Source organism: Nitrospirillum amazonense, assembly GCF_007828045.1.
Lineage (GTDB): Bacteria > Pseudomonadota > Alphaproteobacteria > Azospirillales > Azospirillaceae > Nitrospirillum > Nitrospirillum amazonense_C.
Genome location: NZ_VITN01000005.1, coordinates 208,510 through 264,681 on the forward strand (window position 1 = coordinate 208,510; position 56,172 = coordinate 264,681).

At 68.8% G+C, this 56,172-nt stretch carries 52 protein-coding genes (1 of these 52 only partly in view); 19 read left to right on the forward strand and 33 right to left on the reverse strand.

The features are described from left to right. Positions 1 to 2,068 (forward strand): autotransporter outer membrane beta-barrel domain-containing protein (locus tag FBZ89_RS10670; protein ID WP_186457295.1); only part of this gene is annotated, 2,068 nt, incomplete at its 5' end. Positions 2,069 to 2,176: 108 nt separating this feature from the next. Further along, complete coding sequence (locus FBZ89_RS10675) at positions 2,177 to 2,677, forward strand: DUF2199 domain-containing protein (RefSeq protein WP_145749964.1); 501 nt, start codon at positions 2,177 to 2,179, stop codon at positions 2,675 to 2,677. Between the two features lie 10 nt (positions 2,678 to 2,687). Here FBZ89_RS10675 and FBZ89_RS10680 read toward each other — a convergent pair whose 3' ends face one another. Genes FBZ89_RS10680 through thrC form a run of 3 tightly spaced genes read right to left on the reverse strand, consistent with a single transcriptional unit; the run spans position 2,688 to position 6,013 of the window. Next, positions 2,688 to 3,278, reverse strand: a complete 591-nt coding sequence (locus tag FBZ89_RS10680; protein WP_004272455.1) for a GNAT family N-acetyltransferase — start codon at positions 3,276 to 3,278, stop codon at positions 2,688 to 2,690. 45 nt (positions 3,279 to 3,323) lie between these two features. Then, positions 3,324 to 4,595 (reverse strand): M16 family metallopeptidase, encoded by a 1,272-nt coding sequence (locus FBZ89_RS10685; RefSeq protein WP_145749965.1) that lies wholly within the window; start codon positions 4,593 to 4,595, stop codon positions 3,324 to 3,326. Continuing rightward, the gene (thrC, locus tag FBZ89_RS10690) at positions 4,592 to 6,013 is read right to left on the reverse strand and encodes a threonine synthase (RefSeq protein ID WP_145749966.1); all 1,422 of its coding nucleotides are present in this window, start codon (positions 6,011 to 6,013) and stop codon (positions 4,592 to 4,594) included. The genes FBZ89_RS10685 and thrC overlap by 4 nt, the downstream gene beginning before the upstream one ends. Before the next feature lie 333 nt (positions 6,014 to 6,346). Here thrC and FBZ89_RS10695 point away from each other — a divergent pair, with 333 nt between their 5' ends. Then, a complete protein-coding gene (locus FBZ89_RS10695) occupies positions 6,347 to 6,910 on the forward strand; it encodes a hypothetical protein (protein ID WP_145749967.1) in 564 nt (187 codons plus the stop codon). Beyond that, a complete protein-coding gene (locus tag FBZ89_RS10700) occupies positions 6,907 to 7,485 on the forward strand; it encodes a hypothetical protein (protein WP_145749968.1) in 579 nt (192 codons plus the stop codon). The genes FBZ89_RS10695 and FBZ89_RS10700 overlap by 4 nt, the downstream gene beginning before the upstream one ends. Before the next feature lie 93 nt (positions 7,486 to 7,578). On the opposite strand, the gene FBZ89_RS10705 is transcribed toward FBZ89_RS10700, so the two are convergent. The 8 genes from FBZ89_RS10705 to coxB form a co-directional block, all read right to left on the reverse strand. Continuing rightward, positions 7,579 to 8,334, reverse strand: a complete 756-nt coding sequence (locus FBZ89_RS10705; protein WP_145749969.1) for an SURF1 family protein — start codon at positions 8,332 to 8,334, stop codon at positions 7,579 to 7,581. Further along, positions 8,331 to 8,765 carry a DUF983 domain-containing protein gene (locus FBZ89_RS10710; RefSeq protein WP_342780605.1) on the reverse strand — a complete coding sequence of 145 codons (435 nt, stop codon included), beginning with the start codon at positions 8,763 to 8,765 and terminating at the stop codon, positions 8,331 to 8,333. The genes FBZ89_RS10705 and FBZ89_RS10710 overlap by 4 nt, the downstream gene beginning before the upstream one ends. A gap of 38 nt (positions 8,766 to 8,803) precedes the next feature. Further along, the gene (locus tag FBZ89_RS10715; RefSeq protein WP_040845183.1) at positions 8,804 to 9,673 is read right to left on the reverse strand and encodes a cytochrome c oxidase subunit 3; all 870 of its coding nucleotides are present in this window, start codon (positions 9,671 to 9,673) and stop codon (positions 8,804 to 8,806) included. A 186-nt stretch (positions 9,674 to 9,859) separates the two neighbouring features. Continuing rightward, positions 9,860 to 10,465 (reverse strand): cytochrome c oxidase assembly protein, encoded by a 606-nt coding sequence (locus FBZ89_RS10720; protein WP_145749970.1) that lies wholly within the window; start codon positions 10,463 to 10,465, stop codon positions 9,860 to 9,862. A 138-nt stretch (positions 10,466 to 10,603) separates the two neighbouring features. Continuing rightward, positions 10,604 to 10,798 (reverse strand): hypothetical protein, encoded by a 195-nt coding sequence (locus FBZ89_RS10725; RefSeq protein ID WP_211115187.1) that lies wholly within the window; start codon positions 10,796 to 10,798, stop codon positions 10,604 to 10,606. A gap of 44 nt (positions 10,799 to 10,842) precedes the next feature. Then, positions 10,843 to 11,754: a heme o synthase gene (cyoE, locus tag FBZ89_RS10730; protein WP_145749971.1), complete on the reverse strand. Its 912-nt coding sequence runs from the start codon at positions 11,752 to 11,754 to the stop codon at positions 10,843 to 10,845. Positions 11,755 to 11,888: 134 nt separating this feature from the next. Beyond that, the gene (gene ctaD, locus FBZ89_RS10735) at positions 11,889 to 13,502 is read right to left on the reverse strand and encodes a cytochrome c oxidase subunit I (protein ID WP_145749972.1); all 1,614 of its coding nucleotides are present in this window, start codon (positions 13,500 to 13,502) and stop codon (positions 11,889 to 11,891) included. 56 nt (positions 13,503 to 13,558) lie between these two features. Continuing rightward, the gene (gene coxB, locus FBZ89_RS10740) at positions 13,559 to 14,449 is read right to left on the reverse strand and encodes a cytochrome c oxidase subunit II (RefSeq protein ID WP_145749973.1); all 891 of its coding nucleotides are present in this window, start codon (positions 14,447 to 14,449) and stop codon (positions 13,559 to 13,561) included. Between the two features lie 583 nt (positions 14,450 to 15,032). Between coxB and tldD the strand changes: the two genes are divergently transcribed. From tldD to FBZ89_RS10755, 3 genes are all read left to right on the forward strand, one after another. After that, positions 15,033 to 16,466, forward strand: coding sequence for a metalloprotease TldD (gene tldD, locus FBZ89_RS10745; RefSeq protein ID WP_145749974.1), 1,434 nt, complete (start codon positions 15,033 to 15,035; stop codon positions 16,464 to 16,466). 39 nt (positions 16,467 to 16,505) lie between these two features. After that, complete coding sequence (locus FBZ89_RS10750) at positions 16,506 to 17,090, forward strand: DUF5655 domain-containing protein (RefSeq protein ID WP_186457296.1); 585 nt, start codon at positions 16,506 to 16,508, stop codon at positions 17,088 to 17,090. Positions 17,091 to 17,245: 155 nt separating this feature from the next. Then, on the forward strand, positions 17,246 to 17,587 hold the full coding sequence (locus FBZ89_RS10755; RefSeq protein ID WP_145749976.1) for a hypothetical protein: 342 nt from the start codon (positions 17,246 to 17,248) through the stop codon (positions 17,585 to 17,587). Positions 17,588 to 17,727: 140 nt separating this feature from the next. Here FBZ89_RS10755 and FBZ89_RS10760 read toward each other — a convergent pair whose 3' ends face one another. Both FBZ89_RS10760 and FBZ89_RS10765 read right to left on the reverse strand, forming a co-directional pair. Continuing rightward, positions 17,728 to 19,095, reverse strand: a complete 1,368-nt coding sequence (locus tag FBZ89_RS10760) for a glutamate--cysteine ligase (RefSeq protein ID WP_145749977.1) — start codon at positions 19,093 to 19,095, stop codon at positions 17,728 to 17,730. Between the two features lie 66 nt (positions 19,096 to 19,161). Next, positions 19,162 to 19,953 (reverse strand): 16S rRNA (uracil(1498)-N(3))-methyltransferase, encoded by a 792-nt coding sequence (locus FBZ89_RS10765; protein WP_145749978.1) that lies wholly within the window; start codon positions 19,951 to 19,953, stop codon positions 19,162 to 19,164. A gap of 197 nt (positions 19,954 to 20,150) precedes the next feature. Here FBZ89_RS10765 and ubiA point away from each other — a divergent pair, with 197 nt between their 5' ends. From ubiA to FBZ89_RS10780, 3 genes are read left to right on the forward strand one after another with little or no spacing between them, the layout of a single operon-like run. Then, on the forward strand, positions 20,151 to 21,083 hold the full coding sequence (gene ubiA / locus FBZ89_RS10770) for a 4-hydroxybenzoate octaprenyltransferase (protein WP_145749979.1): 933 nt from the start codon (positions 20,151 to 20,153) through the stop codon (positions 21,081 to 21,083). Continuing rightward, positions 21,080 to 21,733, forward strand: coding sequence for a class I SAM-dependent methyltransferase (locus FBZ89_RS10775; RefSeq protein ID WP_145749980.1), 654 nt, complete (start codon positions 21,080 to 21,082; stop codon positions 21,731 to 21,733). Before ubiA ends, FBZ89_RS10775 begins: the two co-directional genes overlap by 4 nt. A 57-nt stretch (positions 21,734 to 21,790) precedes the next feature. Next, positions 21,791 to 23,320: a UbiD family decarboxylase gene (locus FBZ89_RS10780; RefSeq protein WP_145749981.1), complete on the forward strand. Its 1,530-nt coding sequence runs from the start codon at positions 21,791 to 21,793 to the stop codon at positions 23,318 to 23,320. Positions 23,321 to 23,334: 14 nt separating this feature from the next. Here the strand turns inward: FBZ89_RS10780 and FBZ89_RS10785 are convergent, their stop codons facing one another. The 4 genes from FBZ89_RS10785 to FBZ89_RS10800 form a co-directional block, all read right to left on the reverse strand. Next, complete coding sequence (locus FBZ89_RS10785) at positions 23,335 to 23,514, reverse strand: hypothetical protein (RefSeq protein ID WP_145749982.1); 180 nt, start codon at positions 23,512 to 23,514, stop codon at positions 23,335 to 23,337. Positions 23,515 to 23,534: 20 nt separating this feature from the next. Beyond that, positions 23,535 to 23,846: a plasmid mobilization protein gene (locus FBZ89_RS10790; protein ID WP_145749983.1), complete on the reverse strand. Its 312-nt coding sequence runs from the start codon at positions 23,844 to 23,846 to the stop codon at positions 23,535 to 23,537. Positions 23,847 to 23,907: 61 nt separating this feature from the next. After that, positions 23,908 to 24,651 (reverse strand): copper homeostasis protein CutC, encoded by a 744-nt coding sequence (locus FBZ89_RS10795; protein ID WP_145749984.1) that lies wholly within the window; start codon positions 24,649 to 24,651, stop codon positions 23,908 to 23,910. 46 nt (positions 24,652 to 24,697) lie between these two features. Further along, positions 24,698 to 25,612 carry an ROK family protein gene (locus FBZ89_RS10800; RefSeq protein ID WP_145749985.1) on the reverse strand — a complete coding sequence of 305 codons (915 nt, stop codon included), beginning with the start codon at positions 25,610 to 25,612 and terminating at the stop codon, positions 24,698 to 24,700. Positions 25,613 to 25,698: 86 nt separating this feature from the next. Here FBZ89_RS10800 and FBZ89_RS10805 point away from each other — a divergent pair, with 86 nt between their 5' ends. Then, on the forward strand, positions 25,699 to 26,709 hold the full coding sequence (locus FBZ89_RS10805) for a LacI family DNA-binding transcriptional regulator (RefSeq protein WP_145749986.1): 1,011 nt from the start codon (positions 25,699 to 25,701) through the stop codon (positions 26,707 to 26,709). Between the two features lie 4 nt (positions 26,710 to 26,713). On the opposite strand, the gene FBZ89_RS10810 is transcribed toward FBZ89_RS10805, so the two are convergent. Genes FBZ89_RS10810 through FBZ89_RS10830 form a run of 5 tightly spaced genes read right to left on the reverse strand, consistent with a single transcriptional unit; the run spans position 26,714 to position 30,587 of the window. Further along, complete coding sequence (locus FBZ89_RS10810; RefSeq protein WP_145749987.1) at positions 26,714 to 27,493, reverse strand: transporter substrate-binding domain-containing protein; 780 nt, start codon at positions 27,491 to 27,493, stop codon at positions 26,714 to 26,716. Between the two features lie 9 nt (positions 27,494 to 27,502). Then, the gene (locus FBZ89_RS10815) at positions 27,503 to 28,420 is read right to left on the reverse strand and encodes a glycosylasparaginase (protein ID WP_145749988.1); all 918 of its coding nucleotides are present in this window, start codon (positions 28,418 to 28,420) and stop codon (positions 27,503 to 27,505) included. Beyond that, positions 28,417 to 29,190 (reverse strand): amino acid ABC transporter ATP-binding protein, encoded by a 774-nt coding sequence (locus FBZ89_RS10820; RefSeq protein ID WP_145749989.1) that lies wholly within the window; start codon positions 29,188 to 29,190, stop codon positions 28,417 to 28,419. Before FBZ89_RS10820 ends, FBZ89_RS10815 begins: the two co-directional genes overlap by 4 nt. An 18-nt stretch (positions 29,191 to 29,208) precedes the next feature. After that, complete coding sequence (locus tag FBZ89_RS10825; RefSeq protein WP_145749990.1) at positions 29,209 to 29,880, reverse strand: amino acid ABC transporter permease; 672 nt, start codon at positions 29,878 to 29,880, stop codon at positions 29,209 to 29,211. Further along, positions 29,880 to 30,587, reverse strand: a complete 708-nt coding sequence (locus FBZ89_RS10830) for an amino acid ABC transporter permease (RefSeq protein WP_145749991.1) — start codon at positions 30,585 to 30,587, stop codon at positions 29,880 to 29,882. The genes FBZ89_RS10825 and FBZ89_RS10830 overlap by 1 nt, the downstream gene beginning before the upstream one ends. Positions 30,588 to 31,130: 543 nt before the next feature. Between FBZ89_RS10830 and FBZ89_RS10835 the strand changes: the two genes are divergently transcribed. Both FBZ89_RS10835 and FBZ89_RS10840 read left to right on the forward strand, forming a co-directional pair. Continuing rightward, the gene (locus FBZ89_RS10835) at positions 31,131 to 32,483 is read left to right on the forward strand and encodes a TldD/PmbA family protein (protein WP_145749992.1); all 1,353 of its coding nucleotides are present in this window, start codon (positions 31,131 to 31,133) and stop codon (positions 32,481 to 32,483) included. Between the two features lie 79 nt (positions 32,484 to 32,562). Beyond that, a complete protein-coding gene (locus FBZ89_RS10840; RefSeq protein WP_211115188.1) occupies positions 32,563 to 33,570 on the forward strand; it encodes an alpha/beta hydrolase in 1,008 nt (335 codons plus the stop codon). A gap of 170 nt (positions 33,571 to 33,740) precedes the next feature. Here the strand turns inward: FBZ89_RS10840 and FBZ89_RS31915 are convergent, their stop codons facing one another. Then, complete coding sequence (locus FBZ89_RS31915; RefSeq protein ID WP_145749993.1) at positions 33,741 to 34,466, reverse strand: RT0821/Lpp0805 family surface protein; 726 nt, start codon at positions 34,464 to 34,466, stop codon at positions 33,741 to 33,743. Between the two features lie 192 nt (positions 34,467 to 34,658). Further along, positions 34,659 to 36,890, reverse strand: a complete 2,232-nt coding sequence (locus tag FBZ89_RS10850; RefSeq protein WP_145749994.1) for a primosomal protein N' — start codon at positions 36,888 to 36,890, stop codon at positions 34,659 to 34,661. 205 nt (positions 36,891 to 37,095) lie between these two features. On the opposite strand from FBZ89_RS10850, the gene fsa reads away from it, so the two are divergent. The 4 genes from fsa to FBZ89_RS10870 all read left to right on the forward strand — a co-directional run bounded on the left by fsa (position 37,096) and on the right by FBZ89_RS10870 (position 40,494). After that, positions 37,096 to 37,776: a fructose-6-phosphate aldolase gene (gene fsa, locus FBZ89_RS10855; RefSeq protein WP_145749995.1), complete on the forward strand. Its 681-nt coding sequence runs from the start codon at positions 37,096 to 37,098 to the stop codon at positions 37,774 to 37,776. Positions 37,777 to 37,904: 128 nt separating this feature from the next. Beyond that, complete coding sequence (locus tag FBZ89_RS10860; protein ID WP_145749996.1) at positions 37,905 to 38,612, forward strand: DUF484 family protein; 708 nt, start codon at positions 37,905 to 37,907, stop codon at positions 38,610 to 38,612. Positions 38,613 to 38,616: 4 nt separating this feature from the next. After that, positions 38,617 to 39,576, forward strand: coding sequence for a tyrosine recombinase XerC (locus FBZ89_RS10865; RefSeq protein WP_145749997.1), 960 nt, complete (start codon positions 38,617 to 38,619; stop codon positions 39,574 to 39,576). Positions 39,577 to 39,603: 27 nt separating this feature from the next. After that, positions 39,604 to 40,494: a DUF2167 domain-containing protein gene (locus FBZ89_RS10870; RefSeq protein WP_145749998.1), complete on the forward strand. Its 891-nt coding sequence runs from the start codon at positions 39,604 to 39,606 to the stop codon at positions 40,492 to 40,494. Positions 40,495 to 40,566: 72 nt separating this feature from the next. On the opposite strand, the gene lpdA is transcribed toward FBZ89_RS10870, so the two are convergent. The 8 genes from lpdA to zapE all read right to left on the reverse strand — a co-directional run bounded on the left by lpdA (position 40,567) and on the right by zapE (position 53,022). Next, positions 40,567 to 41,976: a dihydrolipoyl dehydrogenase gene (gene lpdA, locus FBZ89_RS10875; RefSeq protein ID WP_145749999.1), complete on the reverse strand. Its 1,410-nt coding sequence runs from the start codon at positions 41,974 to 41,976 to the stop codon at positions 40,567 to 40,569. A 223-nt stretch (positions 41,977 to 42,199) separates the two neighbouring features. Beyond that, positions 42,200 to 43,429 carry a 2-oxoglutarate dehydrogenase complex dihydrolipoyllysine-residue succinyltransferase gene (gene odhB, locus FBZ89_RS10880; RefSeq protein ID WP_145750000.1) on the reverse strand — a complete coding sequence of 410 codons (1,230 nt, stop codon included), beginning with the start codon at positions 43,427 to 43,429 and terminating at the stop codon, positions 42,200 to 42,202. Positions 43,430 to 43,515: 86 nt separating this feature from the next. Then, entirely contained in the window at positions 43,516 to 46,455 is a 2,940-nt protein-coding gene (locus FBZ89_RS10885) for a 2-oxoglutarate dehydrogenase E1 component (protein WP_145750001.1), read from the reverse strand. Between the two features lie 469 nt (positions 46,456 to 46,924). Then, complete coding sequence (gene sucD / locus FBZ89_RS10890; RefSeq protein WP_004274388.1) at positions 46,925 to 47,800, reverse strand: succinate--CoA ligase subunit alpha; 876 nt, start codon at positions 47,798 to 47,800, stop codon at positions 46,925 to 46,927. 2 nt (positions 47,801 to 47,802) lie between these two features. Continuing rightward, positions 47,803 to 48,999 carry an ADP-forming succinate--CoA ligase subunit beta gene (gene sucC / locus FBZ89_RS10895; protein WP_145750002.1) on the reverse strand — a complete coding sequence of 399 codons (1,197 nt, stop codon included), beginning with the start codon at positions 48,997 to 48,999 and terminating at the stop codon, positions 47,803 to 47,805. A gap of 226 nt (positions 49,000 to 49,225) precedes the next feature. Further along, positions 49,226 to 50,185: a malate dehydrogenase gene (gene mdh / locus FBZ89_RS10900; RefSeq protein ID WP_145750003.1), complete on the reverse strand. Its 960-nt coding sequence runs from the start codon at positions 50,183 to 50,185 to the stop codon at positions 49,226 to 49,228. 376 nt (positions 50,186 to 50,561) lie between these two features. Further along, positions 50,562 to 51,815, reverse strand: a complete 1,254-nt coding sequence (locus FBZ89_RS10905) for a DUF2336 domain-containing protein (protein ID WP_145750004.1) — start codon at positions 51,813 to 51,815, stop codon at positions 50,562 to 50,564. A gap of 82 nt (positions 51,816 to 51,897) precedes the next feature. After that, the gene (gene zapE / locus FBZ89_RS10910) at positions 51,898 to 53,022 is read right to left on the reverse strand and encodes a cell division protein ZapE (protein WP_145750005.1); all 1,125 of its coding nucleotides are present in this window, start codon (positions 53,020 to 53,022) and stop codon (positions 51,898 to 51,900) included. Positions 53,023 to 53,296: 274 nt separating this feature from the next. Between zapE and leuD the strand changes: the two genes are divergently transcribed. Together leuD and leuB are read left to right on the forward strand one after the other, a co-directional pair. After that, the gene (gene leuD, locus FBZ89_RS10915; protein WP_145750006.1) at positions 53,297 to 53,911 is read left to right on the forward strand and encodes a 3-isopropylmalate dehydratase small subunit; all 615 of its coding nucleotides are present in this window, start codon (positions 53,297 to 53,299) and stop codon (positions 53,909 to 53,911) included. 212 nt (positions 53,912 to 54,123) lie between these two features. Then, positions 54,124 to 55,233 (forward strand): 3-isopropylmalate dehydrogenase, encoded by a 1,110-nt coding sequence (leuB, locus tag FBZ89_RS10920; RefSeq protein WP_145750007.1) that lies wholly within the window; start codon positions 54,124 to 54,126, stop codon positions 55,231 to 55,233. Positions 55,234 to 55,327: 94 nt separating this feature from the next. Here the strand turns inward: leuB and FBZ89_RS10925 are convergent, their stop codons facing one another. Continuing rightward, on the reverse strand, positions 55,328 to 56,172 hold the 3' portion of the coding sequence (locus FBZ89_RS10925) for a pentapeptide repeat-containing protein (protein WP_145750008.1). It continues 448 nt past the right edge of the window; 845 of the gene's 1,293 nt are visible here — the last part of the coding sequence; the start codon falls outside the window, past its right edge; its stop codon occupies positions 55,328 to 55,330.

Here is a 56,172-nt window from a genome sequence, read left to right on the forward strand (position 1 = left end):
GGGCGGCACTATCGCCCTGGGCGGCGGCAGCGCCACCCTAGGCACCATCGCCGGCGGCACCCTGACCCAGACCAGCGGTTCGGCCAGCCTGGGCACCATCTCGGGCGGCACCATCGCGCTGGCCGGCGGCAGCGCCGCCCTGGGCACCATCAGCGGCGGCACCCTGACCCAGAGCAATGGCTCGGCCAGCCTGGGCACCGTCTCGGGCGGCACTATCGCCCTGGGCGGCGGCAGCGCCACCCTAGGCACCATCAGCGGCGGCACCCTGACGCAAAGCACCGGGTCCACCATCGCCGGCACCACGGCGGTGCAGGTCCAGGGCGGCAGCCTGAACCTGGGCGGCACGGTGCAGGCGCCCCTGGCGGTCAACGGCGGCCTGGTGGCCCTGAACGGCACCGCCACCGGCCCCGTCACCGTGGGCAGCGACGGTACCCTGCGCGGGTCCGGCGTCATCACCGGGGCGGCCACCGTCGCCGGCGTGCTGCGCCCCGGCAACTCGCCCGGCACGCTGACCTTCACCGATGGGCTGACGCAAGGCGCGCAGTCGGTGCTGTCCATCGACATCGATGGCACGGGCACGGGCAAGGGGGCCGGCAACTACTCGCGCGTCCTGGTGACGGGCGGCAGCTACGTCATCGGCTCCGGCGCGGTGCTGCAGCCCAACCTGCGCGGCATGACGGGCAGCGCCAGCAACACCTACACCCCGGGCCTGGGCACGGACTTCACCATCGTGCAGGCGGCGGGCGGCGTGTCGGGCACCTTCGCCGGCATCACCCAGCCCGGCAGCGGGCTTCTGGCGGGCACGCAGTTCACGGCGCTGTACACCAGCAACGCCATCGACCTGTACGTCACCCCCACCTACGGCAACTTGGCCAGCATGGGGGCCAGCGCCAACCAGCAGACCATGGGCCGTGTGGTGGCGGGCCTGAGCAGCACCAGCAACGCCGACCTCACCGCCGTGCTGAAGGCCCTGTACGGCCTGCCCACGGTGGGCGCGTCCTTGGACGCCCTGGCGCAGATCGGGGGCAGCAGCCAGGCCAACATCGTGGCCTACAGCCTGAACCGCGGCTTGGCGGCCACTCAGGTGCTGGGCCAGCGCCTGGCGGCGGTGCGCGACGGCGTGGCGGGCGGCATGCAGGGCACGATGCAGGCCCAGTTGGTGGGCCGCACGCTCTACACCAGCATGGCTTCCAGCGGCGACGCCCCGCTGGTCGAGGACGAGCGTGGTGCGGCCGCCGGTTCGGCGCCGGAGGAGGGCTGGCACTTCTGGGCGCAGGGCCTGGGGGCGTTCACCCGCGTGGACAGCGACGGCAACGCCGCGGGCGGGCACAGCAACACCGGCGGCGGCCTGTTCGGCGGCGACCGCACGGTGGCGCCGGGCGTGACCGTGGGTCTGGCCGGCGTGCTGCTGCAGAGCACCTCGGGCGGGTCCAACGAGACCAGCAGCTACGGCCTGTCGGCCTACGGCAACGTGGATCTGGGCGACGGCCTGTTCGTCACCGGCAACGCCGGCTACACCTACGACCAGTACGACACGGCGCGGACCATGGGCTTCGGCGGCCTCAGCCGCACGGCCTTCGGCCACACCACCGGTGACGAATTGAGCGCCGGTGTCACGGCCGGCTACCGGGTGCGGGTGTCCAACCTGACGCTGGAGCCGCAGGCCGGCATCCAGTGGCTGAAGGTGGGCCGCGACGGCTTCACCGAGACGGGGGCCGGCGCCTTGAACCTGGTGCTGCAGGACCTGGACGCCACGGCGCTGCAGAGCAGCGTGGGCGGCCGCGCCTCGGCCAGCTGGAAGACGGACGGCGGCACGGTGATCACGCCGGCCCTGCGGGCGGCCTGGCTGCACGACTTCCGCGACCGGGCCCTGACCAGCCAGGCCGCGCTGGCCGGCACCACCTTCGCCGTGACCGGCCCCGACACCGGCGCCAACGCGCTGGGCATCGGTGGCGGCCTGACCCTGCAGGAAGGCAACAACCTGAACCTCTACGCCAACTATGACGGCACGCTCCGCCGGCATGAGACCGACCACGTCTTCACCGCCGGCTTCCGCCTCAGCTGGTAAGACGGGCTCAGGCTCATAAGTGACAACGGCCCGGGTGGCATCCACCCGGGCCGTTGCCATATCCTGGGGACACAACCGCGAGGGAAACGGGCGGCGAGGGAAACGGGCATGAGCGAGGCGTTCATCTGCAGTGTTTGCGGTCAAACCCATGAGGGCCTGCCCACCCAGTGGGCCTGGAAGCTGCCCGACGTGGTCTGGGCCATTCCCGAGGGCGATCGCGAGAGCGCCGCCGATTTCACCGAGGACGTCTGCGCCTACGACGGGCGCTTCTTCATCCGCTGCGTCCTGCCCATCCCCTTCACCCACCAGGCGGACTTCTTCGGCTGGGGCGTGTGGGCGGAGGTCGGGCGTTCGACCTTCCTGCGCTATCTGGATTTATACGAGGCGGACGGCAGCACGGAACCGCCGCTGCCCGGCACGCTGGCCAACGTCATCAGCCTCTACGGCACACCACTGGGACAGCCTGTGCTGATCCAGTTCGGCACCGCCAGCGAGCGGCCCATGCTGCGCCTCACCAACGACGACATGTCGCCGCTGGCGCGGGAACAGCGGGCAGGCATGGGCGCCGACCGCCACCATGAGATCCTGAAGGCGCTGGGGGCGCTCTAACTGGAACGCGCTAACCGCGCCAGTCGTCGCGCAGGATGCCGTACAGCACATGGTCGGCCCAGCGGCCGTCGATGCGCAGATAGCCCCGGGCATAGCCCTCGCGCACGAAGCCCACTTTTTCCAGCAGGCCCTGGCTGGGCTGGTTGGTGGGCAGGCAGGCGGCCTCCACCCGATGCAGGCCCAGCTGGCCAAAGGCGAAGCCCAGGCTGGCCTTGGCCGCCTCGCTGGTATAGCCGCGCCGGGCGTAGGGCTTGCCCACCCAATAGCCCATGGTGGCCATCTGGGCCACGCCCCGGCGCACATTGGACAGGCCGATGCCGCCCACCAGCCGGTCGCTGGAGCGCTCGAAGATCAAAAAGCTGTAGGCCTCGTCATTGCGCCATTCCGCCGTATGCCGGCGCACCCGGCGCAGAAAGGAAGAGCGCAGCAGGGCGTCGGCCGGCCAGGTGGGTTCCCACGGGGCCAGGAAGTCCCGGCTGCGTTCGCGCAGGTCGGCCCATTCCCGCCAATCCTTGACCTGGGCCGGGCGCAGGTAGACCTGCGGCCCGTCCAGGCGGATGGCCGGTGTGCTCAGGATATCGGCATGTAACAGCCGTATCACCGCCTCAAGCCCCTCCCTACCCCCATCGCCCCATCGTTACCGGCTTCAGTGGCCCAGCCGGGCCCTGATGCGGTCATACGATTCCAAACCGGCCAGCGGCCCCAGGGCCGTCACCACCGGCACGCTCTCCAACAGCCGGCGGGCGCACCGTTCCACGGCGTCCACGTCCACCGCGTTCACCCGGGCCAGCATCTCCGCCACCGGGACGGGGCGACCGTGGATCAGCATCTGCTGCCCCACCTGCTCGCACCGCGCCATGCTGCTTTCCAAGGCCATGACCAGGCTGGACTTCAGCTGGGCGCGGGCGCGCGCCACCTCATCCTCGCGGATGCTGCCCACCAGGTTGGCGACCTCGCCACAGACCACGGGCACCAGCTCCGCCACCTGTTCCGGCCCCGTGCCGGCATAGATGCCGAACAGGCCCGTCTCGGCGAAATGGCTGGCGAAGCTGTAGATGCTGTAGACCAGCCCCCGCTTCTCCCGCACCTCCTGGAACAGGCGGGACGACATGCCGCCGCCCAGCAGGGTGGACAGCACCTGCGTCGCGTAGTTGTCCTCGTGGTGGACGCCCACCGCCTCGAATCCCAGCACGACGTGGGTCTGTTCCAGGTCGCGCTCGTCACGGAAATCGCCGCAGTGATAGCTGGCCTTTTCGTGCGTCCAGTCCCGATGCTCCGGCAGGGCACCGAACATCTCGGCCGCCATGTCCACCATGCGGGCGTGCTCGATGCGGCCGGACGCCGCCACCACCATGGCCGGGCCGGAATAGTGCCCCTGGACGTAGGCGGTCAGGTCGTCGCGGCTGAGCCTCTCCACGATCTCCGGCAGGCCCAGCACGGGGCGGCCCAGCGCTTGGCCGGGGAAGGCCGTCGCCTGGAAATGGTCGAAGATGATGTCGTCGGGCGTATCCTCGGCCTGGCCGATCTCCTGCAGGACGACCGTACGCTCCTTGACCAACTCGTCGGCGTCCAGACTGGCGTGCTGCACCATGTCCGCTACGATGTCCAGGGCCAGGCCCGCGTCCTCCTTCAGCACCTTGCCGTAATAGGCCGTGTGCTCCCGCGTGGTATACGCGTTCAGGTGCCCCCCCACGTCCTCGATCTGCTGGCTGATCTGATAGGCGTCGCGCTTGGGCGTGCCCTTGAACAGCATGTGCTCCACCAGGTGGGCGACGCCGTTGACCTCGGGCGCCTCGTCCCGGGTGCCGACACCGACCCAGACGCCCAGCGACACCGTCTCCACCCCGGCCATGCTGTCGGTGACGACGCGCAGGCCGTTGTCCAGCGTAGTGACCTGGATTCCGCCCCCGTCGCTCATCGGGCGGCTCCCGTGACGCGGGATTTGGAGCGCACGAAGGCTTTCACGGCCTCGACGTCGTTGGGCAGCACGGACACCCGCTCCTCCCGTTCATAAAGGTCGGCCAGATGGCGGGGCAATGGCGGATGCACGCCGGTGGCGGCCTTGACCGCGTCCGGGAACTTGGCCGGATGGGCGCAGGCCAGCGACACCAGCGGCACCTCGGCCGGCACGGTGCCGGCGGCGCGGGCCTGGGCGGCGGCATGCACGCCCACGGCCGTGTGCGGGTCCAAGAGGTAACCCGTGGTCTCGAACACCCGGCGCATGGTTTCCGCCGTCTCACGCTCATCGGCGCGGAAGCCGTCGAACAGGCCCCGCGCCTCGGCCAGCTGACGCTCATCCACCGTGAAGCGGCCGCTGGCGGCGAAGCCGTCCATCACGCCCGTCACGGCGGTACCGTCGCGGCCCAGCAGGTCGAACAGCAGGCGTTCGAAGTTGCTGGACACCTGGATGTCCATGCTGGGGCTGATGGTGGGGACCACGCCGTTGGTGGCCATGGTGCCGGACTGGAAGAAGCGGGTCAGGATGTCGTTGCTGTTGGTGCCCACCACCAGGCGCTGGATAGGCAGGCCGAGGGCCCGGGCGCCGTAGGCGGCATAGACGTTACCGAAGTTGCCGGTGGGAACGGAGAAGGCCACCGGCCGGTCCGGCGCGCCCAGGGCCACACCCGCCGCCACGTAGTACACCACCTGGGCCAGGATGCGGGCCCAGTTGATGGAGTTGACGGCGGAGATGTTCAGCTCATCGCGGTAGGCCTGGTCATTGAACAGGGCCTTCACGATGGCCTGGCAGTCGTCGAAGGTCCCTTCCAACGCCACGTTGTGCACGTTGGGCGACAGCACGGTGGTCATCTGCCGGCGCTGCACTTCGGACGTGCGGCCCCTGGGGTGCAGGATGACGATGTCCACCAGCTCACGATCCCGGCAGGCCTCGATGGCGGCCGAACCGGTATCGCCCGAGGTGGCGCCCACCACGGTGATACGACGGCCGCGCTTGGCCAGCACATGGTCGAACAGGCGGCCCAGCAGCTGCAGCGCCACGTCCTTGAAGGCCAGGGTGGGGCCGTGGAACAGTTCCAGCACCCAATCCTCCTGCCCCAGCTGGGTCAGGGGGGTGACGGCGGCGTGGGCGAAGCTGCCATAGGCGTCATGCACCAGGGCGCGCAGCTCATCCTGGGAAATGGCGCCGCCCATGAAGGGGGCCATCACGCGGGTGGCCAGCTCGCCATAGCTGAGGCCGCGCAGGGCGCGCAAGGCGCTGGCGTCGAAGGCCGGCCAGGCCGCCGGCACATACAGGCCGCCGTCACGGGCCAAGCCCGCCAGTAGCGCATCCTCAAAGCCCAAGGCCGGCGCCCGGCCCCGCGTGCTGATATAATCCACCCTAGGCATCCATCCCTTGGCTCAACGCGAACCCCTACAGTAGCCAGTGGCGCCAAGGTCCCGCAAGCCCGCCAGCCCGCCATGGAAACATGGGTGATTCGCATGGGAAGACCAGCGGCGTGTCAAGGCCCCGGCGAGGCGTTCCAGGACATCTGATTTTCCCTGAAATGACACTTGGAAACCGCCTCCGGTTGCGCTGCAATAGAATCGACGGTCGGGGCTTGGCTCCGCCGTTCAATAGCAACATTCCCCGCCAGGATGGACCGGACGAGGCATCGTTCCGGAACGCCGTGGGGTCTTCGAGATGGGGCGTTCCGCGGCACCATGGGGCTGATGCACGCGATCATGCTGGCCGGCACCCTGGCGGTGGTGGCGGGCCTGATCATCCTGGTTCTGGGCAAGTTGGGCGAGGCGGCGGTGGAGCGCCAGCCGGACTTCCGCCATGCCCTCAGCCGCCTGCCCCTGGGTGCCCAGATCGAGAATCGGCTGGAGGGGCGCGAGGCGGAGCTGCGCGCCGAGTTGACAACCCTGCAGGGCGCCTTGGGCGAAGTGCGCCGCCGCCGCTACGCCCTGGACAAGGACCTGGAAGACGCGCGCCGCAGCGCCCAGGCCCCGGTGCGCGTGGTGGGGCGTGAGGACGCCGGCCTGAACCGCTTCGTCGCCTGGATGGTCAACCGCCTGGTACAGCAGGCCCAAGGCGACACCAAGACCGCCGTGGCGCTGGACCCGGAATGGGCCGGCCCGCAGATGATCGAGGTGTGGTCGGAGAACCTGGCCGACGCCCGCCGCGACCTGCAGCGCTATTTTCCCGCCCCTCTGGGCTATGTGCTGCTGAGCATCCAGCTGGCCAACAGCGGCAAGGCCGACGCGGCCGCGCAGAAGGAGAGCACGGCATGATCGCCCTGATGCTGACCCTGCTGGCCGTGGTGGTCACCGCGGGCCTGACCGGGGAACGCGCCTGGACCCGCGTCAGCGAGGCCAAGACCCGCCGTCGCCAAGCCTTGACCCGTCGGCGGGAACAAAGCCAGCGCATCCGCCGCCTGGCGCGCGCCACCTACAGCCTGAAGCAGCAACGCCGCCACATCCAGCTGACCATGGAGACATTGCAGGACGAATGCGCGCGGCTGGAGCAGGACATCAAGCGCATCGCCCGCCCGGAAAACCGCATCTTCGTGCTGGAGGAGCGCCGCAACCCCGCCGACGCCGCCTGGATCGCCACGGTGGAGGTGGGCGGCACCGTCGCCGACAGCGCCCCGCCCGCCGCCGTGCCCTGGCAGCGCCGCCGCTTCCTGCTGTGGGCCGGCGATGATGAGGGCGCCCGGGCCCGCCTGGAACGCCGCTTCCCCCATGGCAGCGGCTTCCGGGTCAGCCAGCTGATGCTGCGCCCCAGCCACGCCGCGGTACCGCCGGCCGCCGGCACCGGCGGGCTGGAAACGCGGGCGGAAAAGGCGGCCCGGCTGGCGGCCGGTTGATTCGCTGCTGAAGCGCCGGCGGAGCACGGTCGGGGGCGGATCACCGCCCTTCCGGTTTTCCCCGGACCTGACGGATACCGCAACTGCGCCGTTTCAATCCGTCTCCACCCGGCTGAAGCGCAGGTAGGCGATGACCGCCAGGGCCACGGCCAGGCAGTACCAGGTGAGGGCGTACTGCAGATGGTCGTTGGGGACGGTGACGCGGGTCTGGCCGCCCACGGGGAAGCCACCGGGGTTGGGGGTGGCGCCGGCCTCCACCACCACAGGCTCCGGCACCTCGGTCCCCGCCTTGGCCGCCATGGCGGGCAGGTCGTACCACAGCCAGAAATTGTCGTTCACCAGGTTGTCCGGCTGCATCCAGCCGCGCGGCGGCGGCACGCGGGCCACCCCGTCCACCGTCACCTCGCCTTCCAGCTGGCCTTCCGGCCGGCGCGCCGGGTCCTTGCCCTGGGTGGGAACCCAGCCGCGGTCGACCAGCACCACGCCGCCGCCATCCGCCCGCACGAAGGGCGTGACGACGTCATAGCCGGGGGCACCCTTTAGGGAGCGGGCGCCCAGGTACAGCTCATGATCGTTCAGGAAATGGCCGGTGAGGGTCACCCGGCGGTAATCCCAGGCCTTGGGGTCATCGATCTTGGCCGGCAGTTCGGTGGGGGCGGCCGCCATCTGCTGCTGGATGTGGTCCAGGATGCCCTGCTTCCAGAACAGGCGCTGCACCTGCCAAGTGCCTAGGCCCGCCATGAACAGGATGGCGCCGCCAGCCACCAAGCCGCCCCAGAAGGTGGGCCGGAAACGCCGGCGCCCCTTCGACACGGGGCCCGGGGCGGAAACGGTGGAAGAAGAAGTCATGCGCCGGAATTCCTATCGCTGTCGGGATCGCCCGCTTCGGGGGCGTTGTTCCCAGGGATCGCGTCATCCTCGCCGAACTCGGCCCGGCGGTAGCGGTACTGCAGGGCGAACACCACGCCCTTGGCCGGGCGCAGCAGGCCCAGCGTGCCGCCCAGGATGACCACGCCCCACACCAGGGCGGTCAGCCATAGGGGCCAGTCCACCCGCATGGACACCATCAGCGCGACGGGTACGATGACGAAACCCAGGATGAAGATCAGGAAGACGGCCGGGCCATCGCCGCTGTCGCCCCGGGCCAGTTCCAGGCCGCAGACGGGGCAACGCTCCGCCACGGTGAGGAAGCCCACGAACAAATCGCCCCGACCGCAGCGGGGACACTTGCAGCGCAAGCCCGCCAGGATCGGGGCGACGGTGGAGGCATCAGGTTCCAAGGTTCATTTCCGTCAGGAACGGAACGGCGGTCCCGGCGTCAGTGCGGGATCACGCCGCGCGGCGTGGAACCCCACCAGTAAATGCTGACGAACAGGAACAGCCAGACCACGTCCACGAAGTGCCAGTACCAGGCCGCCGCCTCGAAACCGAAGTGGCTCTTGGGCGTGAAATGGCCGGCGCGAGTGCGGAAGAAACAGACGATCAGGAAGATCGTTCCGACGATGACATGGAAGCCGTGGAAACCGGTCGCCATGAAAAAGGCCGAGGTGTAGGCGTTCTGGGCGAAGCCGAATTCGGCGTGCATATACTCGTAAGCCTGGAAGCAGGTGAACAGCAGGCCCAGCAGGATGGTAAAGCCCAGGGCCCTGGCCGCCTCCTTGTTGCGGCCCTCAACCAGCGCATGGTGGGCCCAGGTGACCGTGGTGCCCGACAGCAGCAGGATGACGGTCATCAGGATGGGCATGTCGAAGGGGTTGACCGGCTCGATCCCCTTGGGCGGCCAGACGCCGCCATTGGCGGCGACGCGGCCGATCTGCTGCGCCTCGTTGAAGTAGATGCTGGTGTCGAAGAAGGCCCAGAAGAAGGCGACGAAGAACATCACCTCGGACGCGATGAACAGCGTCATGCCGTAGCGCAGGCCGATCTTCACCACCGGGGAGTGCAGCTTGCGCACCACCGATTCGCCGATGACATCGCGCCACCAGGCGAACATGACGCCGAGCACGCCCAAGAAGCCGACGATGGCCAGGATCCAGCCATGGCCATGCATGCCCAGCACGGCGCCGCTGGTCAGCAGGCCCGCCGCGACGGAGGCGACCAAGGGCCAAGGGCTGGGGTCCACCAGGTGGTAGGGCTGCTTTATGCCCTCAGAATTTCCGGGCGCGGAGTTAGCCTGGACATCAGCCATGTTCTTGTTTCCCTCGGATCAAAACAACGCGGTGGTCGTCAGATAACGGCGGACATTGCCGCCCCGGTCCTTATTCGTGCCCTCCCTGATCCCCCGCATTGGGGAGACTGGACACCCCCTTGGTAAACGTTCCTGCCCCGCCCGTCCAGAGGTTGTGCGGCTTTGAGGCCATTGCCCGGCTATGCTTCAGCCGCCCGGACGCGCTTTGGCGGCCTGGTCCTGCACGGCCGCCGCCGTCTGGTCGGCCGCCAGGAAGAAGGTGTAGGACAGGGTGATGGTGGCCACGTCCTTCATGTGCGGGTCGTCGGCCAACGCGGGATCGACAAAGAAGGTCACGGGCATGTCCAGTTCCTGCCCCGGCTCCAGCCGCTGGCGGGTGAAGCAGAAGCACTGGATTTTGTTGAAATAAATGCCGGCCTTGTCGGGCGTGACGTTGAAGGTGGCGGTGCCCACCAGCGCCTTGTCCGACAGATTCTTGGCGTGGTAACGGATCTCCCGCACCTCCCCCAGCTTGACCTGCACGGCATTCTGAAGGGGGCGGAATTGCCAAGGCAATTCGCGGTTCACTTCGGCATCGAAACGAACGGTGACGGTGCGGTCCACCACACGGTCGGCACCCCTTTCCGCCACCTGCGTCGTGCCGCCGAAGCCGGTGGCCTTGCAGAACACCCGGTAGAGCGGCACGGCGGCGAAGCTGAGCCCCACCATGCCGGCCACGATGGTCAGCGCGCCCACCAGCATGCGCCGGTTGCGCCGGGCCAGGTCGGGCCGCGCGGGCGGGGTCTGGGCCATCAGACTCTGGGGGGAATCGGGACCTGGGGTGTCAGCCAACCTGTCGCCTCCCTGGCTTTGACGACGCCCTTCCGGTGGGCGGGCCGTCCTTGCGCGCCGATGGCGGGTTCGCCCGCCGAATTCTTATTGGGAAAGGGGTCACTGACCCTGCGCGTGCAGCCCCATGCGCACGATGGCCACGATATAGATCAATGCCACGAAACCCAGCAGCGAGAAGAATAGCGCCAGGTTCTTGCCACGCTGGCGGCGCGCCCGCTCCGCCGCGTCGAGGACGGGCTCAGGCGCGGAGGAGGTGCCAGCGGGAGTACCGGTGGGATTGATGGTGTTGGCCATGCGGTCAGGGTTCCTATGCGGAGGGGCCCTCTCAGGCGAGGGCGTCAGGCCACAAGCTTCTCACCGATCAGGATGGCGAGCAGCAGGAAAAGGTAGAGGATGGAATAGGCGAACATCTGCTTGGCGGCACGATAGGTCTTGTCCAGCATGACCCGCACGGCGCAGAGGATGAACAGCAGGCTGAGCACCGTGGCGCCCACCAAGTAGGCGATACCGCCCACGCCGAACCAGTGGGGGGCGATGGCGATGGGCAGCAGCAGCAGGGTGTAGACCAGCATCTGGCGCTTGGTGGCGGCCTCGCCCGCCACCACGGGCAGCATGGGCACGCCGGCGCGGCTGTAATCGCCACTGCGGAACAGGGCCAGCGCCCAGAAATGGGGCGGCGTCCAGAAGAAGATGAGGCAGAACAGCAGCACCGGGCCAATGCTGACGTCGCCGGTCACCGCCGCCCAGCCGATCATGGGCGGGAAGGCGCCGGCCGCCCCGCCGATGACGATGTTCTGCGGCGTGCGGCGCTTCAGCCACATGGTGTAGATGAAGACGTAGAAGGCGTTGGCCACACCCAGGATGGCGGCGGCCACCCAGTTGACCGCCAGGCCCATCAGCAGGACCGACGCCACGGACAGCACGACGCCGAAGGCCAGCGCCTCATCCGGGTTGACCTTGCCCTGGGGGATGGGCCGGCCACGGGTGCGCTCCATGACGGCGTCGATGTCGCGGTCGTACCACATATTGATGGCGCCGGCGGCGCCGGCACCCACGGCGATGCACAGCAGGGCCACCACCGCCAGGACCGGGTGCAGGGTGCCGGGCGCCACCACCAGGCCGGCCAAGCCGCTGAACACCACGAGCGACATGACCCGGGGCTTCAGCAGGGCGATGTAGTCGGCCACACTCCCCGGCAGGCTGGCGGCCTGGACGGGGGCGGTCTGGCCTTCGAAGGCGGTATCGGTCATCTGTCTTCGCATCTCATCCGACGTCGTCGGCTCCATGCGGGGAACCGATGGCGTCTTTAATCAGGCAAAACCGCGCGGGAAGCCACCCCTCCCGCGCGGTCGTCGCCTATGCACCCGGTGCCACCCTCAGCACCTTACTTGATGCGGGGCAGAACCTCGAACTGGTGGAACGGCGGCGGGCTGGACAGCGTCCACTCCAGCGTCGTCTCACCGGTATTCCAGTAGTCGGCGCCGACGCGCCGGCCGAACATCAGGGTATAAAGGGCCATCACGACGAAGAACAAGGTGGAGCCGAAGGAAATGTAGGCCCCGATGGACGAGATCTGGTTCCACATGTGGAACGCGTCCGGATAGTCCGGGATGCGGCGCGGCATGCCCTGCAGGCCCAGGAAGTGCTGGGGGAAGAAGATCAGGTTCACGCCGATGAAGGTGGTCCAGAAGTGCAGGTGGCCCGCCCATTCCGGATGCTCCCGGCCCGACATCTTGCCGATCCAGTAGTAGTAGCCGGCGAAGATGGCGAACACGGCACCCAGGCTCAGCACGTAATGGAAGTGCGCGATGACGTAGTAGGTGTCGTGCAGCATCACGTCCAGGCCGCCGTTGGCCAGCACCACGCCGGTGACGCCGCCCACGGTGAACAGGAAGATGAAGCCGATGGCCCAGACCATGGGCGGCTTGAACTCGATGGAGCCGCCCCACATGGTGGCGATCCAGGAGAAGATCTTAACGCCCGTGGGCACGGCGATGATCATGGTCGCCGCGGTGAAGTAGGCGCGGGTATCGACATCCAGGCCCACGGTGAACATGTGGTGCGCCCAGACGATGAAGCCGACCACGCCGATGGCGACCATGGCGTAGGCCATGCCCAGGTAACCGAACACCGGCTTGCGCGAGAAGGTGGAGATGATCTGGCTGATGATGCCGAAGGCCGGCAGGATCATGATGTACACTTCGGGATGGCCGAAGAACCAGAACAGGTGCTGGAACAGCAGCGGGTCGCCGCCGCCGGCCGGGTCGAAGAAGTGGGTGCCGAAGTTGCGGTCGGCCAGCAGCATGGTGATGGCGCCGCCCAGCACGGGCACGGCCAGCAGCAGCAGGAAGGCGGTCACCAACATCGACCAAACGAACAGCGGCATCTTGTGCAGGGTCATGCCCGGCGCCCGCATGTTGAAGATGGTGGTGATGAAGTTGGCGGCACCCAGGATGGAGGATGCGCCCGCCAAGTGCAGGGCGAAGATCCCCATATCGACCGAGGGGCCGCTGTGTCCCACGGTGGAGGACAGCGGCGGGTAGATGGTCCAGCCGGTGCCGGCGCCGGGCCCGATCAGCGAGGACGAGACCAGCAGCAGGAAGGCCGGGACCAGCAGCCAGAAGCTGATGTTGTTCAGGCGCGGGAAGGCCATGTCCGGCGCGCCGATCATCAGCGGCACGAACCAGTTGCCGAAGCCGCCGATGACGGCGGGCATGACCACGAAGAACACCATGATCAGGCCGTGGGCGGTGATCAGCACGTTCCATTGCTGGCCGATGTCGGCCGACAGGTGGTTCAGGATCTGGATGCCCGGCTCCTGCAGTTCCATGCGCATGATCACCGAGATGGCGCCGCCGATGAGGCCGGCGATCACGGAGAAGATGAGGTAGAGCGTGCCGATGTCCTTGTGGTTGGTCGAGAACAACCACCGCTTCACGAACCCGGGCTTATGGTCGTGATGCGCGTCGTGAGCCGTATCGTGGGCTGCGTGCGCCATAATTCCAGTTCCCCTCGTTTAATCTCAGGCGGGGTTAAATGTCAGACGGGGCCAACTCAGCGCGCGGCGCCATTGTCCGTCGCCAGGGCGGTCTTGGTGGCCCCTTTCGCTGCTTCGAGAGACGCGAGGAATTCGCGGCCCGCGTCGATGCCGGCGGTCTTGGTCTTCTCGGCCCAGGCCTTGTAGTCCTCCTTGCTGACTGCATGGACGACGATGGGCATGAAGCCGTGGTTGGTGCCGCAGATCAGGGTGCACTGGCCGTAGAAGGTGCCTTCGGTGCTGGCCTGCAGCCAGGTCTCGTTGATGCGGCCGGGCACGGCGTGCAGTTGCACGCCCAGCGAGGGCACGTACCAGGAGTGGATGACGTCCGCACCGGTCAGCAGCAGGCGGACGGGCGTGCCCACGGGCACCACCATCTCGTTGTCCACCGTCAGCAGGCGGGGCTGGCCCGGCTTCAGGTCGCTATCGGAGACGATGTTGCTGTCGAAGGAGATGTCGTTGTTGTCCGGGTATTCGTAGGACCAGTACCACTGGTGGCCGGTGATCTTCACCGTCATCTCGGGATTGGGCGTGCGGTCGCCGTAGTAGAGGACGCGGAAGGACGGCACGGCCACGATCACCAGGATCAGCACCGGCACCACGGTCCACGCCACCTCCAGCAGGGTGTGGTGGCTGGTCTTGGACGGGACGGGGTTCGCGCGCCTGTTGAAGCGCACCATCACCGTCAGCAGCAGCAGCGACACGAAGGCGACGATGCCGATGATGATGTAGAGCAGCAGGGTGTGGAAATTCTCCAGCTGCACCGCCACGGGCGAGTAGGCATGCTGCATGCCCAGCTTGCCCGCCTCGGGCAGGCTCACCACCGGGTCGGCCAGCGCCACCGAAGCGCGCCCCGCCAGGGCCGTCAAAAGGGCCGCGAAGGCGGCGGCGTTCTTGCGTACGGACATCCCTTACCACTCTCTCGTTGCCGGGGACGCGCGACACGTCCCACCCGAAGATTGTCCTGGTGACCCACGCCGGCCCACACGCCCCCTGTTCAGGCGCCGCACCGAACGCGGGATGCCGTCCCATCCTCCCGTTTATTATGGGGGCCCGTCCTTGATCGACCTGCCCCCTCCCCCACCTCCCGTTGCGGCGGGACGAAGCGGCGACGGCGTCGGCTATCGGGGCACCTGTCCGGGAGTTTAGACCCAGCATCGCAAGCGCCCCCGATGGTTAAGGGACACCTGCATCGTGGCAGACCATAACGTTCCCAATCCTTGACGTAAAGCGGACAACGCGTCCCAGCGCATACCGTTGGGCGCACAGACCCGCCCGCCGGACCCGCCAGGGTGGCGCAAAAGCCGCCCGGCGCTACAGCCTTGGCGTGCTTGAGGATTCCCGATCCCATCCACCCTTGCTTTCGAAGGGCGGCCTTTCCCCTGGCGATGGCGGCATCGACGCGCCATGTTATGGGGGACACGCCCCGCCGGGGCGGCCGGCCCCGCCGCCGCCCCGGCTTTTCGGCCCGTTCCTTGGAGTTTCGCGACCATGAGCCTGCTCGCCCAGACCGACGATCTGTTTTTCACCCGGGCCGGACTGGACCGCGCGCGCACCGAATCGATCGTTGCCGACGCGCTCAAGGGCGGCGACGATGGCGAGCTGTTTCTGGAGTACGCCCAGTCCGAAGGCGTGTTCTGGGATGACGGCAAGCTGAAGAGCGCCAGCTTCGACACCACCCAGGGCTTCGGCCTGCGCTCCGTCGCTGGGGAGACCACGGGCTTCGCCCATGCCTCCACCCTGACGGAGGAGGCGCTGAAGCGCGCGGCCGCCACCGTGCGCACGGTACAGGCCGGCCATGGCGGCACCTATGCCGAGCCGCCGGTGGGCACCAACCGCGCCCTCTACGCCGCCGACAACCCCTTGGCCATCGTGCCGTTCGAAGCCAAGGTGAAGCTGCTGGCCGACATCGACGCCTATGCCCGGGGCCGCGACCCGCGCGTGCGCCAGGTCAGCGCCAGCCTGACCGGCGAGTGGCAGGCCGTGCAGATCATCCGCGCCGACGGCCACCGCGTGGCCGACATCCGCCCCCTGGTGCGCCTGAACGTCTCCGTCGTCGTCGGCGAGGGCGACCGCATGGAGGCCGGCAGCTTCGGCGCCGGCGGCCGCCTGGCTTATGAGCGCTACATGCAGCCGGAAACCTGGCGCCACCATGTCGACGAGGCCCTGCGCCAGGCCCTGGTCAACCTGGCCGCCGTGCCAGCGCCGGCGGGCGAGATGCCCGTGGTGCTGGGGCCGGGCTGGTGCGGCGTGCTGCTGCACGAGGCCATCGGCCACGGGCTGGAGGGCGACTTCAACCGCAAGGCCACCTCCGCCTTCTCCTCCCTCATCGGGCAGCGCGTGGCCGCCCCCGGCGTCACCGTGGTGGACGACGGCACGCTGGAGGGGCGGCGTGGTTCCATCACCGTGGATGACGAGGGCACGCCCAGCCAGTGCAACACCCTGATCGAGGACGGCATCCTGGTCGGCTACATGCAGGACCGCATGAACGCCCGCCTGATGGGGGTGAAGCCCACGGGCAACGGCCGCCGCCAGGGCTTCAGCAGCGTGCCCATGCCGCGCATGACGAACACCATGATGCGCTCCGGCAACCGAACCAAGGAGGAGATCCTGGCCTCGGTGAAGCGCGGGCTGTACGCCGTGAACTTCGGCGGCGGACAAGTGGACATCGTGTCCGGCAAGTTCGTCTTCTCCGCCTCAGAAGCCTATCTGATCGAGGACGGCAAGATCGGCCCATCGGTGAAGGGCGCCACCCTGATCGGCAACGGCCCGGACGCCCTGACCAAGGTCACCATGATCGGCGATGACAGCTGCCTGGACGAAGGCATCGGCGTCTGCGGCAAGCAGGGGCAGAGCGTGCCGGTGGGCGTGGGCCAGCCCACCCTGCGAATCGACGGCCTGACCGTCGGCGGCACGGCGGCCTGATCCAGACTGGGTATGGGGCGGCGCCAAAGGGGGGCGGCCATGGGCAAGAGCCCGGACGAGATGATGGCCGCCATCCTGCGCAACCTGCCGGCCAAGACCGGCCGGGACGCGGGCGCCTGGACCGCCCTGATCAAGGCGGACGGGCCGGCCGAGCCTAAGGCCTGCGCCCGCTGGCTGAAGCAGGCCCACGGCCTGGGCGGCGCCACCGCCCAGGTGCTGGCGGCCCACGCCCTGGGCGGCATCCATGACCTGACACCGGAACAGCGGCTGGACAAGCTGTATGAGGGGCGGGAAGCCCTGCGCCCCATCGGCGACCGGCTGACCGCCCTGGCCCTGGGCCTGGGCGCGGATGTCACCAACACCGTGCTGTCCACCATGGTGTCCTTCAGCGCAGGGCTGAAGTTCGCGGAAGCCAAGCCGGCGGGTAAGGGCCGACTCGACCTGGGCCTGGCCTTGGGCCGGGAGCCCCTGCCCCCAAGCGCCGTTCCCCTGACACCGGTCAAGACGGCCGACGCCAGCGACCGCATCACTTACCGCATCCCCTTGGCCTCGGTGGATGACATCACCGAGGAGGTCGCCGTCTGGCTGGCGCGTGCCCATGCCCGTGTCACGACCCGCGACTGAATCGACAGACGCCTCCTCCGTCCGTGCCCCGGCACCCGGGGGCAGCACGGACGAATAAGGCGCCAAGTGAAACCCGTCCGGAATGCCGCCACGTTAGGAGATCTTTGCGTATTTTAGCCATTCCTACGGCCTGGATGCGTCAGACGCGGGGCTGGATGGAAACCGGTATCAATTTTGCAACGCTTCCGGTCAAAAGACCGGTTGCCCACATCGCCGCAGTGCGCATAAATCCATTTGTTGCATCGTTGACATCAAACGGAGTTTTTATGCGTAACTATCAGTTATTGGCAGCAACTTTTGGTCTCGCCTTGCTCGCAGCCGGTTGCCAGACCCAACCGGATACCGCCCAGACGGCGAATGCCGCACCCAAAGCCGCCACCCAGCAGCGGTGCGTGAACACGGGCAGCCGCTTGGCCGGCAATTGCAACGACGTCGGCCATGCCGACCCCAAGGACGTGCTGAATCGTCCGTCGGGCACCAGGGTTCCCGGGTCGTAAGACCTCGGGATCAACCGGCAGGAAGGACGCCACCGGTCTTCGGGGGAAGCCCGATGGCGCCGATAATGGGGAGGAATCCCCGGCCAGAAGCTGGGGCAAATAGAACACGTGGGGCACCAAGGTCCGTTGAACGGCCGGCCTCAGTACGCGTATTCCGCGTAGACGCGATCGATATCGCCGCCCCATTCCCCATTGAATTTGTTCAGCAGTTCCGTGGCCGGCGAAACGCCGCTGTCCACAATGGCCTGCAGCGCGTCCAGGAAGTGGCTTTCGTTGTCGCCCATGCCGGCCAGACGCGCCCGGTTGTCCAGGCCGCTGCGCGAGATGGCCACCGTCTGGCGCGCGAGGTCCAGGACGGTGCCCTTGCGGAAGGGCGTGTCGAGGCCCAGGCGGGGCACGTTGTTGCGCAGCTGCGCCCGCTCCTCCTCCGTCCAGTCCTTGATCATGTCCCAGGCGGCGTCCAGCGCCGTGGTGTCGTACAGCAGGCCCACCCACAGGGCCGGCAGGGCACACAGCCGGGCCCACGGGCCACCGTCCGCGCCACGCATCTCCAGGAAGCGCTTCAGCCTCACCTCCGGGAACAGGGTGGTCAGGTGGTCCACCCAGTCGGTGATCAGCGGCCGCTCACCCGGCAGGGCCGGCAGCTCACCCTTGAGGAAGGCGCGGAAATCCTGGCCCGAGGCGTCGATGTACTGGCCATCGCGATAGACGAAGTACATGGGCACGCCCAGCGCGTGGTCGGCGTAGCGCTCGAAACCGAAGCCGTCCTCGAACACGAAGGGCAGGTCGCCGCAGCGGTCGGGGTCGGTATCCGTCCACACATGGCTGCGCAGGCTCTGGAAGCCGTTGGGCTTGCCTTCCTTGAAGGGGCTGTTGGCGAACAGGGCCGTGGCGATGGGTTGCAGCGCCAGGCTGACCCGGAACTTCTTCACCATGTCGGCTTCGGAGCTGTAATCCAGGTTGACCTGCACGGTCGACGTGCGGGTCATCATGTCCAGGCCCATGGTGCCCTTCTTGGGCATGTAGTCGCGCATGATGCGGTAGCGGCCCTTGGGCATCCACGGAATGTCCTCCCGCTTCCACTTGGGATTGAAGCCCAGGCCGATCATGCCGATGCCGAGGTCGGCGCCGATGGCGCGCACCTGGGCCAAGTGCTCCGACACCTCGCCACAGGTCTGGTGGATGGTGCAGAGCGGCGCGCCGGACAGTTCGAACTGCCCACCCGGCTCCAGCGTGATGCTGGCCTGGCCCTTGGTCAGGGCGATGATGTTCTCGCCCTCCTTGACCGGGGTCCAGTCGTAGCGGGTCGCCATCTCGGACAGGATGCGGCCGATGCCCTGCTCGCCCTCATAGGGCAGCGGGCGGTTGTCGCCCAGGCGGAAGGCGAACTTCTCGTGTTCCGTGCCGATGCGCCAGGCATCCGCCGGCTTGTTGCCCTGTTCCAGGTATTCGACCAGCTCGCGGCGGTCGGTGATGGGGGCACCCGGGCTCTTCGGCGGCGCAGACATCAGGTCGGTCCTTCTTTACAAGGCTTGGGTATAAGGCGCGGGCGGGGGCCAAGAACAGGCTGGCATTCAACGGAATGGCGGACGCGCGTCCTGCCCTGGGGCGGCGGTCCAGTCGCCCGCCAGCGCCTGCCACAGGGCAAGCACAGCGAAAGCGGCCGTGTCCGCCCGCAGAATGCGTGGACCCAGTCCTACCGGGACAACAAAAGGTGTTTTGGCAAGCTGGTCAAGCTCACCGGGATGGAGGCCCCCCTCCGGTCCCACAAGGAACGCCGCCGGGCGCCCCGACGCAGTAGCCGCCGTCACAGCCGTGGCCAGGGGCTGGGCCGCGCCCGTCTCCGCCGCCACGAACAGGGTGCGATCCCGGGTCAGGGGGTTGGCGGGCCAGCCGGCCAGAACGGCCGACAGCTCGGCCAGCGGATCGACCACGGGCACGGATAGCCGCTCGCACTGTTCCGCCGCCTCCACCGCGTTGGCGCGCAGGCGGTCCAGGTTCACCCGCGGCACATCGCCCCGGCGGGTCAGCACGGGGCAGAGGCGGGCCACGCCCAGCTCCGTCGCCTTCTCCACCACGTACTCGGTGCGGCCCCCCTTCAGCGGCGCGAACAGCAGCCAGACGTCCGGCACCGCCACCGGCGCCCGGGTCTGTTCCAGCAAGGTGATGGTGCCGCCCGACTTGGTCAGCGCCGATATCTCCCCCAGCCATTCGCCACCGGCCTCGTTGAAGGCCAGCAGCCGGTCACCGGGCGCCTGGCGCAGCACGCCACGCAAATAGTGCGCCTGGTCGCCCGACAGCGGCGCCGACTGGCCGGCGGCCAAGGGCGTGTCGACATGCAGGCGGGTGCGGGGGCGGTCGGCCATGGGATCGGTCGCGGAGAAAGGAGGCGGAACGGGAGAGGTCTAGATGCGGAACAATCATTCCTTTGTCCATTCTACCATTGAACACTCGAGCATTTTTCAAGGGTCAGCCCGTCCGCCCGAAGGGTAACCGGCCGCCCTTTCTTGACGGCCGGGTTCCCGCTAAGGTCCCTGCAAACACCCGAACAAGGCTTCCCCGCATGCCCAGCGAGACCCTAGGCGCCGGCCATACCGACATCCGCCACGGCGACTGGATCGACCGGTATTTGCCGCCCCGCGCCCGTCCCTACGCCCGGCTGGCGCGGCTGGACCGGCCCATCGGCACCTGGCTGCTGCTGCTGCCGGGGCTGTGGTCCATCGCCCTGGCGGCGGAACCCGGCCACCTGCCCAGGCTGTGGCTCATGCTGCTGTTCGCCGTGGGCTCCGTCGTCATGCGTGGCGCCGGCTGCACCATCAACGATATCATCGACCGCAAGTTCGACGCCCTGGTGGAACGCACCCGCGTGCGCCCCATCCCCAGCGGCGCCGTCAGCGTACCCCAGGCCATCGCCTTCCTGATCGCCCAGTGCCTGGTGGGCTTGGCCGTGCTGGTGCAGATGAACCGGGCCACCATCGTCATGGGCGCCGCCTCGCTGGTGCTGGTGGCCGCATATCCCCTGATGAAGCGCATCACCTGGTGGCCGCAGGCCTTCTTGGGGCTCACCTTCAACTGGGGCGCGCTGCTGGGCTGGGTGGCGGTGCGGGGCGACCTCGCCTGGCCGCCCGTGCTGCTCTACGCCGGCGGCATCCTGTGGACCCTGGGCTACGACACCATCTACGCCCACCAGGACCGGGAGGACGACGTGAAGGTGGGCGTGAAGTCCACCGCCCTGCGCTTAGGCGCCGCCTCCAAGCGCTGGATCCTGGGCTTCTATGTCGGCGCCACCCTGCTGTGGGCCCTGGCCCTGCTGGCGGCCGGCATCCACCCCGCAGCCTATCTGGGCGTGGTCCTGACCGGCGGCATGCTGCTGCGCCAGGCCTGGCAGTGGCGCCCCGAGGACCCGGCCGACAGCCTGGCCGCCTTCCGTGCCGCCCGCGTCGCCGGCTGGGTGTTCCTGGCCAGCATCATCCTGGGCATGGCGGCCGCGTCTTGAGCGATATCGATCGCGCCGCTTTCATTCGCGCCAACACCGCCCCCGAGGCGCCGGCCCTGGTGCCGGAACTGACGCTGCTGACCGCCAGCGAGATCACGCCCCTGTGGCAGGCGACGGAAGCGACGCTGGCGGCCAAGGATCTGCCGCCGCCCTTCTGGGCCTTCCCCTGGGCCGGCGGCCAAGCCGTCGCCCGCCATGTGCTGGACCATCCGGAGCTGGTGCGCGGCGCCCGCGTTCTGGACTTCGCCGCCGGAAGCGGGCTGATCGCCATCGCCGCCGCCAAGGCGGGCGCGGCTTCCGTCCAGGCAGTGGAGATCGACGCCTACGCCATCGCCGCCATAGGCCTCAACGCCCGGCTGAACGGCGTGGCGGTGACGGCGGTGGAGCGTGACGTGGTGGGCCAGCCCCTGACGGACATCGACGTCGTGCTGGTGGGCGACGTCTGTTACGAGAAGCCGATGGCGGCGCGGGTCATGGCCTGGCTGCGCGCCCTGGCCGGCGATGGGCTGGTGATCCTGATGGGGGATCCCGGCCGTACATACCTGCCGAAGGACGGGCTGGTTCCCCTAGCCACGTACCGCGTGCCGACGACGCTGGAGCTGGAGGACCGCACCCATCGCGACAGCGTCGTCTGGCGGGTGGAGGCTTGACCTCACCGGGCCGCATCCGCTCCTTTACCGCCTGACTTCCCACCCTGGATATTTCCCATGCCCTACGCCTCCCTGCGTGAGTTCATCGACCGGCTGGAACAGTCGGGCCGCCTGGTCCGGGTCAAGACCCCGGTGTCCACCGTGCTGGAGATGACCGAGATCCAGACCCGCCTGCTGGCCGAGGGCGGCCCCGCCGTGATCTTCGAGAACGTCATCAAGGCGGATGGCACCCGGTCAGAGATGCCGGTGCTGGTCAACCTGTTCGGCACGGTGGAGCGGGTGGCCTGGGGCATGGACCGGGAGCCGCATGAGCTGCGCGAGGTGGGGGAGACGCTGGCCTTCCTGAAGCAGCCTGAGCCGCCGCGCGGCCTGCGCGACGCGTGGGAGATGCTGCCCCTGGTGAAGACCGTGATGGCCATGCGCCCGCGCACGGTGGGCAGCGCCCCTTGCCAGGAGGTGGTGCTGACCGGCGACCAGATCGACTTGGGATCCCTGCCCATCCAGGGCTGCTGGCCCGGCGAGCCGGCGCCGCTGATCACTTGGCCGCTGGTGGTGACGCAGGGGCCCACCGCCAACGACAAGGACGGCCTGGCGGAGGACCGCTTCAACCTGGGCATCTACCGCATGCAGGTGCTGGGCCGCGACCGCACCATCATGCGCTGGCTGAAGCATCGCGGCGGGGCCCAGCACCATCACCGCTGGAAGGCCGCCGGCAAGCGCGAGCCCCTACCCGCCGCGGTGGTGCTGGGCGCCGACCCCGGCACCATCCTGGCCGCCGTGACCCCGGTGCCGGAGACGCTGTCGGAGTACCAGTTCGCCGGCATGCTGCGCGGCAAGAAGGTGGACCTGGTCGACTGCAAGACCGTGCCGCTGAAGGTCCCGGCCCAGGCCGAGATCGTCCTGGAGGGCTATGTCTCGCTGGACGAGTACGCGGACGAGGGCCCCTACGGCGACCACACCGGCTATTACAACTCGGTGGAAAAGTTCCCCGTCTTCCAGGTCACGGCCATCACCATGCGCCGCGACCCCATCTATCTCTCCACCTTCACCGGCCGGCCGCCGGATGAACCCTCGGTGCTGGGGGAATCCCTGAACGAGGTCTTCATCCCCCTGCTGCGCCAGCAGTTCCCGGAAATCATCGATTTCTGGCTGCCGCCGGAGGGTTGTTCCTACCGCATCGCCGTCGTCTCGATGCGCAAGGCCTACCCGGGCCACGCCAAGCGGGTGATGATGGGCGTGTGGTCCTTCCTGCGGCAGTTCATGTACACCAAGTGGGTGATCGTCGTGGACGACGACATCAACGCGCGCGACTGGAAGGACGTGATGTGGGCCGTGTCCACCCGCATGGACCCGGCGCGCGACATCACCGTCATCGAGGGCACGCCCATCGACTACCTGGACTTCGCCAGTCCCGACTCGGGCCTGGGTGGCAAGGTCGGCCTGGACGCCACCAACAAGCTGCCCCCCGAAACCCACCGCGAATGGGGCGAGAAGATCGCCATGGACCAGGGCGTGGTGGAGGAGGTCAGCCGCAAATGGGCCAGCTACGGCCTGCCGGGCAGTGGCAAGCCGATCTGGCGGAAGTGAGCGCGCGACGACGCTTAGTCGCCACCTGAACCGCCACCAGCGCCGTGGTCGCTTTCCGGCTGGCGGCTGATGCGCAGAGTGGCGCCATCAGGCCGGGCGATTTCGACGATGGTTTCAAGACGGGTGAGGCGACGCTCATGATCGGCGATCGCCTTGGTCGTTTCCCGGCGCAGGTCGGCAACGGTACCGTCCAACCGCTGCACCCGCTCCTCGATCAGGACAACGGTGCGTAGCCCACCGAGGATCTTTTCGCCGAAACTCGTGAGGGGCGGCGCTCCCGCACATCTTCAATCGCCGCCTCCGCCTCGACGATGGAGCGGTCCAGACGGGCCAGGATGCGGGGAGCGGCGTCCGCCAAGGTGGCGAGCAGCGCCTCGATCTCCTCGCGATTCTCCGCCAGGTCGTCTTCGGCGACCCGCCGGCGCACGAATTCGGACGTGGAGACGCCCAGCCGCTTGGCCTGGGCGGTGAGCCGGCGCTTTTCCGTCGGCGTCATCTGGACCACCAATCGGGCCGTGGCAGCCATCGCCATCCTCCTCATGTCCATGGACATGATCGCACCCGGAGCCGGGAAGGACAAGGCGCCGTCAATAGATATCCCGGATCGCCGCCGCCAGCCACATGACCGTCGCCGCGTCCGTCTCCCGCGCGCCGGGCTGGACGAAGCCGAAGTGCAGCAGGTGCTGGTCCACCACCGCCGGGGCCATGCCGCAGGAGGCATGGACCTCGGTGACGCCGGTCTGGCGGATAAGATCGACGGCGTTGTCGGGGGTGACGCCGCTGCCGGCCATGATGCTGATGCGGCCCCGGGCATGCTCCACCAGTTCGGCGATGGTCTCCGCCCCCTCCACCGCCGTGCGGGCGCAGCCGGAGGTCAGCACGCGTTCGAAGCCCAGGTCGATGGCGATGTCCAGCGCCTCGATGGGGTCGGGGGTCAGGTCGATGGCGCGATGCAGGGTCAGGCCCAGGCCGCCGGCACGGTCCACCAGGATGGATAGGGCGGCCGCGTCCAGCTCGCCATTGGGCAGGCTGGCGCCCAGCACCACCCCGGGCAGGCCCAGGGCCCGCACCGTGTCGATGTCATCGCCCATGACGTCCAGGTCGGTGGGGCCATAGACGAAGTCGCCCGGCCGGGGACGGATCATGGCGTAGGCGGGCCGCCCGCAGGCCGCCGCCAGCGCCATCAGGCCGCGCGACGGCGTCAGGCCACCCACCACCAGGGCGGCGCACAGTTCCAGCCGGTCGGCCCCCCCCTTGATGGCGGCGGCCACCCCCGCCGGGCTGTCCACGCACACCTCAAGCCGCACGCGATTCGTTTCCGCCCAGGTCATGCCGCAGTCCCCCTCAAGCCTTGTTCCGCTACCGGTTCCGTTCCAATCATCGGGCGGCCCACCGGGCACCCAGGATGGCCGCCCCCACCATGCCAGCCGCCCCGCCCAACGCCGTGGGCACCAGCAGCGGCCCCCCGGTGCGGCGCAGGATACGGGCCCGCACCGCCCGGTCCAACGCCGAAACGAGGGCGGCGTCGGATGACAGCCCGCCGCCCACCGGCACCAGGCCGGGGCCGACGGCGTTCACCACCACCGCCAGCGGATCGGCCACCAGGTCGACATAGATATCCAGGGTGCGCGTCGCGTCGCGGTCGCCGGCATGCCACGCCGCCGTCAGCGCCTGGCTGTCCAGCCGCACGCCGTGCAGGGCGTGGTGCAAGCGCTCCAGCCCCCGGGCGCCGCCAATGGTATCGACGCAGCCCGCCTGGCCGCAGCCGCAGGGAAGACGGGCCAGGGTGACGCTGGGATCGCCCGCCACCTGCTTCACCACCGGCCCATGGCCCCATTCCCCGGCCCCCGGCACCAGGCGGCCGTCCACCACCAGGCCGCCGCCCACGCCCGTGCCCAGGATGATGCCGAAGACCACGCCCTGGCCGCGCGCCGCCCCCACCGTCGCCTCCGCCAGGACGAAGCAGGCGGCGTCGTTGCCCACCACCACCGGCCGGCCCAGCGCGGCGCTCAGGTCGGCCACCAGGGGCGTGCCCGTCAGGCAGGGGATGTTGGCGCAACTGGCCAGCCCCGTCGCGGGATCGATATCACCGGCCAGCGCCAGGGCCACCGGCGCGTCCTTGGGTCCGGGCGCCTGGGCGATAAGGCCGGCCAGCGCCTGGACAAAGGCGGCGCGGTCCCGGGCCGGTGTGGGCACCCGCCCGACACGGGCCAGCGCCCCTGTGACCGCGACATCTGTACTGGCTGTCCCCAGGGAAATGTATGACCCGCCGATATCGAAACAGTATATCAAGATTGAAATCTTCTTTCGTTAATGCGCCCGGTTTTAAAGATATCGGCCGCGTTACCGACGTTGGGAAAGATATGGGGAGTGCTGGGATGGATGGGACCGGGACCGACAAGCTGTGCGCGCCCCTTCCGGCCAACCCCACCATCAGCGACGTGGCCGAACGGGCCGGCGTGTCGCGGGCGGTGGCGTCCCGGGCGCTGTCCGACGAACAGCGGCCCGTCTCGGCGGAGAAAAAGGCGCGCGTGCTGCAAGCGGCGCAGGAGCTGGGATTCCGCCCCAACCTGCTGGCCCGCAGCCTGACCACCAAAAGCGTCAACTTGGTGGCCGTCGTCGTCAACCACATCCATGACCTGAGCGACCTGGATCTGTTCGATCCCCTGCTGGCCGCCGTGCAGAACATAGGCAAGCAGGTGATTTTCATCCGGGTGGGCTCCAGCGACCGGGTGGAGTCCTTCCTGCGCACCGGCGTCGCCTATCACGTCGACGCCGCCATCGTCTTTTCCGATTTCGCCGACGCCGCCACCGCCCGCACGCTGTTCCGCAGCGACCAGGTGCTGATGCTGAACGGCCGGCGCGATGACGACTCCCCCGCCGTCATCCCGGATGAGCGGGTGGGCATCACCGAGGCCGTGACCCACGCGGCGCGCCAGGGGGTGAGGAGCGCCGCCCTGGTGACGGGCCGCCTCACGTCCGTTCTGGAGCAGGCGCGCATCCGTTTGTACCAGGATGCCCTGGCGGCCCGGGGCATCCGGCTGACGGCCAGCCTGCAGGGCGACTATTCCTATGCCAGCGGCCACAAGGCGGGGGAGGAACTGGCGCTTACCCCCCGGCCGGACGCCATCTTCTGCACCTCCGACGCCATGGCCATGGGCGTGCTGGACCGCCTGCGGGCGGACTTCCCCCAGGGCCGCGCCACCACCACCCGCCTGTACGGCTTCGACAACCTGTCGCTGACGGATTTCGACGCCTATCCCATTTCCTCCATCGGCTATGACAAGCAGGCCTATGTGGCGGCGGTCATCGCCGTGCTGACCGGTGCGGCCACCGGCCCCTGGCCCCTGACCCTGCCCACGCGCTTCCATCCCCGGCTGACCGGCTAATCGGCTAGTCGGCCGACAGCGCCGGAACGGCCGCGTCCCGGCCCCACCATTTGCGGTAGTTCGCCTCATACGCCCCGGACCTGATGTAGTCGGCGACGAAGCCGTTCAGCCAACGCAGGAATTCCGGATCGCCCTGGGCCAGGCCGATGGCGATGGGCGCGTTGGAGTAAAGGTCGGGCAGTATCTTCAAGCTGGGATAGACGCTGGCCAGATAGTCCATCATGGATGAATCCTCGATGCCGGCGTCCACCCGCCGCTGCACCAGCAGCAGCACACCATCGGGCGCGAAGGTATCGGTGTGGACCAGCTTCGCCCCCGGCACCGCCTGGCGCAGGAAGGCCTCCCCCGTCGTGCTGCGGCCCACCACCACCCTCTTGCCCGCCAGATCCGACAACTGGTCGATGCCGGCGCTTTTCTGGACGATGACGCGCAGGCCCGCGCGGTTGTAGGGGATGGTGAAGGCGATGGTCTTGGCGCGTTCCGCCGTGGCCGTCAGATTGGCCACCGCCACATCGATCTGGCCCGACACCAGCATGCTGACCCGGGCGTCGCCGGAGACGTCGGTGTATTCCACCCGCACCCCCAGCTTGTCCGCCAGGCGCTTGGCCACGTCGACGTCATAGCCGGCGGGCGCGTTGCGGTCGTCGCGGAAGCCCACGGGTTCCCCACCCAGCGACACCCCCACGCGCAGCACGCCGCGCTGGCGGATATCCTCCAGCTCGCCGGCCCAGGCGGGCGTCACGAGCAGGAAGGCGGCGAGCATGGGCAACAGCTGACGCAGCATGAGAATTCCTTAAACCGTGCGGGCGGTGCGTTCCTCAGGGGCGGACAGCGACGGATCCCAATACCAGTAGCGGATGGCGGGGCCGCAGCGAAAGCTGACCACCTCATGGTTGCCGTGGGCGTCCAGCGCGTGGATGACCACGCCGGCCAGAAAGCCCTCGCGCAGTTCCGCCAGGTCCGCCACCGCCAGGTCCACCGCCTCACGCAGGGATTTGCCCATTTGCAAGGCCAGGACGATGGCGCGGGCGGTACCGCAGCGCACCGTCATCTCCCCCGTATGGGTGCAGGCGGCGGCGCCAAAGCGGCTATCGGCGTAGAAACCGGCACCGGCGATGGGCGAATCGCCCAGACGGCCGGGATACTTCCACGCCCAGCCCGAGGTGCTGGTGGCCGCGTGCAGATCGCCGCCCGCATCCCGGCCCAGGAAGACCGTGGTGTCGCGCACCCGCTCGGGATCGGTGATGGCGCGGCTGAGCGGCGCCAGCGGGATGTTGGGGAAGGCGGCGAGGTCGCCGGGCGGCAGCTCCTTCTCCAGCCGCTCCCACCACACCCGGCGCGACTCCTCCAGCAGCGTCGGTTCCACGTCGAACCCACACTCCAGGGCGAAGCGGCGGGCCCCCTCGCCGGTCAGCAGGGTGTGCGGCAGGCGGCGCATGACCTGCAGGGCCACCGCACTGGCCGGGATGACATCGCGCAGCGCCCCGACGGCACCCACCTGGCGGGTGCCGCCATCCATGACGCCGGCGTCGAATTCCATCTCGCCCAGCATGTTGGGCCATCCGCCGTAGCCGACGCTGCGCACCGTCGCCTCACGTTCCACCCGCGCGATGCCGGCCACCAGGGGGTCGGGCCCCCGCTCCCCCGCCCTCAGGCGATCGACGGTGGTCTGGAACCCGGGCCAGGCCTCGGAATTTGCGATCAAAATCATGCGAGAATCTCGGAAACGGGGGCGCCGGCCACTGTGCTTGACGGCGCCATCTTGGACAGGAATTGACGGATGCGCGGATGGGCCAGGCCCCCGTCCGCGGCGAAAAACTGGTCTGTGGGCAGATCGACGATCAGGCGCCCCTGGTCCAGGAAGACGATGCGGGTGGAGATGCGCCGGGCGAACTCCACCTCATGCGTCACGAACAGCATGGTGGTTCCTTGCGTGGCGAGCCGGGCCAGGATGGCCAGCACCTCGGCCGTCATCTCCGGATCGAGCGCGCTGGTCACCTCATCCAGCAGCAGGTAGCGCGGGTTCATGGCCAGCGCCCGGCAGATGCCCACGCGCTGGCGCTGCCCGCCCGACAGCTGGCCCGGATAGGAGTCGGCCTTGCCCGCCAGCCCCACGCTGGCCAACAGGGCGCGGGCCTGCGCCTCCACCTCATTCTTGGGGCGCCTCAGCACCAGTTCCGGCGCCAGTGTGATGTTCCGCAGCACCGTCATGTGGGGGTAGAGGTTGAACAGCTGGAACACGGTGGCCGACAGGCGGCGCGCCTGGGCCAGCTGGCGCGGATCGGCCACGTCCAGCCCATCCACGGTGACGCGGCCGCCGTCCAGCGTCTCCAGCCCGTTGATGCAGCGGATCAGCGTGCTTTTGCCCGACCCGCTGGACCCCAGGATGGTCACCACCTCCCCCGGCGCCACCGTCAGGCTGACCCCGCCCAGCACCGTGTGGGCGCCAAAGCGCTTGACCACGCCCTCCACCGCTATCATCCAGCCCTCTCCCCCACCCTAAAGGCCCAGCGGGGCGGCATGGGCGCGCAGCCGCCGCTCCCAGCGATTGCCCAGCAGCGTCAACGTCTTGGCCGCAGCGAAATACAGCACGCCCACCATGGCCCACACGGCGAAGGGACGCAGGGTGCGCAGGTTCAGGATGTCGCCGGCCTTGGTCAGGTCGACCACCCCGATGACGGAAACCAGGGAGGTCACCTGCAGCTGGTTGACCGCCAGGCCCACCAGCGGCGCGACCGCGAAGGTGAGCGCCTGGGGTCCCAGGATATGGCGCACCAGTTGGATCCGGCTGAGGCCGAAGGCGCGCGCGGCCTCCACCTGGTCCCGCCCCACCGCGTCCAGACCGGCAACGGCGATGAAATAGACGAAGGCCGCCGTGTTGGCCGACAGGGTCAGGCCGGCGGCGAAGACGGGCGTCAGCGGCTGGTGGATCAAGGCCGGCACACCGAAGAAGACCAGGAACAATTGCACCAGCACGGGTGAATTGCGCAGCAGTTCCAGGCCGGTATGCAGCAGGGTACCCAGCGCCGGCACACGGAAGTGGCGCACCACGGCCGCGCCCGATCCCAGGATCAACCCGATGAGGAAGGTGCCGGCGAACAGGCCCAGGCTGACGCCCAAGCCCTGGGCCAGCAAGGCGCCGTCATGCCAGGTGAAGCCGGCGTGCCGCATCAGGCCGTCCCCTCCATCGCCCCGGGGGCCGCCCCGCGGGCCGCCCCGTTGTCCGCCATATGCCGGTTCAGGCGCCGGTGCAAGGCATCGATGCCCAGGGACACGGCGTAGGTCAGGCCGGCGTAGGCGGCCAGCAGGAAGGCGTAGACCTCGAACGGGCGATAGGTTTCCGACGCCACGCCCCGCGCCGTGCCCGTCACCTCATCCAACGTAATCATGGAGAGGATGGAGGAGCTGAGCACCAGGTTCACGAAGACGGAACCCAGGGGCCGGATGGCGGTGCGCAGGGCGATGGGCAGAACGATGCGGCGGATGATGGCGGGCCGGGACAGGCCGCCGACCTTCGCGGCCTCGACCACGCCTGGCTCGATCGCCAGGATGCCGCTGCGCACCACGTCGCTGCCATAGGCACCGCCCACCAGGCCGAGCGCCAGCACGCCGGTCCAGAAGGCGTCGATGTACACGCCCACCTCGGGCAGGCCGTAGAACAGGAAGAAGACCTGCACCACGAAAGGCACATTGCGGAAGACATCGACATACAGCCGCGCCAGCCGCCCCGCCCAGCCGCCCCCCACAGCCAGCACCCCCAGCGCGGTGGCCAGCGCGAAGGCCGCGGCGATGCCCAGCGCGCACACCCCCGCCGTCAGCAAGGCGCCCGCCAACAGCGTGTCCAGATGGGGTGTCAGCACCGTGAGGTCGAAGGGCAAGGGCGATCCCTGGTTTATGAAATCGGTTTCAGTTGTGGGGGCCTGTCACCCGCGCCGTGTCCATTATCATGGGGAATCCCTATCGCCGACACCAGAAAAGAAACAGGGCCGCGGGGTTGGCGCCCGGGCCCTGTAAGGTTGATGGACTACTTCCGGGAAGAAACCCGAAAGGTTGACCGAACGAACCGGGGCGGCAGATCCCCGTAGTAGTCCATTCGACCGACCGAATGCGTCAGGCGGGGCAGCCTTCGCGCATTGGCCTGGGGAACCTAGACCCGGTCGGTAACAAACGGATGTCACTTGTTGATAGGCTAAGAAACAAATCGTTGCAATTGTGCTTTCAGTTACCTTTCAGAAACATTTCTGGCTATGCGCTGGCTTTTCCCATCGCGCCAACGCCTTCACCCGCCAACGCCTTCATCCAAGGTCAGGCTTCCCCCGGGGGCCCGTCACCTGGCAAGCTGGCGTCGAATGCCCACATGTGGCCTTGCCCCTTTGGTTCGCCTTGGGGGACCGTGACCTAAGCCTGGAGCTTGCGCACCCATGCCCCCCCTGCCCCCCGACGCCACCGCCGCCGGCATCCTGGACGACCTGCTGACCCTGGCGCGCAGGGCCGGCGCGGATGCCGCCGACGCCCTGCTGGTGGACAGCGCCGCCATGTCCATGAGCCAGCGCCTGGGCAAGCCGGAGGAGGTGCAGCGCGCCGAATCGGGCGACCTGGGCTTGCGGGTATTCGTGGGCAAGCGCCAGGCCATCGTTTCCTCCACCGACCGAAGCCCGGCGCTGCTGAAGGAACTGGCGGAGCGGGCGGTGGCCATGGCCCGCCTGGTGCCGGAGGATGAGTTCTGCGGCCTGGCCGATCCCGATAGCCTGGCCCGCGATTGGCCGGACCTGGACCTGTGCGACCCGTCCGAACCGGTGGCCGAGGACCTGCTGGCCCAGATCGCGGAGCTGGAGGAGACGGCGCTGGCCGTACCCGGCGTCAGCAATTCCGAGGGGGCGGACGCCGGCTGGTCGCGCTCCACCGTTACGCTGGCCGCCAGCAACGGCTTTTCCGGCGGCTACAGCGTCAGCCGCCGCAGCCTGTCCGTCTCCGTCCTGGCCGGCAGCGGCATGGGCATGGAGCGGGACTACGACTATCATTCCGCCATCTATGCCGGCGACCTGGAGTCGCCCGTCATCATCGGCCGCCGCGCCGGTGAGCGGGTGGTGGCCCGCCTGAACCCGCGCAAGGTGGCGACCCAGGCCGTGCCGGTGGTGTTCGACCCGCGCGTGGCCGGCGGCCTGGTCAGCCACCTGACGGGCGCCATCTCCGGCGCCGCCATCGCGCGGGGCACCAGCTTCCTGAAGGATAAGATGGGCCAGGCGGTGTTCGCGCCCGGCATCACCATCGTCGAGGACCCGCACATCCGCCGGGGCCTGCGCTCCAAGCCTTTTGACGCGGAGGGGCAGGCCAACACCCGCCGCAACCTGATCGACGGCGGCGTGCTGACCACCTGGCTGATGGACTGCCGGTCCGCCCGCCAGCTGGGCCTGGCCTCCACCGGCCATGCCGCGCGCGGCACCGGCGGCCCGCCCGGCCCCAGCGCCACCAACGTCTACCTGGCGCCGGGCGAGGAAACGCCGGAGCAGCTGCTGGCCGACATCCGCCAGGGCTTCTACGTCACCTCGCTGATGGGCAGCGGCGTCAACGGCATCACCGGCGACTATAGCCGGGGCGCCTCGGGCTTCTGGATCGAGGACGGCAAGATCGCCTTCCCGGTGGCTGAGGTCACCATCGCCGGCAACCTGAAGGACATGTACCTGACCCTGCGGCCGGCCAACGATCTGGAATTCCGCCACGGCGTCGACAGCCCCACCCTGCGGGTGGAAGGCATGACGGTGGCCGGCACCTGACGCGGGCTGGCAATCTTGCGGCGCTCTCGGCTAAGTTACCGGTAACAGAAACGGAACAGCCTTGAGGGAGGCAGCCCCCATGACCTTCACCCTGAACCGCCGCGGCCTGGCCCTGGCCGCCATGGCCGGCGCCGTGCTGGCGCGATCCGCGAAGGCGGACGGCACGCCCGCCACCGACCTGGTGCGCCTCTCGCGCCAGCATCGCGACCCGGACGTGCTGCTGCCGCTGTGGCCCGGCACACCGCCGGGGGGCGAGGGCGTGACCGTGAAGGACGTGGTCATCGACCATGGGTCCGCGGGCGGCCCGCCCGACCGCTCGGCGGACGGCGTGGGCACACCCACCCTGGCCTTCTTCCGCAGCGCCAGCCCAGGACCGCGCGCCACCATCCTGGTCATCCCCGGCGGCGGCTACTCCAGCGTGTGGTTCGACAAGGAAGGCTATGAGATTGCCCGCTGGCTGAACGCCACCGGCCTGCACGCCGCCGTCCTGACCTATCGCCTGCCGGCGGAAGGTTGGAAGAACGGGGCGGACGTGCCGCTGCAGGATGCGCAGCGCGCCATGCGCCTGCTGCGCGCCAAGACCAAGGCCTGGGCGGTGGATGGCGGCCGCATCGGCATCATCGGCTTTTCCGCCGGTGGCCACCTGGCCGCCAGCCTGCTCACCCGCCATGACGCCGCCGTGTACACGCCCGTGGACGAGGCCGACAAGCTGCCGGCCGGCCCCCAGCTGGCCTGCCTGGCCTATCCCGTCATCTCGATGGACGAGTCGCTGACACATCCGGGGTCGCGTCAGCACCTGCTGGGCAATAGCCCATCGGCCGAGCAGGTAAGGGCCTATTCGCCGGATCAGATTGTGCGGACGGGCGCCTGCCCCACCTTCCTGTTCCACGCCGCCGATGACGACGCCGTGCCGGTGGGCAACAGCCTGGCCATGTTCCAGGCCCTGCGCCGCCAGAACGTGGCGACCGAGATGCACATCTTCGAATCCGGCGGCCACGGCTTCGCCATCCGCGACACGCCGGGCCGCCCCGCCGAACCGTGGCCCGACCTGTACCGCCGGTGGCTGACGCGGCATGGGTTCGCGTGAGGTTTCGTTCGCCCTCAGGCGCCGGGCGCGGCCATCCGGCCACTTGGCTTTCCTCGGCTTCCGGTCCGCTGACGCTCCCCGGAAACCTGCGGCGGCTGCGGTCGCAGCCTACAGCGGCATGAGGATGGACCTCATGCCGCTGATTGGTCCTGAACCAGCTTACGCCAACGTCAATTCACGATCTTCCACTGACCGTCCGGCTGGCGGCAGGCGGTGCCGGTGACGGTCTGCTTGCGGCCGCCCACCGTGGCCACGCTCTGGTATTCGCGGCAGTAGTTGTCAGCCGATTCCTGCCAGGTCTTGACCGGGGTCATCTGGTAGCGGGCGCCGTTGTCGGGGTTGTTCCAGACGATTTGCTGGCCATCCGGCGCCTTTTCCATGGCCTGGGCGAAGCAGCCCTCGTCACTCTGGTCCATGCTGTTGAAGGCGGCGTTGCCGGCCAGGGCGCCCAGCAGCACGCCGGCACCGGTCATGGCGGCCTTGCCGCCGCCGTGACCGAACTGCGAACCGGCCAGGCCGCCCAACAGGGCGCCCACCACCGTGCCCACGTTCAGCCCGACGGTGCCACGGTCGCAACGGCCTTCGTCGATGCCCACGTCGGCGGCGTAGAACTCACGATAATGCGGCGACCGCCGATCGACATAGCGGGGCGGCGGGCCCCGGCGGTCGTCGCGCCAATGGTCGTCCCCGCGATGGTCATCCCGCCAGCGGTCGTCATCCCGCCGGTCGTCGCCCCGCCGGTCATCCCCGTGGTGGTCGTCATGCCAATCCCGGTCCCGATAGCGATAGCCGGACGCCTCCGCCCAGGGCGGCGGGTCGGCCCAGGCCGGCAGGGTGGCGCCCAGGGCCACGACGGCGGTCGCGGCGGCGGCGATGAGACGGGAAGAGCGCTTCATGATGGCCCTCATTTCTTCCGATGCTTGGGTGACGGCAGGTCACCGATAGTGGTCGTACCAGCGACATTATGACGCCGATCGTGGCGACCATGCGGCAGCCCGCGGGGGCGCGTCATCTGTCCTTCTGGTGTAGCTGGCCGGTGTAGCTGGCTGGTGTAGCTGACCGGTATAGCCGGAAAGCCTGCCTTCCCCCTACATGAAGCTGTAGGGGTCCACGTCCACCTGCACCCGCACGGCCGCGGGGATGGGCACGGACCCCAGCCAGGACTGCAGCAGCGGCTGCACCGCCACCCCGCGCGCCGTCTTCAGCAGCAGGCGGCGGCGATGGCGGCCGCGCAGCAGGGCCAGGGGGGCGGGCGCCGGCCCCAGCACCTGCAGGTCGTCGCCCTGCGGCGCCGCGCGGGCCAGGTCGCGGGCCAGCTTGTCCACCTGGCGCTCATCCTCGCCAGAGATAATCAGGGCCGCCAGCCGGCCGTAGGGCGGCAGGTCCATGGCGCGGCGTTGGTCCGCCTCCGCCGCCAGGAAGGCGTCGCGGTCATGGGCGGCCAGCGCCTGCATCACCGGATGCTCCGGCATATGGGTTTGCAGGAAGACGCGGCCCGGGCGGCTCTCGCGGCCCGCGCGGCCGGCCACCTGGTACAGCATCTGGAAGGTGCGCTCCGCCGCGCGCAGGTCGCCACCCCCCAGCCCCAGGTCGCCATCCACCACCCCCACCAGGGTCAGCATGGGGAAATGGTGGCCCTTGGCCATCACCTGGGTGCCGATCAGGATATCGACCTTGTGGGCCCGCACCTCCTCGATCACCGTCTGGATGGCGTGCGGGCCGACCAGCGTGTCGCTGGTCATCAGCGCCACGCGCGCGTCGGGGAACAGCTGCGCCACCTCCTCCGCCACCCGCTCCACGCCCGGACCGCAGGCGACGAAGGAATGCTCCGCCTCGCATGAGGGGCAGGTTTCCGGCAGGCGGTCGGTGTAGCCGCAATGATGGCATTGCAGCCGGCGGCTGAGGCGATGCTCCACCAGCCAGGCGGTGCAGTTGGGGCATTGCAGGCGGAAGCCGCAGCTGCGGCACAGGGTCAGCGGCGCGTAGCCCCGGCGGTTCAGGAACAGCATGCCCTGCTCCCCCGCCGCCAGCGTCTCGGCCATCGCCTCCGTCAGGATGGGGGATAGCCAATGGCGCGCCGGCGGCCGGCTGTCTGGCCGGCGCAGGTCGATCAGGGTGACATCGGGCAAGCTGGCGCCGCCGTGGCGGGCCGGCAGGTCGATGCGGCCGTAGCGCCCCGTCTCCGCGTTGGTCAGCGTCTCCAAGGACGGCGTGGCGGAAACCAGCGCCACCGGGATGCCGCCGAGGAAGGCGCGCGCCACCGCCATGTCGCGGGCATGGTAGATGACGCCGTCCTCCTGCTTGAAGGCGGCCTCGTGCTCCTCATCCACCACGATCAGGCCCAGGTCGGGATAGGGCAGGAACAGGGCGGAGCGGGCGCCCACCACCACCGGCGCCTCGCCATTGGCGATGGCCCGCCAGGCGGCGCGACGGTGGGCGCCGGCGAGATCCGAATGCCATTCCACCGGCCGCACGCCGAATCGCCGGGCGAAGCGGTCCAGCCACTGGCTGGACAGGGCGATTTCCGGCAGCAGCACCAGAGCCTGGCGCCCCTGGCGCAGGCAGGCGGCGATGGCCTCGAAATAGACCTCGGTCTTGCCGGAACCGGTGACGCCATCGACCAGGGTGGCGGAATAGGCACGGGCGTCCACCGCCGCGCGCAAGGCGCCGGCCGCCGCCGCCTGGTCGGGCGACAGTTCCGGCCCGGCCATGTCCGCGTTGGGAATGGGCGGGCGCGGCTGGGCCCGCAGGGCCACGGGCGTCAGCAGGCCCGATTCGGCCAGGCCCCGGATGACGCCGATGCCGCAGGCGGCGTCGCGCGCCAGGTCGGCCGGGGTCCGCGGCGGCCCATCCTCCTCCATCAGTGCCAGCACGCGGCGGCGCGCGTCCGTCATCTTGAAGCCGGGCGGCGGCGATTCGCCGGAGGGCAGATAGGCCAGCAGCTGCTTGGGGTCCTCCAGCGCGGCCGAGACGCTGACCGCCATGCGCAGCACCGATCCGGGTGCTGACAGGGTATAGGCCGCGACCCAGTCGACAAAGCGCCGCGACACCTCGGGCATGGGTGGCAGGTCGAAACGGCGGATGACCGGCTTCAGGCGGTTGGCCGCCACGCCCGCGTCCCAATTATCCCCTGCCCCCTCCACGGCCCAGACCACGCCGAAGACGTGGCGCGGGCCCAGCGGCACCTCGACATAGGCGCCGGCCTCCAGCTCCATCCCGTCGGGCACGCGATAGTCATAGGGGCTGGCCAGGGGCAAGGGCAGCAGGACGCGCACCCGCCGCACCGCCGATTCCATGCCGCTTGCTGTCAACAGATCCATGGCCTTGCTGTTACCACCGGGCGCCCCCTGGGCGCCACTGTTCCCTATATGGTCCCATAGGGTGATGGCCGCCACCAAGCGCGCATGCCCCCCATCCCCCACCCCGCCATTTCTGCCCGTGCACCCGGGCGCCCCCTCCGCTAGAGTGCCGGCCAACCCGGGGGCGGGCCCCGGTCCTTGATCCAGATCCTGAGGGCGTTCCCCCATGAAGTTCTTCGTCGATACCGCCGACATCAACGACATTCGCGAGCTGGCCTCCACCGGTTTGCTGGACGGCGTCACCACCAACCCGTCGCTGGTCGCCAAGTCCGGTCACAGCAGCTTCATCGACCTGATCGCCGAGATCTGCGACGTGGTGAAGGGCCCCGTCAGCGCGGAAGTCGCCTCGACCGATTTCGAGACCATGCTGAAGGAAGGCAAGCACCTGTCCAAGATCGCCCCCAACGTGGCGGTGAAGGTGCCCTTGACCCCGGCCGGCCTGAAGGTCTGCCACCATCTGTCCCAGGAAGGCACCATGGTCAACGTGACCCTGTGCTTCTCCGCCGCGCAGGCCATCCTGGCCGCCAAGGCCGGCGCCACCTTCGTCTCCCCCTTCGTCGGCCGCCTGGACGACATGGGCCAGGACGGCCTGAGCCTGATCGAAGAGATCGTCACCATCTATGACAACTACCCGGACTTCACCACCGAGGTCCTGGTCGCGTCCATCCGCAATCCCATCCACGTCACCCAGTCGGCCAAGATGGGCGCCCACGTAGCCACCATGCCGCCCTCCGTCATCCGTCAGCTGTTCAGTCATGTGCTGACCGACAAGGGCCTGGCGCAGTTCGTTGCGGACTGGGCCAAGACCGGGCAGACTATCCTGGATCAGCCGCTGCCGACCCGCTGATCCCTGTCGCGTTCCAGCGGATGCCGAAGCCGGCCCGCCCAGCGATGGGCGGGCCGGTTGCGTTTCGGGACCATGGGACGCCGGATACCGGGGACGCCGGACGCCGGCCTGAAGGGAAGAACCAGCATATGGGCGGCAAGACACCGCACAGCGCCTTGGGCGATGCCCTGACCGCGGAGGATGTGGCGACATACCTGCGCGAGACCCCGGATTTCCTGCAGCAGCATCCCGACGTGGTCCACCACCTGATCCCGCCGCCCGAGAACCGGGGCAACGGGGTCGCCGACCTGCAGCACTTCATGCTGCTGAAGCTGCGGCGCGAGGTGGCCGACCTGACGGCCCAGCAGGAAGAGCTGATCGCCACCGCCCGCGCCAACATCAACAACCAGAACCGGGTGCATGCCGCCGCCCTGTTCCTGATGGATGCGGAAAGCTTCGAACAGCTGATTCAGACCATCACCACCGACCTGGCCGTCCTCCTGGACCTCGACCTGGCCTGCCTGGTGATGGAACAGCCGGAGGACAACCGCCTGGTCCTGCATGCCGAGCGTAGCGGCCTGCAGCTGGCCGAGACGGGCGCCATCAGCCAGTGGATGGGCAAGCGCGACATCATCCTGCGCGGCAACATCCAGGGCCTGGCCGACATCTACGGCCCCGCCGCCCCCATCGTGCGGTCCGAGGCGCTGGTCCGCCTGCAAATCACCCCCGACGCGCCGGCGGGCCTGCTGGCCTTCGCCTCGCGCGACGCCGACCTGTTCCATCCCGGCCAAGGCACCGAACTGCTGAGCTTCCTGGCCCGGGTGGTGGAGCGGTGTATCCGGGGTTGGCTAGGGTAACGCCATGACCAAGCCCCCCGCCCTGGGATATTCCTGCGCGCCCGATGTGGCGGCGGCGCTGGAAGACTGGCGGCGCTGGCTGACGTCGGAGAAGACGGCGTCACCCCACACGCTGCGCGCCTACCAGGGTGATGTCGCCGCCTTCCTGTCCTTCCTGACGGAGCATCTGGGCCGGGCGCCCAGCCTGAACGATTTGGGCGGGGCGAAGCTGGGCGACTTCCGTGCCTGGCTGGCCGCCCGCGCGGGTGACGGCGCCATCGCCGCCAGCCGGGCCCGCGCCGTGTCCGGCGTGCGCAACCTGTTCCGCTGGCTGGACCGCTCGGGCCGGCTGCACAACCCCGCCATCGGCCTGCTGAACGCGCCCAAGGTGAAGCGCCCCATCCCCCGCCCCCTGACGGTGGAGGACGCCGGCGTGCTGCTGGACGAAGCGGGCGGCATCCCCCAGGCGCCCTGGGTGGGCCTGCGCGACCGCGCCCTGTTCACCCTGCTGTACGGCTGCGGCCTGCGCATGGACGAGGCCCTGCGCCTGACCCGGGCCGAGGCGCCGCTGGCCAGCGACACCCTGCGGGTCACCGGCAAGGGATCGAAGCAGCGCGACGTGCCCGTCCTGCCGGCCGTACGCCAGGCGCTGGCCACCTATATCGAGGCCTGCCCCCATCCGCTGGCGCCCGACGGCCCCCTGTTCGTGGGCGTGCGCGGCGACCGGCTGAACGACAGGGTGGCGCGGCTGGCCATGCAGACCCTGCGGCAGCTGCTGGGCCTGCCCGACACCGCCACGCCGCATGCCCTGCGCCACAGCTTCGCCACCCATCTGCTGGGCGGCGGCGCCGACCTGCGCGCCATCCAGGACTTGCTGGGCCATGCCAGCCTGTCCACCACCCAGCGCTACACCGACGTGGATGCCGAGCAGCTGCTGTCGGTCTATGAGACGGCGCACCCCCGGGCGCGGCGCGCCCGCTCCTGACCATCCTATTCAGAGGGGATTGGCCCCATGCGGCTGATGAGATTGCTGGCCCCGTTGCTGTGCGCGGCACTTCTGGGCCTGACCCCGCCGGCCCGCGCCACGGATGAGACCCCGATCTCGCTGGCGGACAAGGCCGTCACCCTGACCCCCACCCCGGCCTTCCAGTACGTGGCCGGCGCCGACACCCAGGCCTTCCTCAGCCGGCACTGGCAGGGGCGCCCCCTGGCCGGCGGTGCCGGGCTGGGCCTGCTGGTGCCTGTGGGATCGGCCCCCGATCCCGCATGGCTGGTGGCCCTGAGCTATGACGGCAGCGGCCACGTCAGTGACCTGGATGCCGGCCGGCTGGACGCCGACGCCCTGCTGTCGGCGTTGAAATCCGCCGACAGTGCCGGATCGCGCCTGACGGGCTGGGCCCGGCCCCCCGTCTACGACGGCGCCAGCCACACGCTGATCTGGGCCACGCGGCGCCAAGCCGACGGCGGCGGCGTCGATGGGCTCGATTACCATGCCCGCCTGCTGGGACGGCGCGGCGTGCTGGGCCTGGACATCGCCGCCCGCATGAACGACCTGCCCGCCATCGAGAGCCAGATGCCGGCCCTGCTGTCCATGCTGCGCTTCACCCCCGGCAACGGCTACCGCGACTACGTGCCCATCGCCGACCAGTCCGTCACCCTGGGGCTCAGCGGCTTGGTCGCCGGCGACGCCCTGGTGAAGGGCGGCCTGTTGGATCATCTGTGGAACGGCATCCGCAGCCAGAATTTCATCTTCCTGGTGGCGGTGCTGATCGTGATGTTGGGGGCACCGCGCCTGCGCCGCCGCTGGGGCCCGAAGCCGCCGCCGGCAGCCAAGAAGGACGAGGCGCCGCCTGCTCCGCCGCCCCGGCCGCCATTCGATGGCCCCAAGGGGCCCTGGTCCTGAACAATGAGGCCCTGAATGCAAAACGGCGCCGGGTCACCCCGGCGCCGTTTCCGCATTCCCGAAGTGGAAGGCTTACATGTGGATGGTGCGGCCCAGCACGCCCAGGGCCGCTTCCTTGATGGCCTCGGTCAGCGTGGGGTGGGCGTGGCTGGTGCGGGCGATGTCCTCGGACGAGGCGCCGAATTCCAGGGCCAGCGCCAGCTCCTCGATCATCTCACCGGCCGACGCGCCGATGATGTGGGCGCCCAGCAGCTTGTCGGAATGGGCGTCGGCCAGCAGCTTCACGAAGCCTTCGGTCGCCTGCATGGAGCGGGCGCGGCCGTTGGCGGTGAAGGGGAACTTGCCGACCTTGTAGGTCACGCCCTCGGCCTTCAACTGCTCCTCCGTCTTGCCGACGGCGGCGATTTCCGGCCAGGTGTAGACCACACCCGGGATGGCGTCGTAGTTGATGTGGCCGGACTGGCCCGCCATCACCTCGGCGCAGACCACGCCCTCTTCCTCGGCCTTGTGGGCCAGCATGGCGCCGGCGATCACGTCGCCGATGGCCCAGATGCCGGGCACGTTGGTGCGGAAGTGGTGGTCGGTCTTGACGCGCTTGCGCTCATCCAGCTCCACGCCGACCTTGTCCAGGCCCAGGCCCTCGGTGTAGGGGCGGCGGCCGATGGCCACCAGCACCACGTCGGCCTCGAGCGTCTCGGCCGCGCCGCCGGCGGCGGGCTCGACCGTCAGGGTGACGCCGGTGTCGGCGGCCACGGCCGAGGTGACCTTGGTCGACAGCTTGAAGGTCAGGCCCTGCTTGCCCAGGATGCGCTGGGACTGTTTGGAGACCTCACCATCCATACCGGGCAGGATGCGGTCCAGGAACTCCACGACCGTGACCTGCGCGCCCAGGCGCTGCCAGACGGAGCCCAGCTCCAGCCCGATGACGCCGCCGCCGATGACCACCAGGCGCTTCGGCACCTCGGTCAGGTCCAGGGCGCCGGTGGAGGAGACGATGCGCTTCTCGTCGATGGTCACGCCCGGCAGGGGCATGACGTCGGAACCGGTGGCGATCAGGATGTTCTTGGCGGTGACGGTCTCGGTGGAGCCGTCCTCCTTGGTCACCGTCACCTGGCCCGGGGCGGCGATGCTGCCCTTGCCGGTGAAACGCGTGATCTTGTTCTTCTTGAACAGGAACTCCACGCCGGTGACGTTGGATTCGACCGTCTTTTCCTTGTGCTTCATCATCGTCGGCAGGTCGAGCTCGACGCCCGCGACCTTCACGCCGAAGTTGCCCAGGGAGTGGGACGCTTCCTCGAACTTCTCGCTGGCCACCAGCAGGGCCTTGGAGGGGATGCAGCCCACGTTCAGGCAGGTGCCGCCCAGGGTCTTGCGCATCTCGACGCAGGCGACCTTCATGCCCAGCTGGGCCGCGCGGATGGCCGCGACATAGCCGCCGGGGCCGCTGCCGATGACGACGAGATCGAATTGGGTAGTGGTCATGTTCGGGTTCCCTCAGGCGCCGGGCGCGGCCATCCGGCCGCTTGGCTATCCTCGATTTCCAGTCCGCTACGCTCCCCGGAAATCTCCGGCGGCCTCGGTCGAGGCCTCGTCGCTGCGCTCCGGAAAAAGGGAACCGGCGCTGATTGTTGGGTTGAGCTGAGTGTTGGGTTGAACGATCAGGCAGTCAGCAAACGGGGGGCCGTGGGGCCCCCCGTCCGTCGGATCAGACGTCCAGCAGGATGCGTTCCGGGTTCTCCAGGCATTCCTTGACCCGCACCAGGAAGGTCACGGCCTCGCGGCCGTCGATGATGCGATGGTCATAGGACAAGGCCAGGTACATCATCGGGCGGATGACGATCTGGCCGCCGACGACCATGGGACGCTCCTGGATCTTGTGCATGCCCAGGATGCCCGACTGCGGGGCGTTCAGGATGGGCGAGCTCATGAGCGAGCCGTACACGCCACCGTTGGAGATGGTGAAGGTGCCGCCGGTCATGTCGGCGATGGACAGCTTGCCGTCGCGGGCCTTCTTGCCCAGCTCATTGATGCTCTGCTCGATCTTGGCGAAGCCCATCTGGTCGGCGTCGCGCACCACCGGAACCACCAAACCCGTGGGCGTGCCGACGGCGACGCCGATGTCGTAGTAGTTCTTGTAGATGATGTCGGTGCCCTCGATCTCGGCGTTGACGGCCGGGATCTCCTTCAGCGCGACCAGGCAGGCCTTCACGAAGAAGGACATGAAGCCCAGCTTCACGCCGTGCTTCTTCTCGAACTGGTCCTTCAGCTCGTTGCGCAGCTTCATCACGTTGGTCATGTCCACCTCGTTGTAGGTGGTCAACATGGCCGCGGTGTTCTGGGCGTCCTTCAGGCGGGCGGCGACGGTCTGCCGCAGGCGGGTCATGCGCACCCGCTCTTCCAGGTCGGCGCGGGCGCGCGGGCCGGCCGGGGCCTTGGCGATCGGGGCCGGCGCGGCGACTGGGGCCGGGGCGGCCTTCGGGGCGGCCAGGTGGTCGATCACGTCACCCTTGGTGACGCGGCCGTCCTTGCCGGTGCCGGCGATGGCGGCCGGGTTGACGCCGGCGTCGGCGGCGATCTTGGCGGCGGCGGGCATCACGCCGGCGGCACCGTTGGAGGCCGGGGCGGCGGCGGGGGCCGGGGCCGGCGCGGCGGTCTTGGCCGGGGCCGGAGCGGCGGCGGGGGCGGCCGCGGCGGCGGCGCCCTCGGTGATCACGCCCAGGACGGCGCTCACACCCACGTTGGCGCCTTCGGCGGCGCGGATTTCGCCCAGCGTGCCGGCGGCCGGGGCGTTGACTTCCAAGGTGACCTTGTCGGTCTCCAGCTCCACCAGCGTTTCATCCGCCTTGACGCTGTCGCCAACCTTCTTCAGCCACCGCGCGACCGTCGCTTCCGACACGGACTCGCCGAGGGTGGGCACCAGGATTTCCGTCGCCATGTTTTTGGGACCTTGGTTCGTTTCTAACAAAGGGTTTCAGAATAAAATCATTCCGGGGCCGCAACGGGCCCCGGAACGTTATTGGATCAAGCGATGGTCAGCGCCTCGTCCAGGAACTTGGCCAGTTCCTGGTTGTGGCGCTTCAGCTGGCCGGCGGCCGGCGAGGCGGCCTCGGCGCGGCCAGCGTAGGACGGACGGCCCGCCTTATGGTTCAGTTCCCTCAGCACGCCCTCGATGCGGCGGTCGACGAAGGTCCAGGCGCCCATGTTGGCCGGCTCTTCCTGGCACCACACCACGTCGGCGTTGGGGTACTTGGCCAGTTCCGCCTTCAGGGCATCACCCGGGAAGGGGTACAGCTGCTCCAGGCGCAGGAAGGCCACGTCCTTGACACCCCGGTTCTCACGCTCCTGGAACAGGTCGTAGTAGACCTTGCCCGAGCAGAGGACGACGCGGCGGATCTTCTCCGGCTCGACCAGGTCCACGCCGGTTTCGTACAGGACGCGGTGGAACGACTCGTTGCCGGTGAACATGGACAGCTCGCTGACGCACAGCTTGTGGCGCAGCAGCGACTTGGGGCTGAAGACCACCAGCGGCTTGCGGAACTCGCGGTTCACCTGGCGGCGCAGCACATGGAAGTAGTTGGCCGGGGTGGTGCAATTCACGATCTGCCAGTTGTCCTCGCCGGACAGCTGCAGGAAGCGCTCCAGACGGGCGGAACTGTGCTCCGGCCCCTGGCCCTCATAGCCGTGCGGCAGCAGCATGGTCAGACCGGACATGCGCAGCCACTTGCTTTCGCCCGAGCTGATGAACTGGTCGATGATGGACTGGGCGCCATTGGCGAAATCGCCGAACTGGGCCTCCCACAGGACCAGGGCGTGCGGCTCGGCCAGGGTGAAACCGTATTCGAAGCCCAGCACGGCCGCCTCGGACAGCGGGCTGTCGTGCACCTCGAACCGGGCCTGGCCCTCTTTGTGGTCCGGGGCGCGGATGTGGTCCAGGGGCACGTACTTGGCCTCGGTGGTCTGATCGACCAGCACGCAATGGCGGTGCGAGAAGGTGCCGCGGCCCACGTCCTGGCCGGACAGGCGCACGGGCACGCCCTCCACCAGCAGGGTGCCGAAGGCCAGCGCCTCGGCCGTGGCCCAGTCCAGGTCCTTGCCGGTAGCGAACATCTCCTGCTTGGCCTTGAGCTGGCGCACCACCTTGGCGTTCACGTCCACGCCTTCCGGCACGGCGGAGATGGCCTTGCCCACTTCCTGCAGCAGGTCCATGGGGGCGGCGGTCTTGCCCTTGCGGTCGTCGTTCTTGGCGGCGCTCAGACCCTGCCACTTGCCTTCCAGCCAATCGGCCTTGTTCGGCTTGTAGGTGGTCGAGGCCTCGAACTCCACTTCCATGGCCTTATGGAAGTCCTTGACGAAGGCGTCGGCTTCCTCGGCCGTGATCACCCCCTCGGCGATCAGCTGCTTGGCGTACAGCTCGCGGGTGGTGGGGTGGTTGCGGATCGCCTTGTACATCAGCGGCTGGGTGAACGCCGGCTCGTCGCCTTCGTTGTGGCCCTGGCGGCGGTAGCAGACGATGTCCAGCACCACGTCCTTCAGGAACTTCTGGCGGAACTCCACGGCGATGCGCGTCACGTGGATCACGGCTTCGGGATCGTCGCCGTTGACGTGGAAGATCGGCGCCTGAATGGCCTTGGCCACCTCCGTCGGGTACGGGCCGGACCGGGCGTACTGCGGCGCGGTGGTGAAGCCGATCTGGTTGTTGGTGATGATGTGGATGATGCCGCCGGTGCGGTAGCCCTTCAGCTCGGACAGCAGCAGCGTCTCGGGCACCAGGCCCTGGCCGGCGAAAGCGGCGTCGCCGTGCAGCAGCAGGCCCATGACCTCGGCGCGCGCCTCATCGGACGGCGGCATGGTGGAGCGCTGAACCTGCTTGGCGCGGACCTTGCCACACACCACCGGGTTCACCACCTCCAGGTGCGACGGGTTGGCCGTCAGCGACAGGTGGATGGTGTTGCCGTCGAACTCGCGGTCGGCCGAGGTGCCCAGGTGGTACTTCACGTCGCCCGAGCCCTGCACGTCCTCGGGATTGGCGGCGTTGCCCTGGAATTCCGAGAAGATGGCCTTGTACGGCTTGCTCATCACGTTGGCCAGGACGTTCAGGCGGCCGCGGTGCGCCATGCCGATCACCAGCTCCTTCAGGCCCAGCTGACCGCCGCGCTTCAAGATCTGCTCGATGGCCGGGACCCAGACCTCGCCGCCCTCCAGGCCGAAGCGCTTGGTGCCGGTGTACTTCAGCTGCAGGAAGCGCTCGAAGCCCTCGGCGGCCGTCAGGCGCTGCAGGATGGCCTTCTTGCCCTGGACCGTGAAGTCGGTCTGGTTGCGGATGCCCTCGATACGCTCCTGGATCCAGGCCTTCTGCTCCGGATCCTGGATGTGCATGAACTCCACGCCGATGTGGCCGCAATAGGTGCGCCGCACCGCGTCCACGATCTGGCGCAGGGTGGCGGTCTCCATCCCCAGCACGTTGTTGATGAAGATCGGGCGGTCCAGGTCGGCGTCGGTGAAGCCGTAGGTCTTGGGGTCCAGCTCCGGATGCTCGCCGCGCTTCTCCAGGCCCAGCGGGTCCAGCTTGGCCATCAGGTGGCCGCGGACGCGGTAGGCACGGATGAGCATCAGGGCGCGGATGCTGTCCAGCTGCGCCTGGCGCAGCTGCTCGGGCGTGATGCCGCCCACCGCGGCGCCGTTGGCGGCCGGGGCGGCGGCGCCATTGGCGCCCTTCGCCCCCTTGGCGGGAGTGGCCGGCTTGGCATCGGGATCGGGCACGCCGATGACGGCGGCCTTGTTGGGCGCCCAGCTCGCCCCCTTGATTTCGCCCAGCACGACGCGGGCATCGTCATCCAGCCCGGCGAAGAAGCTGCTCCACGAAGGATCGACGGAGGCCGGATCCTGCAGGTAGCGGGCGTAAAGCTCGGCGACGAAGGTCGCGTTGCCGGCGAAAAACAGGGAGCTTTGATCGGTTACCATGGCGCTCTGCGCTTGATCTGGGAGGGATAGGGCGCCCGCGTCTACGTGGCAGGCGTCCCGATGGGACCGAAATTCGCGTTCTTTTACGCCATGATACCTGCGCCTTCAATATGCGACGGCGGTGGGGCCGTTGCCACGAAAACGCCTACCCCGCATAAGAAGCGCCCAGTTTCCGCAACAAAACCATCGAGCCAAAAAGGAAGCTGACGTTTTTGTTGCGCAACGCTGGACGGGGTGATCATCACGGCGTCGGCGCGTGCCCATCAAAATTGTAAATGTGCACGCTAACAATGAGGTGGCACCAGCATCCCATCGGGTCAAGCGACGCAGGGGAGGCGATGCCTCATGCCAGCCATGGAAAAACGGCGGCCCCGGGTACCAGACATGCGCTGGGGCGGGTGCCGCCGTTCCTCCTCGGGTCGGCCCGGTGCCCCCGAGCTGACCCGTCATTTCAACCGAAAGGCCGGTATCAGCCCTTCAGCGCCTTCAGCATGGTGGAACCCAGGCTGGCAGGGCTGTCGGCCACATGGATGCCGGCGGCGCGCAGGGCCTCGACCTTGAAGTCGGCCGTGTCGTTGCCACCGGAGATCACGGCGCCGGCGTGGCCCATGCGGCGGCCCGGGGGGGCCGTGCGACCGGCGATGAAGCCGACGACCGGCTTCTTCGTCTTGCTGTCGCGGATGAACTCGGCGCCATCGACTTCCGCCGAACCGCCGATTTCACCGATCATGATGATGCCCTCGGTCTCCGGATCGTCGAGGAACAGCTGCAGGCTGTCCACGAAGTTGGTGCCGTTGACCGGGTCGCCGCCGATGCCGATGCAGGTGGTCTGGCCCAGGCCGGCCGCGGTGGTCTGCGCCACGGCCTCATAGGTCAGGGTGCCGGAGCGGCTGACGATGCCGATCTTGCCACGCTTGTGAATGTGGCCGGGCATGATGCCGATCTTGCACTCGTCCGGGGTGATGACGCCGGGGCAGTTCGGGCCGATCAGGCGGGTCTTGGACCCGGCCAGGGCGCGCTTCACCGTCACCATGTCCAGCACCGGGATGCCTTCGGTGATGCAGACCACCAGCGGGATCTGGGCGTCGATGGCCTCCAGGATGGCGTCCGCGGCGAAGGGCGGCGGCACGTAGATCACCGAGGCGTTGGCGCCGGTGGTGTGCACGGCCTCGGCCACGGTGTCGAACACCGGCAGGTCGAGGTGGGTGGTGCCGCCCTTGCCGGGGGTCACGCCGCCGACCATCTTGGTGCCGTAGGCGATGGCCTGTTCGGAGTGGAAGGTGCCCTGCGCGCCGGTGAAGCCCTGGCAGATCACCTTGGTGTTCTTGTCAACCAACACGGCCATGATTACGCGGCCTCCTTCACGGCCTTGACGATCTTTTCAGCGGCGTCGGCCAGGTTGTCGGCGGACAGGATCGGCAGGCCGGACTCGGCCAGGATCTTCTTGCCCAGCTCGACGTTGGTGCCTTCCAGGCGGACGACCAGCGGAACGTGCAGGCTGACCTCACGGGCCGCCGCCACCACGCCCTCGGCGATGACATCGCAGCGCATGATGCCGCCGAAGATGTTGACCAGAATGCCTTCGACATTCGGATCGGACAGGATGAGCTTGAACGCGGTGGTCACGCGCTCACGGGTGGCGCCGCCGCCCACGTCCAGGAAGTTGGCCGGCTCGCCGCCGTACAACTTGATGATGTCCATGGTGGCCATGGCCAGGCCGGCACCGTTGACCATGCAGCCGATGTTGCCATCCAGCTTCACATAGTTCAGGCCGTGCTTCGTGGCCTCGGTCTCCGACGCCTCTTCCTCGCTCTCGTCACGGAGCTCTTCGATGTCCTTGTGACGGTAGAGGGCGTTGTCGTCGAAGTTCATCTTGGCATCGAGGGCGATGACCTCACCGGCGCCGGTCACGACCAGCGGGTTGATCTCGACCTGCGAGGCGTCCAGCTCCACGAACGCCTTGTACATGGCGGACAGGAACTTCACGGCGGCGCCGACCTGCTTGCCTTCCAGCTTCAGGCCGAAGGCGATCTGGCGGGCGTGGTAGCCCTGCAGGCCGCCGACCGGGTCGATGGCGACCTTGACGATCTTCTCGGGGTGGCTGTGGGCCACTTCCTCGATTTCCATGCCGCCCTCGGTCGAGGCGATCACGGTGACGCGGGAGGTGGCGCGGTCCAGCAGCAGGGACAGGTACAGCTCGCGCTTGATGTCGCAGCCTTCCTCGACATAGAGGCGCTTGACCTCCTTGCCTTCCGGACCGGTCTGCTTGGTCACCAGCGTGTGGCCCAGCATTTCCTTGGCGTTCGACACGACGTCGTCGATCGACTTCACGACGCGGACGCCGCCCTTGCCCTCGGGGTTCTCCTTGAACCGCCCGGCGCCACGGCCGCCGGCGTGGATCTGGGACTTCACGACCCACACGGGGCCGCCCAGGTCCGCGGCCACGGTCTTGGCCTCTTCGGGGGTGTAGGCAACGCCGCCGCGGGGTACCGCGACGCCGTATTTCTTCAGCAGGCCCTTGGCCTGGTATTCATGAATATTCATTCGGGGATCGCCCGCTTCCGGTTGGGAAACGGCCTCGCAAAGTTTGCGGCCGATCGCGGGGCCAACCCCGCGCCGCGGGCACTGTAGAGAGCAATGCCGGGGCGATCAACCGCGTAAAGTGACGGAAGGGTGGCTTCGAACGCTATTCCGGTATCTGTTTGGCAAATGGCCCCGCCGGCGAGAGGCGGGCGGGGCCATTCACAACGTCATACCGGAACCCGAACGATCAGCCGGCGACCTTGGCGGTGACTTCGACCAGCTGCTGCACGGCGGCAACGGACTTCTCGAAGTTGGCCTTTTCCTCGGCGTTCAGCTCGATCTCGATGATCTTCTCGACGCCGCCGGCGCCGATGATCACCGGCACGCCGATGTAGAGGCCGTCCACGCCGTACTGGCCGGTCAGCTTGGCGGCGCAGGGCAGCACGCGCTTCTTGTCCTTCAGGAAGCTCTCGGCCATGGCGATGGCGGAGGCGGCCGGGGCGTAGAAGGCGGAACCGGTCTTCAGCAGGCCGACGATCTCCGCGCCGCCGTCACGGGTGCGCTGCACGATCTGGTCCAGCTTCTCCTGCGTGGTCCAGCCCATCTTCACCAGGTCCGGCAGCGGAATGCCGGCGACGGTGGAGTAACGGACGGAGGGGACCATGGTGTCGCCGTGGCCGCCCAGCACGAAGGCGGTGACGTCCTCGACCGAGACCTTGAACTCATCCGCCAGGAAGTGGCGGAAGCGGGCGCTGTCCAGCACACCGGCCATGCCGACCACCTTGGCCGGGTCGAAGCCGGTGACCTGCTGCATCAGGCCGACCATGGCGTCCAGCGGGTTGGTGATGACGATGACGAAGGCGTTCGGGGCGTGTTCCTTGATGCCCGCGCCGACGGCCTTGATGACCTTGGCGTTGATGCCCACCAGGTCGTCACGGCTCATGCCCGGCTTGCGCGGCACGCCGGCGGTGACGATCACCACGTCGGCGCCGGCGATGCCGGCATAGTCGGAGGCGCCCGACAGGTTGCTGTCGAACCCTTCCACGGGGGCGGCCTCGGCGATGTCCAGCGCCTTGCCCTTGGCGACACCCTCGAAATCAGGGATGTCGAACAGGACGATGTCGCCAAGCTCCTTCAGGCCGGCCAACAGGGCCAGGGTGCCGCCGATCTGGCCGGCGCCGACCAGCGCGATCTTCTTGCGTGCCATGGTTGGGTTCCTCGAACTTTTGGTTGCGAACTTTGGGGTGAATGATAAGGCGCTAGTGAAAACAACGGACCCAAGCCACCCAAAGGCTCTGCGGCATCGGGCGGAGGTCCCGGAAATTCGCCATGCGGGGTCCCAGGCGCCAGGGCGCCCGGCCTTCGGGGCCCGAGGAACGAGGGAGCCCGCGGCGGGCTGATTAGCCTGAATCCGCCCGCCGGGCAAGGCGCCCCGTACACGATCAGGCGCGCGCGTCGCCCATGGCAGGCTCCCTGCAAAAGATATGGTTCAGAACCAACGGGCGGGCGCACGATCGCGAACCCCAGGTGCAGCTTGCCGCGGCGCCCCGCCGGGGCACGTCGCGCCAGGCCGCCCGCCGCAATCACTTCGGCGCGATATCGAACAGCTCGAGGTGCCAATGCATCTCGACATCGGTCATGGGGTAGTCCGTCCCCAGCCGGGCGTTCAGCAGCTTGCGCGGCGCGATGCCGGCGCCCCGGGCCTGCAAGGTGCGGGCGCCCCGCATGGAAAATCCGGCCCGCCAGGCCAGCGCCGTCACCGCCTTGGGGCTTTGCGTCGCCAGGATGCGGCGCACGGCGTCCACCGGCACCCGCGCCAGCAGCGCCATCGCCGCCTGGGCGAAGTCGCGGTCGCCCCAGCTGAGGGCGTCGCACACCACATCCTCGTTCAGGCCGCCGGACGCCGCCAAGCGCGCCGCCTTGTCCGCGGCACCCTCCGGCTTGCCGTAGCCGGCGGCCCAGTCCAGCCGGCGGGAAGCGGCGGCCACCACCGCCTCCACCCCCGCCTTGTCCAGCCCCTGCCCCGCCAGGCCGTCGCGCAGGGCATCTTCCACCGCGCTGGCCAGGCGCTGCGACACCTCCGCCGGGCCGGCGGGCGGGGGTGGCGGCGCATTTGGATCAGGTACCTCTTCGGGAGTCACGCCCCCAATGGGCACGTGGCCCCGCTCCGCCAGCAGGCGGCGGGCCTTGGGCGACAGGTCGGCGCCGGGGTTGCCGGCCAGGGTGGCCCAGGACCCGTGGTCGCCCATCGCCACCACGGCGTCGCCCACCGGCCGGGACACGGTGCGCCGTCCGGCCACCGCCTCCACCACCCAGGGCTCCGGCCGGCGGGACAGGATGTCCAGCAGCTCCTCATCCGACAGGGCCATGCACCAGCGCAGCACCGGACCCGCCACGTCGCTGGCCACGTCGCGGGCCAGGGTGACGGCCAGTTTGGGCGGGGCGCATTCCACGTCGGCCAGGGCGCTGGACAGGGCGGTGCGCACGCGGATGACCTGGTCGGCCGCCAGCAACTCCAACGCAGCGAAGGCCACGTCGCGCATGGCCCCCACCTCGGGCCGGGACAGGTCGGGCAGCAGGCGGGTCAGCTTGTCCGCCAGCAGGGCCCGCACCCGGTCGCTGGGGTCGCGGGCCAAACGGCCGAAGGCGCGCACCGGCGTCATGGCATTGGTCACGACGGCGCCACGCACCCGCTCGTCATCGTCGTCGGCCAGGTAATAGAGCAGTTCGGGCCGGGTGTCGGGGCTGTTCGCCAGCTCGATCCGCGCCGCCACGTCGCCCCCGGCGGCCACCGTCTTGGCGGTCTCATAGTCGATGGACGGCTTGGACGGCGACACAAGCTGCCTCCGGCTGGATCACGGGCTCAAGGCACCACCCTACCATGTTGGCGGGCGAACCGTCAGTTCCAGAGGGCAAGTCTCAAGTGAGATGCCCCGCCGCCAGATAATCCTCCGACTGCATTTCCATGAGGCGGCTGACGGTGCGCTGAAATTCGAAGGCGTGCCGGCCCTCGGGGTAGAGCTGCCCGGGAGCGGCCTCGGCCGCCATGATCAGGTGCACCTTGTGCTCATAGAGGGCGTCGATGAAGGTCATCAGGCGCTTGGCCTCGTTGCGCAAGCTGGGGTCCAGCATGGGCACGCCGTCCAGCAGCACCGTGTGATAGTGCGTGGCGATGGCCAGGTAGTCGCCGGGGCCCAGGGGCTGGCGGCACAGCTCGTCGAAGGTGAACCAGGCGACACCCTTGGCCTGGCGCGGCACCGGCAGCGTGCGCCCCTGCACCATCAGGTGGGTGGCGGTGGGCTGTGCGTCCGTCAGCTCACCGAAGGTCTTTTCCAGGGCGGCGGTGGCGGCGGCACCCAAGGGGTCGAAATAGACCTGGCGGCCACGGATGCGGGCCAAACGATAGTCGCGGGCCCCCTCCAGGTGCAGCACGTCCAGCTTTTCCTGCAGCAGGGCGATGAAGGGCAGGAACAGGTCGCGCTGCAGGCCATCCTTGTACAGGTCGTTGGGCGCCCAATTGCTGGTCGCCACCACCACCACCCCCAAGTCGAACAGGTGGGTGAACAGCCGGCCCAGGATCATGGCGTCGGCAATGTCGGTGACATGGAATTCGTCGAAGCACAGCAGCCAGGCCTGGTCGGCGATGGTGCGCGCCAGTTCCGGCAGCGACTCATCGGCCCCGTTCTTGCGCAGGTCGGGACGCTGCCGCAGGCTGTGCAGGGACTGGTGCACCTCCTGCATGAAGGCGTGGAAGTGGACGCGGCGGCGGCGCAGCACCGGCGCCGTCTCAAAGAACAGATCCATCAGCATGGACTTGCCCCGGCCCACGTCGCCATAGATGTACAGGCCCTGCGGCGCCGGATCCGGCCGCCGCGCCAAGCCGAAACGGGCACGCCAGCCGGACTGGCCCTGCGCCGGGCGGTAATCCCGCAACGCCTGGTACAGGCTCTGCAGCTTCTCCGCCGCCAATTCCTGGGCCGGGTCGTCCTTCAGCGTGCCGGTGCCGCGCCGGGCGCGGTAGACGGACAAGGGGCCTTCGGACATGGGGGACCACCGGATGCTGGGAAAGGGGCGGTTCCTCATATCGAAACGGCCCGTTTCCAGCAACCGGCGGGGGGATCAACGCACCCTTGCGCCGCCCCGCCCCCGGCCCGACGGCGCAATATAAGTTCGCGAAGCGACCCATCCCCGTACTTCCCTTGCGTTTCGGTGGGGGCTGTCGCGCGTTAACGCATCATCGCGGGTGGTTGTTGGCGTCGTCCGCCTTGTGGCAGAAAGGGACAGCGTCACCCGTATTGTAGTCACCGGACGAGAGCCCATGGACAAGTTCACCATCCTGACCGGCGTCGCCGCCCCCCTGCCGATCCAGAACATCGACACGGACATGATCATTCCGGCGCGGTACTTGAAGACCATCAAGCGCACCGGTCTGGGCAGCGGGCTTTTCTCCTCCCTTCGCTTCAACGAGGACGGCAGCGACCGAGCGGACTTCATCCTGAACCAGCCGGCCTACCGCAAGGCCAGCATCCTGGTGGCGGGCGACAACTTCGGCTGCGGCTCGTCGCGCGAGCACGCGCCCTGGGCCCTGCTGGACTACGGCATCCGCTGCGTCATCGCCCCCAGCTTCGCCGACATCTTCTTCAACAACTGCTTCAAGAACGGCATCCTGCCCATCGCCCTGCCCCAGGACGTGGTGGACCGGCTGATGGACGAGGCGTCCAAGGGCGCCAACGCCACCTTCACCGTGGATCTGGAGAAGCAGACCATCACCACCCCGGACGGCGAGAGCGTCGGCTTCGATGTGGAGCCGTTCCGCCGCCACTGCCTGCTGAACGGCCTGGATGATATCGGCCTGACCCTGCAGCAGGTGAGCGCCATCGACGCGTTCGAGGCGCAGCAGCAGACCGGGCAGCCGTGGCGCTGGGCGCGCTGAGCGCCCACCCGTGACCATGCTGTGACGGCCGGGGGCGCTGCTCTTTGGCGCGGTTCCCGGCCAAAACAGGGGGTTGGCAGGATGCCGGCCCACCCGTATTTTCGCTAACCAATATCTAGAGGCCGCACGCCCGGCCGGCCGCACGCCCAAGCCCGAACAGGGAAGCCGGCGGCCGCGGCGACGCCGCACCATCCGACAAAAAGGGTTCATCCATGGCCGCTTACTCTCTTCTCATGCTGCCGGGCGACGGTATCGGGCCGGAAGTCATGCGCCAGGTCCGCCGCGTCATCGACTGGATGGGCCGCCGCCGCGACCTGGAGTTCACGGTGTCGGAAGGTCTGGTCGGCGGCTGTGCCATCGACGCCTACGGCGTGCCCCTGTCCGATGACACCATGGCCCAGGCGCTGGCCGCCGATGCCGTGCTGCTGGGCGCCGTGGGCGGCCCCAAGTGGGACGGCGTCAGCTTCGACAAACGGCCCGAAGCTGGCCTGCTGCGCCTGCGCAAGGAGATGGAGCTGTTCGCCAACCTGCGCCCGGCGGTGGTGTTCGACGCCTTGGTCGATGCCTCGACCCTGAAGCCCGAGGTGGTGCGCGGCCTGGACATCATGATCGTCCGCGAGCTGACGGGCGGCGTCTATTTCGGTGAGCCGCGCGGCATCGAGGATCTGGGCAACGGCATCCGCCGGGGGGTGAACACCCAGGTCTACACCACCCCGGAAATCCAGCGCGTGGCCCGCGTCGCCTTTGAGCTGGCGCGCAAGCGCGGCAACAAGGTCTGCTCCTGCGAGAAGCGCAACGTCATGGAATCCGGCCTGCTGTGGAACCAGGACGTCACCGCCCTGCACGCCGCGGAATACAAGGACGTGGAGCTGAGCCACATGCTGGCCGATGCCGCCGCCATGCAGCTGGTGCGCAACCCCAAGCAGTTCGACGTCATCGTCACCGACAACCTGTTCGGCGACATCCTGTCGGACGAGGCCGCCATGCTGACCGGCTCCATCGGCATGCTGCCCTCGGCCTCATTGGGTGCCGCTGACGCCAACGGCCGCCGCAAGGCGCTGTACGAGCCGGTGCACGGCTCCGCCCCCGACATCGCCGGCCGCGACATCGCCAACCCCATCGCCTCGCTGCTGAGCTTCGGCATGGCGCTGCGCTACTCCTTCGACCGGGGCGAGGAAGCCGACCTGCTGGACCGGGCGGTGCAGAACGTCCTGAAGGGCGGCATGCGCACCGCTGACATCATGTCCCCAGGGATGGCCCGCTGCTCCACCAGCGTGATGGGCGATAGCATCCTGCGCGAGCTGGACAAGCTGGTGGGCTGAGCCCGCCTGAAGCCAAAAAGGCCCGGAGCAGCGATGCCCGGGCCTTTTTCATGTCAGGTTCCGTTCCTTCGCCGCGCCCCGGCAACTGGAGGGGTTACCGCGACCTTACCTGCGCGGTGTTCGCGCCATCCAGGACGATGCCGTCCACCTGGGCGTCGCGCATGTCTGCGCCGCTCAGGTCGGCCTCGCGCAGCACGGCGCCGCGCAGGTTCGCCCCCCGCAGGTTGGCGCTGCGCAGGCGGGCGCGGGTCAGACGTGCCGGCCATTTGCGGTCCGGCTGCTCGGCGCTTTCCAGCAGGCCCAGGTTGGCGTTCTGCAGGTCGGCGCCGTTCAGGTGGGCGCGCTCGAAATTGGCGCCCCGGGCGTCCACGCCCACCAGCACCGCGTCCTGCAAGTCCACGCATTCCAGGTCGGCCATGACCAGGGATGCCCCCGTCAGCACCAGGCGGCGGGCCACGGCATAGGCCATCTTGGCCGCCGTCAGGTTGCGGCCCGAGAGGGTGAGCCCGCTCAGGTCGCGGCCCGACAGGTCGGCACGGGCGCCGGAGCGGCCGGCCGCGGCCACCCAGACGGCATGGTCCTCGACCAGCTCCATCACCGGCCGGGCGCCTTCCCCGCCTTCACCCGGCAGGACGGCACCCTTGCCGCGCAGCCGGCCGATCAGGCTGGATTCCATGATGGCGCCACGGAAGTTGGCGTCTTCGAGGATGGCGTCGTTGAAGAGGGCGTCGGTCAAGAGCGCCCCGGCGAAGGAGGTGCCGTGCAGCCTGGTTTCAGACAGGTTGGCGCCCTGCATGTTGGCCCCCTTGAACACGGCGCCGCGCAGGTCGGCGCCCCGGAAATCCACCCCCGCGAGGTTGGCGTCGGTGAAGTCGGCGTTCAGGGTCCAGGCGCCATTCATGCGGCTTTCGCCCATGTCGGCGCCGATGGCGATGGCGG

Excerpts from the sequence above, each read along its gene's own strand:
- leuD (WP_145750006.1), top strand. The coding sequence starts at position 53,297 with ATGGACAAGTTCACCATCCTGACCGGCGTCGCCGCCCCCCTGCCGATC.
- FBZ89_RS10865 (WP_145749997.1), top strand. The coding sequence starts at position 38,617 with ATGACCAAGCCCCCCGCCCTGGGATATTCCTGCGCGCCCGATGTGGCG.
- FBZ89_RS10720 (WP_145749970.1), bottom strand. The coding sequence starts at position 10,465 with ATGGCCCAGACCCCGCCCGCGCGGCCCGACCTGGCCCGGCGCAACCGG.
- sucC (WP_145750002.1), bottom strand. The coding sequence starts at position 48,999 with ATGAATATTCATGAATACCAGGCCAAGGGCCTGCTGAAGAAATACGGC.
- FBZ89_RS10700 (WP_145749968.1), top strand. The coding sequence starts at position 6,907 with ATGATCGCCCTGATGCTGACCCTGCTGGCCGTGGTGGTCACCGCGGGC.
- FBZ89_RS10750 (WP_186457296.1), top strand. The coding sequence starts at position 16,506 with ATGGGCAAGAGCCCGGACGAGATGATGGCCGCCATCCTGCGCAACCTG.
- odhB (WP_145750000.1), bottom strand. The coding sequence starts at position 43,429 with ATGGCGACGGAAATCCTGGTGCCCACCCTCGGCGAGTCCGTGTCGGAA.
- mdh (WP_145750003.1), bottom strand. The coding sequence starts at position 50,185 with ATGGCACGCAAGAAGATCGCGCTGGTCGGCGCCGGCCAGATCGGCGGC.
- FBZ89_RS10790 (WP_145749983.1), bottom strand. The coding sequence starts at position 23,846 with ATGGCTGCCACGGCCCGATTGGTGGTCCAGATGACGCCGACGGAAAAG.
- sucD (WP_004274388.1), bottom strand. The coding sequence starts at position 47,800 with ATGGCCGTGTTGGTTGACAAGAACACCAAGGTGATCTGCCAGGGCTTC.
- FBZ89_RS31915 (WP_145749993.1), bottom strand. The coding sequence starts at position 34,466 with ATGAAGCGCTCTTCCCGTCTCATCGCCGCCGCCGCGACCGCCGTCGTG.
- FBZ89_RS10715 (WP_040845183.1), bottom strand. The coding sequence starts at position 9,673 with ATGGCTGATGTCCAGGCTAACTCCGCGCCCGGAAATTCTGAGGGCATA.
- FBZ89_RS10810 (WP_145749987.1), bottom strand. The coding sequence starts at position 27,493 with ATGCTGCGTCAGCTGTTGCCCATGCTCGCCGCCTTCCTGCTCGTGACG.
- FBZ89_RS10765 (WP_145749978.1), bottom strand. The coding sequence starts at position 19,953 with ATGGCCGACCGCCCCCGCACCCGCCTGCATGTCGACACGCCCTTGGCC.
- FBZ89_RS10705 (WP_145749969.1), bottom strand. The coding sequence starts at position 8,334 with ATGACTTCTTCTTCCACCGTTTCCGCCCCGGGCCCCGTGTCGAAGGGG.
- FBZ89_RS10820 (WP_145749989.1), bottom strand. The coding sequence starts at position 29,190 with ATGATAGCGGTGGAGGGCGTGGTCAAGCGCTTTGGCGCCCACACGGTG.
- tldD (WP_145749974.1), top strand. The coding sequence starts at position 15,033 with ATGAGCCTGCTCGCCCAGACCGACGATCTGTTTTTCACCCGGGCCGGA.
- FBZ89_RS10760 (WP_145749977.1), bottom strand. The coding sequence starts at position 19,095 with ATGTCTGCGCCGCCGAAGAGCCCGGGTGCCCCCATCACCGACCGCCGC.
- FBZ89_RS10815 (WP_145749988.1), bottom strand. The coding sequence starts at position 28,420 with ATGATTTTGATCGCAAATTCCGAGGCCTGGCCCGGGTTCCAGACCACC.
- zapE (WP_145750005.1), bottom strand. The coding sequence starts at position 53,022 with ATGTCCGAAGGCCCCTTGTCCGTCTACCGCGCCCGGCGCGGCACCGGC.
- FBZ89_RS10850 (WP_145749994.1), bottom strand. The coding sequence starts at position 36,890 with ATGGATCTGTTGACAGCAAGCGGCATGGAATCGGCGGTGCGGCGGGTG.
- leuB (WP_145750007.1), top strand. The coding sequence starts at position 54,124 with ATGGCCGCTTACTCTCTTCTCATGCTGCCGGGCGACGGTATCGGGCCG.
- FBZ89_RS10780 (WP_145749981.1), top strand. The coding sequence starts at position 21,791 with ATGCCCTACGCCTCCCTGCGTGAGTTCATCGACCGGCTGGAACAGTCG.
- FBZ89_RS10835 (WP_145749992.1), top strand. The coding sequence starts at position 31,131 with ATGCCCCCCCTGCCCCCCGACGCCACCGCCGCCGGCATCCTGGACGAC.
- FBZ89_RS10725 (WP_211115187.1), bottom strand. The coding sequence starts at position 10,798 with ATGGCCAACACCATCAATCCCACCGGTACTCCCGCTGGCACCTCCTCC.
- FBZ89_RS10885 (WP_145750001.1), bottom strand. The coding sequence starts at position 46,455 with ATGGTAACCGATCAAAGCTCCCTGTTTTTCGCCGGCAACGCGACCTTC.
- lpdA (WP_145749999.1), bottom strand. The coding sequence starts at position 41,976 with ATGACCACTACCCAATTCGATCTCGTCGTCATCGGCAGCGGCCCCGGC.
- ubiA (WP_145749979.1), top strand. The coding sequence starts at position 20,151 with ATGCCCAGCGAGACCCTAGGCGCCGGCCATACCGACATCCGCCACGGC.
- FBZ89_RS10695 (WP_145749967.1), top strand. The coding sequence starts at position 6,347 with ATGCACGCGATCATGCTGGCCGGCACCCTGGCGGTGGTGGCGGGCCTG.
- FBZ89_RS10860 (WP_145749996.1), top strand. The coding sequence starts at position 37,905 with ATGGGCGGCAAGACACCGCACAGCGCCTTGGGCGATGCCCTGACCGCG.
- coxB (WP_145749973.1), bottom strand. The coding sequence starts at position 14,449 with ATGTCCGTACGCAAGAACGCCGCCGCCTTCGCGGCCCTTTTGACGGCC.
- FBZ89_RS10805 (WP_145749986.1), top strand. The coding sequence starts at position 25,699 with ATGGATGGGACCGGGACCGACAAGCTGTGCGCGCCCCTTCCGGCCAAC.
- FBZ89_RS10870 (WP_145749998.1), top strand. The coding sequence starts at position 39,604 with ATGCGGCTGATGAGATTGCTGGCCCCGTTGCTGTGCGCGGCACTTCTG.
- fsa (WP_145749995.1), top strand. The coding sequence starts at position 37,096 with ATGAAGTTCTTCGTCGATACCGCCGACATCAACGACATTCGCGAGCTG.
- FBZ89_RS10755 (WP_145749976.1), top strand. The coding sequence starts at position 17,246 with ATGGAAACCGGTATCAATTTTGCAACGCTTCCGGTCAAAAGACCGGTT.
- cyoE (WP_145749971.1), bottom strand. The coding sequence starts at position 11,754 with ATGACCGATACCGCCTTCGAAGGCCAGACCGCCCCCGTCCAGGCCGCC.
- FBZ89_RS10795 (WP_145749984.1), bottom strand. The coding sequence starts at position 24,651 with ATGACCTGGGCGGAAACGAATCGCGTGCGGCTTGAGGTGTGCGTGGAC.
- FBZ89_RS10685 (WP_145749965.1), bottom strand. The coding sequence starts at position 4,595 with ATGAGCGACGGGGGCGGAATCCAGGTCACTACGCTGGACAACGGCCTG.
- ctaD (WP_145749972.1), bottom strand. The coding sequence starts at position 13,502 with ATGGCGCACGCAGCCCACGATACGGCTCACGACGCGCATCACGACCAT.
- FBZ89_RS10675 (WP_145749964.1), top strand. The coding sequence starts at position 2,177 with ATGAGCGAGGCGTTCATCTGCAGTGTTTGCGGTCAAACCCATGAGGGC.
- FBZ89_RS10840 (WP_211115188.1), top strand. The coding sequence starts at position 32,563 with ATGACCTTCACCCTGAACCGCCGCGGCCTGGCCCTGGCCGCCATGGCC.
- FBZ89_RS10825 (WP_145749990.1), bottom strand. The coding sequence starts at position 29,880 with ATGCGGCACGCCGGCTTCACCTGGCATGACGGCGCCTTGCTGGCCCAG.